The organism is Wolbachia endosymbiont (group A) of Andrena hattorfiana (assembly GCF_947179565.1).
GTDB lineage: Bacteria > Pseudomonadota > Alphaproteobacteria > Rickettsiales > Anaplasmataceae > Wolbachia.
In genome coordinates, this window is sequence record NZ_CAMXBT010000003.1 from 113,626 (window position 1) to 171,296 (window position 57,671).

Annotated in this window: 50 protein-coding genes, 1 tRNA gene and 5 pseudogenes (2 of these 56 only partly in view); 31 read left to right on the plus strand and 25 right to left on the minus strand. The window is 35.4% G+C overall.

The window, feature by feature from the left end:
• Positions 1–503 carry the beginning of a hypothetical protein gene (locus OM966_RS05470; RefSeq protein WP_264329128.1) on the minus strand. 610 nt of this gene lie to the left of the window's left edge, so the window shows 503 of its 1,113 coding nt (coding positions 1–503); the start codon lies at positions 501–503; its stop codon lies off the left edge, out of view.
• Between the two features lie 118 nt (positions 504–621).
• Here OM966_RS05470 and ychF point away from each other — a divergent pair, with 118 nt between their 5' ends.
• The 8 genes from ychF to OM966_RS05510 all read left to right on the plus strand — a co-directional run bounded on the left by ychF (position 622) and on the right by OM966_RS05510 (position 10,897).
• A complete protein-coding gene (gene ychF / locus OM966_RS05475) occupies positions 622–1,716 on the plus strand; it encodes a redox-regulated ATPase YchF (protein ID WP_264329129.1) in 1,095 nt (364 codons plus the stop codon).
• Between the two features lie 198 nt (positions 1,717–1,914).
• The gene (locus OM966_RS05480; RefSeq protein WP_264329130.1) at positions 1,915–3,108 is read left to right on the plus strand and encodes an ankyrin repeat domain-containing protein; all 1,194 of its coding nucleotides are present in this window, start codon (positions 1,915–1,917) and stop codon (positions 3,106–3,108) included.
• A complete protein-coding gene (locus OM966_RS05485) occupies positions 3,101–4,906 on the plus strand; it encodes a pentapeptide repeat-containing protein (protein WP_264329390.1) in 1,806 nt (601 codons plus the stop codon). Before OM966_RS05480 ends, OM966_RS05485 begins: the two co-directional genes overlap by 8 nt.
• Positions 4,890–5,498, plus strand: a complete 609-nt coding sequence (gmk, locus tag OM966_RS05490) for a guanylate kinase (RefSeq protein ID WP_264329131.1) — start codon at positions 4,890–4,892, stop codon at positions 5,496–5,498. Before OM966_RS05485 ends, gmk begins: the two co-directional genes overlap by 17 nt.
• Positions 5,499–5,883: 385 nt before the next feature.
• On the plus strand, positions 5,884–8,424 hold the full coding sequence (locus OM966_RS05495) for an ankyrin repeat domain-containing protein (RefSeq protein WP_264329132.1): 2,541 nt from the start codon (positions 5,884–5,886) through the stop codon (positions 8,422–8,424).
• Positions 8,425–8,745: 321 nt separating this feature from the next.
• Positions 8,746–9,417, plus strand: coding sequence for a hypothetical protein (locus OM966_RS05500; RefSeq protein WP_264329133.1), 672 nt, complete (start codon positions 8,746–8,748; stop codon positions 9,415–9,417).
• Between the two features lie 138 nt (positions 9,418–9,555).
• Complete coding sequence (locus OM966_RS05505) at positions 9,556–10,266, plus strand: ankyrin repeat domain-containing protein (protein WP_264329134.1); 711 nt, start codon at positions 9,556–9,558, stop codon at positions 10,264–10,266.
• A gap of 40 nt (positions 10,267–10,306) precedes the next feature.
• Positions 10,307–10,897 carry a hypothetical protein gene (locus OM966_RS05510; RefSeq protein WP_264329135.1) on the plus strand — a complete coding sequence of 197 codons (591 nt, stop codon included), beginning with the start codon at positions 10,307–10,309 and terminating at the stop codon, positions 10,895–10,897.
• Here the strand turns inward: OM966_RS05510 and sdhA are convergent, their stop codons facing one another.
• On the minus strand, positions 10,898–12,703 hold the full coding sequence (sdhA, locus tag OM966_RS05515) for a succinate dehydrogenase flavoprotein subunit (RefSeq protein ID WP_264329136.1): 1,806 nt from the start codon (positions 12,701–12,703) through the stop codon (positions 10,898–10,900).
• Between the two features lie 180 nt (positions 12,704–12,883).
• On the opposite strand from sdhA, the gene OM966_RS05520 reads away from it, so the two are divergent.
• The 7 genes from OM966_RS05520 to OM966_RS05550 all read left to right on the plus strand — a co-directional run bounded on the left by OM966_RS05520 (position 12,884) and on the right by OM966_RS05550 (position 18,271).
• On the plus strand, positions 12,884–13,081 hold the full coding sequence (locus tag OM966_RS05520; RefSeq protein WP_264329137.1) for a hypothetical protein: 198 nt from the start codon (positions 12,884–12,886) through the stop codon (positions 13,079–13,081).
• 351 nt (positions 13,082–13,432) lie between these two features.
• Positions 13,433–14,359, plus strand: a complete 927-nt coding sequence (locus OM966_RS05525) for a ribose-phosphate diphosphokinase (RefSeq protein ID WP_264329138.1) — start codon at positions 13,433–13,435, stop codon at positions 14,357–14,359.
• Complete coding sequence (gene gatC / locus OM966_RS05530) at positions 14,349–14,702, plus strand: Asp-tRNA(Asn)/Glu-tRNA(Gln) amidotransferase subunit GatC (RefSeq protein ID WP_264329139.1); 354 nt, start codon at positions 14,349–14,351, stop codon at positions 14,700–14,702. The genes OM966_RS05525 and gatC overlap by 11 nt, the downstream gene beginning before the upstream one ends.
• A 253-nt stretch (positions 14,703–14,955) precedes the next feature.
• Positions 14,956–15,117: a hypothetical protein gene (locus tag OM966_RS05535; RefSeq protein WP_156488180.1), complete on the plus strand. Its 162-nt coding sequence runs from the start codon at positions 14,956–14,958 to the stop codon at positions 15,115–15,117.
• On the plus strand, positions 15,104–15,448 hold the full coding sequence (locus OM966_RS05540; RefSeq protein ID WP_264329140.1) for a hypothetical protein: 345 nt from the start codon (positions 15,104–15,106) through the stop codon (positions 15,446–15,448). The genes OM966_RS05535 and OM966_RS05540 overlap by 14 nt, the downstream gene beginning before the upstream one ends.
• Positions 15,449–15,715: 267 nt before the next feature.
• A complete protein-coding gene (guaA, locus tag OM966_RS05545) occupies positions 15,716–17,278 on the plus strand; it encodes a glutamine-hydrolyzing GMP synthase (RefSeq protein ID WP_264329141.1) in 1,563 nt (520 codons plus the stop codon).
• A 192-nt stretch (positions 17,279–17,470) separates the two neighbouring features.
• The gene (locus OM966_RS05550; protein ID WP_264329142.1) at positions 17,471–18,271 is read left to right on the plus strand and encodes an ankyrin repeat domain-containing protein; all 801 of its coding nucleotides are present in this window, start codon (positions 17,471–17,473) and stop codon (positions 18,269–18,271) included.
• 3 nt (positions 18,272–18,274) lie between these two features.
• Here the strand turns inward: OM966_RS05550 and secA are convergent, their stop codons facing one another.
• Positions 18,275–20,935 (minus strand): preprotein translocase subunit SecA, encoded by a 2,661-nt coding sequence (gene secA, locus OM966_RS05555; protein WP_264329143.1) that lies wholly within the window; start codon positions 20,933–20,935, stop codon positions 18,275–18,277.
• Between the two features lie 256 nt (positions 20,936–21,191).
• On the opposite strand from secA, the gene OM966_RS05560 reads away from it, so the two are divergent.
• Genes OM966_RS05560 through OM966_RS05570 form a run of 3 tightly spaced genes read left to right on the plus strand, consistent with a single transcriptional unit; the run spans position 21,192 to position 24,419 of the window.
• Positions 21,192–23,435 (plus strand): ATP-binding protein, encoded by a 2,244-nt coding sequence (locus OM966_RS05560; protein ID WP_264329144.1) that lies wholly within the window; start codon positions 21,192–21,194, stop codon positions 23,433–23,435.
• A 6-nt stretch (positions 23,436–23,441) separates the two neighbouring features.
• Positions 23,442–23,834: a tetratricopeptide repeat protein gene (locus OM966_RS05565; RefSeq protein ID WP_264329145.1), complete on the plus strand. Its 393-nt coding sequence runs from the start codon at positions 23,442–23,444 to the stop codon at positions 23,832–23,834.
• Positions 23,835–23,885: 51 nt separating this feature from the next.
• Positions 23,886–24,419: a tetratricopeptide repeat protein gene (locus OM966_RS05570; protein ID WP_264329146.1), complete on the plus strand. Its 534-nt coding sequence runs from the start codon at positions 23,886–23,888 to the stop codon at positions 24,417–24,419.
• A gap of 38 nt (positions 24,420–24,457) precedes the next feature.
• Here the strand turns inward: OM966_RS05570 and odhB are convergent, their stop codons facing one another.
• Positions 24,458–25,630 carry a 2-oxoglutarate dehydrogenase complex dihydrolipoyllysine-residue succinyltransferase gene (gene odhB / locus OM966_RS05575; RefSeq protein WP_264329147.1) on the minus strand — a complete coding sequence of 391 codons (1,173 nt, stop codon included), beginning with the start codon at positions 25,628–25,630 and terminating at the stop codon, positions 24,458–24,460.
• 257 nt (positions 25,631–25,887) lie between these two features.
• On the opposite strand from odhB, the gene OM966_RS05580 reads away from it, so the two are divergent.
• Positions 25,888–26,595, plus strand: a complete 708-nt coding sequence (locus OM966_RS05580; RefSeq protein ID WP_264329148.1) for a pyridoxine 5'-phosphate synthase — start codon at positions 25,888–25,890, stop codon at positions 26,593–26,595.
• On the opposite strand, the gene OM966_RS05585 is transcribed toward OM966_RS05580, so the two are convergent.
• The 3 genes from OM966_RS05585 to rplM all read right to left on the minus strand — a co-directional run bounded on the left by OM966_RS05585 (position 26,588) and on the right by rplM (position 27,969).
• The gene (locus tag OM966_RS05585; RefSeq protein WP_264329149.1) at positions 26,588–26,899 is read right to left on the minus strand and encodes an HU family DNA-binding protein; all 312 of its coding nucleotides are present in this window, start codon (positions 26,897–26,899) and stop codon (positions 26,588–26,590) included. The genes OM966_RS05580 and OM966_RS05585 overlap by 8 nt on opposite strands.
• Before the next feature lie 145 nt (positions 26,900–27,044).
• Entirely contained in the window at positions 27,045–27,500 is a 456-nt protein-coding gene (rpsI, locus tag OM966_RS05590) for a 30S ribosomal protein S9 (RefSeq protein WP_264329150.1), read from the minus strand.
• Between the two features lie 10 nt (positions 27,501–27,510).
• A complete protein-coding gene (gene rplM / locus OM966_RS05595; RefSeq protein ID WP_264329151.1) occupies positions 27,511–27,969 on the minus strand; it encodes a 50S ribosomal protein L13 in 459 nt (152 codons plus the stop codon).
• Between the two features lie 132 nt (positions 27,970–28,101).
• Here rplM and OM966_RS05600 point away from each other — a divergent pair, with 132 nt between their 5' ends.
• The 3 genes from OM966_RS05600 to OM966_RS05610 all read left to right on the plus strand — a co-directional run bounded on the left by OM966_RS05600 (position 28,102) and on the right by OM966_RS05610 (position 30,584).
• A complete protein-coding gene (locus OM966_RS05600; RefSeq protein WP_264329152.1) occupies positions 28,102–29,334 on the plus strand; it encodes a TolC family protein in 1,233 nt (410 codons plus the stop codon).
• 19 nt (positions 29,335–29,353) lie between these two features.
• A complete protein-coding gene (locus tag OM966_RS05605; RefSeq protein WP_264329153.1) occupies positions 29,354–29,929 on the plus strand; it encodes a PopZ family protein in 576 nt (191 codons plus the stop codon).
• Between the two features lie 76 nt (positions 29,930–30,005).
• Positions 30,006–30,584 carry an RlmE family RNA methyltransferase gene (locus OM966_RS05610; protein WP_264329154.1) on the plus strand — a complete coding sequence of 193 codons (579 nt, stop codon included), beginning with the start codon at positions 30,006–30,008 and terminating at the stop codon, positions 30,582–30,584.
• Between the two features lie 82 nt (positions 30,585–30,666).
• Here the strand turns inward: OM966_RS05610 and OM966_RS05615 are convergent, their stop codons facing one another.
• On the minus strand, positions 30,667–30,939 hold the full coding sequence (locus OM966_RS05615) for a hypothetical protein (RefSeq protein ID WP_264329155.1): 273 nt from the start codon (positions 30,937–30,939) through the stop codon (positions 30,667–30,669).
• A 206-nt stretch (positions 30,940–31,145) separates the two neighbouring features.
• On the opposite strand from OM966_RS05615, the pseudogene OM966_RS07390 reads away from it, so the two are divergent.
• Both OM966_RS07390 and OM966_RS05625 read left to right on the plus strand, forming a co-directional pair.
• Positions 31,146–31,199 (plus strand): annotated as a pseudogene (locus OM966_RS07390) (hypothetical protein); the annotation flags it as partial.
• A complete protein-coding gene (locus tag OM966_RS05625; protein WP_405197155.1) occupies positions 31,176–31,415 on the plus strand; it encodes a hypothetical protein in 240 nt (79 codons plus the stop codon). The pseudogene OM966_RS07390 and the gene OM966_RS05625, both read left to right, overlap by 24 nt.
• Here OM966_RS05625 and OM966_RS05630 read toward each other — a convergent pair.
• On the minus strand, positions 31,384–31,689 hold the full coding sequence (locus OM966_RS05630) for a helix-turn-helix domain-containing protein (protein ID WP_264329156.1): 306 nt from the start codon (positions 31,687–31,689) through the stop codon (positions 31,384–31,386). The two genes, OM966_RS05625 and OM966_RS05630, sit on opposite strands and share 32 nt — an antisense overlap.
• A 425-nt stretch (positions 31,690–32,114) precedes the next feature.
• Here OM966_RS05630 and OM966_RS05635 point away from each other — a divergent pair, with 425 nt between their 5' ends.
• On the plus strand, positions 32,115–32,921 hold the full coding sequence (locus OM966_RS05635) for an Rpn family recombination-promoting nuclease/putative transposase (RefSeq protein WP_264329157.1): 807 nt from the start codon (positions 32,115–32,117) through the stop codon (positions 32,919–32,921).
• On the opposite strand, the pseudogene OM966_RS07585 reads toward OM966_RS05635, so the two are convergent.
• A pseudogene (locus tag OM966_RS07585) lies at positions 32,884–33,811 on the minus strand (IS110 family RNA-guided transposase). The gene OM966_RS05635 and the pseudogene OM966_RS07585 overlap by 38 nt on opposite strands.
• Positions 33,812–34,736: 925 nt before the next feature.
• On the opposite strand from OM966_RS07585, the gene OM966_RS05650 reads away from it, so the two are divergent.
• Entirely contained in the window at positions 34,737–35,024 is a 288-nt protein-coding gene (locus OM966_RS05650) for a hypothetical protein (RefSeq protein ID WP_264329158.1), read from the plus strand.
• A gap of 15 nt (positions 35,025–35,039) precedes the next feature.
• Here OM966_RS05650 and OM966_RS05655 read toward each other — a convergent pair whose 3' ends face one another.
• The 4 genes from OM966_RS05655 to OM966_RS05670 form a co-directional block, all read right to left on the minus strand.
• Positions 35,040–35,489 carry a hypothetical protein gene (locus OM966_RS05655; protein WP_264329159.1) on the minus strand — a complete coding sequence of 150 codons (450 nt, stop codon included), beginning with the start codon at positions 35,487–35,489 and terminating at the stop codon, positions 35,040–35,042.
• A 135-nt stretch (positions 35,490–35,624) separates the two neighbouring features.
• Positions 35,625–35,699 (minus strand) — tRNA-Gln (locus tag OM966_RS05660).
• Complete coding sequence (gene cutA / locus OM966_RS05665) at positions 35,690–36,025, minus strand: divalent-cation tolerance protein CutA (protein ID WP_264329160.1); 336 nt, start codon at positions 36,023–36,025, stop codon at positions 35,690–35,692. Before cutA ends, OM966_RS05660 begins: the two co-directional genes overlap by 10 nt.
• Before the next feature lie 392 nt (positions 36,026–36,417).
• Positions 36,418–37,878: an actin-bundling T4SS effector WalE1 family protein gene (locus OM966_RS05670; RefSeq protein ID WP_264329161.1), complete on the minus strand. Its 1,461-nt coding sequence runs from the start codon at positions 37,876–37,878 to the stop codon at positions 36,418–36,420.
• A gap of 186 nt (positions 37,879–38,064) precedes the next feature.
• Between OM966_RS05670 and OM966_RS05675 the strand changes: the two genes are divergently transcribed.
• The 4 genes from OM966_RS05675 to OM966_RS05690 all read left to right on the plus strand — a co-directional run bounded on the left by OM966_RS05675 (position 38,065) and on the right by OM966_RS05690 (position 41,730).
• The gene (locus OM966_RS05675; protein WP_264329162.1) at positions 38,065–38,250 is read left to right on the plus strand and encodes a hypothetical protein; all 186 of its coding nucleotides are present in this window, start codon (positions 38,065–38,067) and stop codon (positions 38,248–38,250) included.
• An 82-nt stretch (positions 38,251–38,332) separates the two neighbouring features.
• On the plus strand, positions 38,333–39,367 hold the full coding sequence (gene hflK / locus OM966_RS05680; protein WP_264329163.1) for an FtsH protease activity modulator HflK: 1,035 nt from the start codon (positions 38,333–38,335) through the stop codon (positions 39,365–39,367).
• A 2-nt stretch (positions 39,368–39,369) separates the two neighbouring features.
• Positions 39,370–40,242 (plus strand): protease modulator HflC, encoded by an 873-nt coding sequence (hflC, locus tag OM966_RS05685; protein ID WP_010962867.1) that lies wholly within the window; start codon positions 39,370–39,372, stop codon positions 40,240–40,242.
• Between the two features lie 3 nt (positions 40,243–40,245).
• Positions 40,246–41,730, plus strand: coding sequence for a DegQ family serine endoprotease (locus tag OM966_RS05690; RefSeq protein WP_264329164.1), 1,485 nt, complete (start codon positions 40,246–40,248; stop codon positions 41,728–41,730).
• Positions 41,731–41,777: 47 nt separating this feature from the next.
• Here the strand turns inward: OM966_RS05690 and OM966_RS07590 are convergent.
• A pseudogene (locus OM966_RS07590) lies at positions 41,778–42,877 on the minus strand (alpha/beta hydrolase family protein).
• 59 nt (positions 42,878–42,936) lie between these two features.
• Between OM966_RS07590 and terL the strand changes: the two are divergent.
• Positions 42,937–44,368: pseudogene (gene terL, locus OM966_RS05710) on the plus strand (phage terminase large subunit).
• A gap of 1 nt (position 44,369) precedes the next feature.
• On the opposite strand, the gene OM966_RS05715 reads toward terL, so the two are convergent.
• From OM966_RS05715 to OM966_RS05760, 10 genes and pseudogenes are all read right to left on the minus strand, one after another.
• A complete protein-coding gene (locus OM966_RS05715; protein ID WP_264329168.1) occupies positions 44,370–47,636 on the minus strand; it encodes a hypothetical protein in 3,267 nt (1,088 codons plus the stop codon).
• Positions 47,637–47,678: 42 nt separating this feature from the next.
• Positions 47,679–47,864 carry a hypothetical protein gene (locus OM966_RS05720; protein ID WP_264329169.1) on the minus strand — a complete coding sequence of 62 codons (186 nt, stop codon included), beginning with the start codon at positions 47,862–47,864 and terminating at the stop codon, positions 47,679–47,681.
• Between the two features lie 211 nt (positions 47,865–48,075).
• Positions 48,076–49,479, minus strand: coding sequence for a hypothetical protein (locus tag OM966_RS05725; protein WP_264329170.1), 1,404 nt, complete (start codon positions 49,477–49,479; stop codon positions 48,076–48,078).
• Between the two features lie 600 nt (positions 49,480–50,079).
• Positions 50,080–52,023, minus strand: coding sequence for an ankyrin repeat domain-containing protein (locus OM966_RS05730; RefSeq protein WP_264329171.1), 1,944 nt, complete (start codon positions 52,021–52,023; stop codon positions 50,080–50,082).
• 195 nt (positions 52,024–52,218) lie between these two features.
• Positions 52,219–54,132, minus strand: coding sequence for an excinuclease ABC subunit UvrB (gene uvrB, locus OM966_RS05735; protein WP_264329172.1), 1,914 nt, complete (start codon positions 54,130–54,132; stop codon positions 52,219–52,221).
• A gap of 212 nt (positions 54,133–54,344) precedes the next feature.
• Complete coding sequence (locus OM966_RS05740) at positions 54,345–54,641, minus strand: hypothetical protein (RefSeq protein ID WP_264329173.1); 297 nt, start codon at positions 54,639–54,641, stop codon at positions 54,345–54,347.
• 212 nt (positions 54,642–54,853) lie between these two features.
• Positions 54,854–55,429, minus strand: coding sequence for an ankyrin repeat domain-containing protein (locus OM966_RS05745; RefSeq protein ID WP_264329174.1), 576 nt, complete (start codon positions 55,427–55,429; stop codon positions 54,854–54,856).
• Between the two features lie 192 nt (positions 55,430–55,621).
• Positions 55,622–56,774: pseudogene (locus tag OM966_RS05750) on the minus strand (phage tail protein).
• A complete protein-coding gene (locus OM966_RS05755) occupies positions 56,774–57,565 on the minus strand; it encodes a baseplate assembly protein (protein WP_264329175.1) in 792 nt (263 codons plus the stop codon). The pseudogene OM966_RS05750 and the gene OM966_RS05755 overlap by 1 nt, the downstream one beginning before the upstream one ends.
• Before the next feature lie 2 nt (positions 57,566–57,567).
• On the minus strand, positions 57,568–57,671 hold the end of the coding sequence (locus OM966_RS05760; protein WP_264329176.1) for a GPW/gp25 family protein. It continues 232 nt past the right edge of the window; only the last 104 of its 336 coding nucleotides appear in the window; the start codon falls outside the window, past its right edge; the stop codon is at positions 57,568–57,570.

Here is a 57,671-nt window from a genome sequence, read left to right on the forward strand (position 1 = left end):
TAGAGTTCAGGTTTGTCAAGAAATGAGCATGTAATAAATTCACTGTTATATTGGACATCGTACTCATTTTCACCAAGGGCCTCTGCATATTCTCTTAAATCACGCATAGCTTGATCATGCGATATATTAAATTTGCTAACAGCTTTACTTACTAACCTCTTCACATTACCTTCAGCATTTTTAATTTTCCTATTTGTTTGCTCAACCAACTCCTTTATTCTATCAGACTTACCAGTTAAATCCCCTGGCTTGTTTAAAAACATATTAAAAACCTTTTCTAGCTGAGCTCTTAAAGGAGCTGGCATACTTACATCATCTAAAGATGTAAATTGACTTAAAAATTTGTGCCATTCCATTCTCATATCTTGCGCTCTTTCAGCTTTATATGGACCAGAGCTATTATCACCAAACACAGCATGAAAAAAACAATTGCCGTCGCCCGCAGTATTATACTTAACTACTTGACTATTAGTTGGTAATTTCCGTTCCCTAGATTGAAGCATAGTTTTTACCTTAATTTAAGCTATATATTACTATACCAACAAAACTGTCAATAAGTAACTAATTAAGTATAGCAGAAATTTTTAAATTATGCAATAGTTATAATTTTACATAGCAAATATGAGCTTTAACTGTGGTATAGTTGGGTTACCAAACATAGGAAAATCAACCTTATTTAATGCGCTTACAGAGTCAAGTGCAGCCGAAGCTGCAAATTATCCTTTCTGCACAATCGAGCCAAATATAGGCAAGATTTCGATAAAAGATCAGCGTTTGAAACAAATCGCAGCAATTGCCGGTTCAGAGAAGATAATTTATAATCAATTAGAAGTTGTGGATATTGCAGGTCTTGTAAAGGGCGCAAGCAAAGGTGAAGGACTCGGCAATAAATTTTTAAGCCATATCAGAGAAGTTGATGCCATCGTGCATCTGCTTAGGTGCTTTATAAATGATGATATTAACCATGTACACAATGAAATAGATCCAATATCAGATGCTGAAGTGGTGGAAATGGAATTAATCCTAGCTGATATTGATAGCATAGAAAAAAGGCTTCCTCAATTGGAAAAGAAAGCAAAACAAGGTGATAAAGAGCTAAAGAGACAACTTGAATTAATGCAAGAGGTATTAGCTACTTTAAAACTCGGTAAACCTGCAAGAAGTTTGGAAAACATGGACGAAGCCGAAATGAAATCACTTCAATTGCTGACAACAAAGCCCGTTATGTACGTTTGCAATTTTGAAGATACAAATGTTATAACTGGCAATGAATTATCTCAAAAGGTAGAGAGAATGGCGGAGGAAAATAAAAGCAAATTTTATTGCATTTCAGCAAAACTTGAAGCAGATATTGCAAATCTTGATAGTGAAGAGGAAAAACAGAGTTTTTTATCAGAATTTGGCTTACAAGAATCAGGCCTTGATGGAGTAGCGCGTATTATGTATGAAGTGCTGAGTATGATAACTTTCTTTACTGTGGGCCCCAAAGAAGCACGGGCATGGCCAGTAAAAATAGGATCAACAGCTGATAAGGCAGCAGGTGTAATCCACACTGATTTTGAGAAAGGCTTCATAAAAGCAGAAACTATAAGCTTTGCAGACTACATAAAGTATGGAAGTGAATCAGCTTGCAAAGACGCAGGAAAAATTCGCTTTGAAGGCAGAGATTATATCGTACAAGATGGCGATATAATACACTTTAGGTTTAATGTGTAGCTTTCTGGGGAGAAGAAACTCCTCCTTCTACAGTGTATTCGTTTAGGGGAGAGGTTTAAGAAACAATTGACCTTACCCAGAAAAAGTAATGCAAAAAATCTATTGGTTTTTTATAAATAAAATCCTAAGGCATTTTTTACTGTAGATTAATCATTTGATTATAGTATCATCTTAATTAAGCTTATGCTTGGAATATTTATGAAGAGTATTTTATACTTTGTATTATTAGTTGTTGTATTTGGATCACTGAGCCTATTTGCTGTAGAGCAATTTGAAGAAAAGAAAATTGAATCAGTTCATAAAAACGAAAATGTAGGTGTAAGGAAGCAAGATAGCACAAATCAAAAAGATGAGTTGAAAAGCAACGTCGATGCTAAACAAACACAAGAGGCTGAGAGCAAAAGAGTAACCGATAAAGAGAAACTGCAACACAACGAGAATAAAGCTTCTGTGGTTGAAAAAACTATAAGTGAAGGTGAAAGGATTGATAAAGATTTGCCAAATGACCAGCTAGAAGAAAGTACAGGCGAATTTGCTCGAAATTTACCAAATGTGGCCAATAAAGAAGTGAATAAAGATTTGAAACCAGAGCCTTTGCCTTTAAGTGCTGATTTAAATGAGAATACAACTGACCCGCAAAAAAATCTACAAGCTGATCAGAAGATTGATATAAAAGATAATGAACTTTCAAAAAGTGATGCGAGTCAATTATTAGAGGGAAAAAAAGAAAAAGTAGAGAATCAGTTTGAAGAAAAAAAAGTGAAAGAAACAAACAATAATTCTAAGGACCGCAATAGAGTAAAACCTATAACTAAAAAAGATGAAGAAGAGCAAAGTGAAAAGAAAAATTTACAAAAATGGACAAAGCTAAACAGAGAACCAATAAAAGAATGGGGTCATAAAGATATACAAAGCAAGTCAATATATAAACGACAATATGATAGCCTTAATGAGCATCTTCCTACAACTGTATTTATTGATGATTACAGTAAGCAATTTTTTTACTGTATTAAGAAAAATAACTTACCTTGCTTAAGAGGAATAATGAGTAAGCTAGAAAAAATTGGATTAACAACTCAAGAGATACTAAGGTTTAGAAATAAATTGGGTGATACTCCTCTCATTTATTCAGTTAAACAAGGTGAGGTAGACATAGTGCGCTTTCTCTTATTACAAGGCGCTGATCTTAGAGTAGTTAATAATAATTTTCAATCCCCAATTGATATAGCAATCGAAAAAAAGCAGATCAATATAATAAATGCGATTGCCGAAATGATGCCACACCTTTTGGAGGATAGAAAAATAGACAATAAAGAAAGCTCAGCAATGTACGATTGGGCTGTGAAAACGAAAGAAAACAATGAGTCGCAGTGCGATAAGCAAGATGATTAGATTTTTGATATTAATTTTAGTTGGTCATTTATGTTATGGAAACGAAACAAATGATGAAAAAAATCAGATTAGTGATTTTTTAAACGCTCTACATGATGCAAAATACATATCTTACAGTAAAAAAGACTTTGCTGAATTTTTGGTGCAGTGCCACAAAGAGGGCGTGCCAGAAGATTTTAAGAAAGGTTTTGGTTCTAACTTAAATGGAGCTAATCTTAGCCAACTGTACCTAAGTAAATCTGTTTTTGATGGAGTAAGTCTGATTGGTGCCGATTTTTCTAACACCGATTTATCCGACGTGTCTTTTATTGATGTTGATTTACGTGGTGCTAATTTCTCCAATGCTAATTTACGTGGCATTAAAATAAAAGGTACAAATTTGAGTTTTACAAAATTTGTTTCTGCAAACTTAACAGATATCGTATTTGATCAGTCTCATGTTAGTTATGCTGATTTTATCAGTTCCGATCTCAAAAAAGTAAGTATGCACAACGTAATTGGTTTGCATACTAATTTCTCGAATGTGAAAATGAATCTCTCCAACTTATCAAACTCGAATGTTAGCTACGTAAATTTTAATGATAGTGAAATAAACGATACTGTTATGCAGAAAAATAACCTTGATAATGCAAGTTTCTTTGGAGTGGATGCATATAAATTAAAGATACAATTTTCTTCATTAAAAAATGCTAACATATATGGTGCAGAGTTAAAAGAATCAGACTTTACAGGTAGCAATCTTTCCGATGCCTGCCTTAATTCTTCTATCATAATTAACAGTAACTTCGGCGAAGCTAATTTAAGCAACACACAAATTTCCTATGTGAATGACGATAATTCAAGTTTTGTTCAATCTATACTAAATGGTTCCAAGATAAAACATGTATATGTTTCTGGAGCAAGTCTTCAGGATGCTGATTTATCCAATATTGATTTTAGTTTTAGTGAACTGCATCAAGTTAATGTCTCTAATGCTGACATTCGTCACGGAAAGTTTCATAATACTAAAGTTGCGAATTCTGACATGAATGGCTCATTTTTTGACCATTCACTATTCACCTCTGCGAAGATAGAAGATTCAGACCTTTCTACAACTTCAATGTATAAGATAAAAATCCAAGACTCTCAAGTTTATAACAGTACACTTTTTCACCATAATATTGATTCCAGTGAAATAGAAAATTCAACATTCTTTAATTTATTAGCTGATAATTCGAGCTGGTCCAATTTAAAAGTAACTAATTCAAATTTTATTGAAAGCGATTTCAGATCTTCTTTGCTTCACGCTAATGCCTTTAGGAAAACTAGCTTTTTTCTTAGCAACTTGAGCAATTCAACAATTAGTGATATGTCTTTTCACTCTTCAAGCATATATAAAAGTTCAGTTGCTGATGCTCATTTAACAGATTGCAAGTTCGATAATTCAATTTTGATTGACAATCAAGGGCAGAAAAAACTTGCAGGGTTAGAAAATGCTATAACTTCAATTGGAGATTTGCAAGAGAAAATATCACAGGGTGAAAAATTTAATGTAAATTATTCTTACTTTGAATTTAAGAATATGAATTTAGAAAATGCTGATTTTTCTAATTCAACATTGAGTAGAGCAAAGTTTGTAAACGTTAATTTGAATAAGGCAAATCTTGAAAAAACCGATTTGCGCTATACTGTCTTTGATAACTCTTCTCTCATTGGCACCAACTTATCAAATTCTAATTTAGAAGGTTCTAGCTTTTTAAACTCTGATCAAAAAAGCGCCATGTTAAAAAATGCAAAGAAAAATGACCGTAAAAAGTGAGGGCGTATTATTGGTTCTATCCTCCCCTTCTGGAGCTGGAAAAACTACTATATCAGCAAAATTACTTGAGCGATCAACTAATTTAGTTAGGTCTGTTTCTACGACTACGCGCAAGCCTCGCCCCGGCGAAATAAATGGAAAAGACTATTTTTTCGTTACCGAAGAAAAATTTCACGAGTTATGCGAAGCTGGTCAGATGCTTGAATACGCCAAAGTTTTTGAGAATTTTTATGGTATACCAAGAGATTTTATAGAGCAAAACCTGAGCAGTGGAATAAGCGTTTTACTAAGCATAGACTGGCAAGGAGCATTTCACTTATTCAAGCTCATGAGAAAAAAAGTTGTGAGTGTTTTTATACTTCCCCCTTCAATGGAAGAGCTTAGGTTGCGTTTGCAAAAGCGTAATAGTGATGATGCAAGCGAAATAGAGCGCAGATTAGCCGAAGCTCAAAAAGAGATAAGCAAACGTGATAAATATGATTATGTAATAATCAATGATGATATTGATAAAAGTGTAGAAGAGATAAGCTCCATACTAAATAAAGAAAGACTTAAAAAACTAAAAGAAAAACCAAGTCTGGAAGATTTATAAAAGCATCGATCTGCAGCTATAGTTTCTTATCCTATAGCTATACCGCCGCGAACCGTCATACCGCCGTGGCGCTAACGAGTAGCGGAATGACGGTTTTTCAAATTGTCGTAAGTCAGTTTAGCTATATTTTAGCCAGTAGCACGTTTTGCAGTTACTCACTTTAGCTATATTTATTATTTTTTAAGATTAAATGGTTAAAATAGTAGACAACTGTTCAAGTGAGGATTTGACTATGATAACAGATTTTCTAATAGAAACTAGTTTTCTGCCTTTCTACCTATATTTTGATCACATATACAACGTTTAGCTCAATTTAAAAGTCAAACTTCTTGGTTGTTAGTTTAGTGCTGACAACTTAAATAGCTTTTAATATTGGGGTTTTAGTATGGGTATAGATCTAAGCGCACTAGCTACTAATGCAGATAAATTAGACGAATGCATAGATAAAAATAAAAAGCGAGAGCAGGATAGAAAAGACAAGCAATTGTATGGCACTATAGAGAGAAAGGTAAAAAAAGAAAAACACAAGCGTGAAAAACCAAGAGGTCAAGATGGAACCCTCAAGAAGTGCAAAAGGTTATTTGAGGAAGGTGCTAGCTCTGAAGTATTAACTAAATTAGAAGAATCACTTAGAGAACAAGAAAAATATTATAGGTATTATGTCCAATGCTTCCTTCCAGTGCTAGATGAAGTAATAGAACGATCGAAAAAAACACCAAATGAAACAAAAGAGCGAGTAAAGCAAGCAATTTCAGAAATTACTTATGATAGCAAATATTGTTTTACCCACAACCAAAATGATCGTAGAGACAGTGAAACAGAGAGTGGCTACGGTAGCGATGTTGAAGATGATCATGAAGTAGAAATAAGCAACGGAATAACGAATAATAATGTTCAATTACTAAAAGCGATCAAAAATGGAAATAACAGGAAATTTAGAAAATATCTAAAAGATTATACGGATATTAGCAGCATAAAAGATGAAAAAGGAAATAATATTTTACACCTTATTGCATCGCTCGAAAAGAAACAGAAATGCAAGTTTCTGGGTATCCTAATAAAAACGGTCACCAAGGAAGATTTAGCACAACTCATTAATAGTGAAAATCAGGACGCTCTTCAGGTGGCACTAATTAACAAGATAACAAAAGAAAAACATGAGTCTCATACGGTCCAAAATGATGATAACACACTTAAGTTTCTTACAAAATTGTTAGAGCATGGAGCCAGCTCTGATAATTTAGGATTATCTACAAAAGAATTACAAGGCTTAAAAGAAGAGCAAAAGACATACTATCGTAATTTCTTAGAAAAATTAGCAGAGCAAGGAAAGAAATCTAAATTAAAGCCAGAAATAAAAATCAATACAGAAGCAAAAATTAAAGAAATTATACCACATACCATAAATACTCCAGATAGTAATGATAATTATCAATTACATTTAGCAATTAAAAATAATGATAAAGAACTTTTTAAAGAACTATTGCAAAAAGGGGCAGATATTAGCCTTAAAGACACAGATGATAATAATGCTTTACACTTGATTGTTAAACCTGAAACAAAACAAAAACTTAAACTTCTCCATATATTGCTAGAAGCAAGCCAAAAAGAACAATTTATAAAAGCTGTAAATGATAAAAAAGAAGTGCAAACACCGCTCCATCTGGTACTCCAGCGCATACAAGAAAAGAGTAAAGAATCTTCATTGAAAGATAAAATAAAAAATGTAGTAAAAAAAGAATTTAAGGATACTGGCAGGTATCAAGCCTTAGAGTTATTTCTACAAAATGGCGCTGATATTACCATGCAAGATAAAGATGAAAAAAATGCTCTGCACTATATTGCTTCATTCAAAGGAGAACAAAAAGTTGCATGTTTGAAGTTGATTTCAGATAAAGATAGATTTAGTAATGCTGTAAATATTACTAACAAGGAAGAACAAACACCTCTTCATCAGTTGCTTCAGCATATAAAAGAAAAGAATGAGGATCGATCATGTACAGATAGAAAATTTGAAAAAACAAATAGATATAAAGCCTTAGAGTTATTTTTACAAAATGGTGCAGATATTACTGTGCAAGATAAAGATGAAAAAAATGCTCTGCACTATATTGCTTCATTCAAAGGAGAACAAAAAGTTACATGTTTAGAGTTGATTTTAAATTCGGTGGAAAAAGAGAAATTTAGTAAAGCTGCAAACGCCACTAACGAAAAAGAACGCACACCACTGCAAGTAGCGCTAATTACTAAGACGACAAAGGATAAACATAATTTGGTCAATCCTAAGAGCCGTGATAACACGATCAAGTTCTGTGTAAAATTAGTGCAAAATGGTGTTGATCCAAAGCAGTTAATACTACCCGAAAGATTATGGAGCAAAGAGTATTATAAAATTATAAAAGGAATAGAGAAATCAATGGGTAGAGCGCTTATTCCAGATGATATGAGAACTGAACTGAAGTGCAATTTTGGCAAGAAGTTAAAAGCACGCGATATTGTGAAGTATGTCAATAATGTTGTTTGTAAAGTAGTGACAACGCTTGTATTTACTGCTTTAGCCTGTGCGGTAATATTCAGCGCTTCTCAAGGAAGTATTACAATTGCAACTGCCTCATCTATTATAGCAGTTATTGGAGTTTGTTATCTTATTTACTTGAATTTAGAAAATATTTATGAAGGATTTGGAAAAATTAAAGGAAAGTTTACTGAAGAAAAGCAACTTACACTTCAAGATAACGCACCAAAAAATGATACACAATGCAATAACTCTGTTAAGGATATAGAAAATAAGTCCAACGATTTAGAAGAGCAAGAGGTGCAAAAATCATCAAGTCAATCAGAATATACAGAAAACCCAGCTACTAAAATGAGCGATGTATCAATACTACGTCAATTCATGAATAAGCTAGTAGGGAACGTTCTATAGCTAGCCTAAGTTCTACAATTTGATATGCCGTCATTCCGCTACTCGTTAGCGCCGCGGTATAGCAAATTTTGCACCTGTTCACTTTAGCTATATACCAATATTTATCCTTTCTTAAAACTAAACATTTAAAATAGTAGATAATCGTTGAAGTGAGGTTTAACTATGATACTAGCAGAAACGCTCTTCTGCCTGTATTTCAAATACATATACAACATTTTAAAATTTAAAACTAGCTTTTTAGTTGTTAGTTCTCAATCTCAAATTGTTGACACTTACAACTACAAAGATACACAAATAGTTAGTTTTTAGTGAGGCTTTGGTATGACAAAAGAAAATTCTACATCTAGTGAGTTAGTACACAACAATGAATTATTGAGCATTATAACGAAAAAAGTAACAAAAGGAAAGCACAAACACCTACACCCAGAAGTTGGGAAAGACAAGACTCTCAACAAATGCAAGGGATTGTTCAAGGAAGGGGCTAGTCCTAAGATATTAACCGAAGTATTAACCAAATTAGGAGAATCACCTGAAGAACAAGAAAAATATTATAAGTATTATACTCAACACTTCCTTCCAGCATTGAAAAAAGAAATCAAACAGTCAAAAAAACTAGACCCAACAAAAAAAGAGGAGATAGAACAAGTAATTTCAGAAGCTATTAACAAGAACAGCAAAAAAGATCATCCTGATAACGTTGATCAAAATGAAACTGGTTGTAGAGGGAGTATGGAGAGTAAAAACGAAAGCGGCAACAGTGGCGAAGCTGAAGATAATCATGACGCTAGTAAGAAGCATTCAATCAGTAGTGCTAACACAATAAGTGAAGATCAAGAAGTAGAGAACGGGATAACGGGTAAAAGTGAAGACAGTGGAATTGAAAGCGGCAACAGTAGCGAAGCTGAAGATGATCATGCTGACGAGAAAGACCACATTTCGGGTATTACTGATAAGGAACAGCCAATATTCAAAGTAATCAAAAATGGAGATTAAGGGAAATTTAGAGAATATCTGAAAGGTTGCACGGATATTAGCAGTGTAAAAGATAAAAAGTAAAATAATATTTTACACCTAATAGTTACACAATTAGAGAAAAAACAAAAGTTTGATTTTTTAAATACAGTACTAGATGTGAGTAAGAAGGAAGGAAAAGAGCAACTTAAAGCACAACTTGAAAAAGCTGTAAACGATAAAAATGGCAACGGTCAAACACCACTGCAAGCATTGTTACTTAGTAAAGTAACAAAAGAAAAACATAGTTTTGAGACCACACCTAGAAAAACTTTAACACCTTTAAAAAAACTTATACCACACTACGACAATACAATAGTATCTGCTATACAATTGCTCAAATTAGGAGCAAATATTGATGATTTGCAGTTGTCTAAAGAAGAATTACAGGAGTTAAGCGAAAAACAAAAAATATATTATCTTAACTTCTTAGAAAAATTGGCAGAGTCAGTAAAGAAGTCTGAATTAGAACCAGAAATAAAAACCAATACAGAAACAAAAATTAAAGAAATTATAGGGTATACCATAAATACTCCAGATAGTAATCCATTACATTCAGCAATTGAAAATAATGATAAAAAACTTTTTGAGGAGTTACTACAGAAAGGGGCGGATATTATCCTGAAAGACACAAATGGCAACAATGCTTTACATCATATTGCTTTACTTAAAGGAGAGCAAAAAGTTGCATATTTGGAGTTGATTTTGAATTTAGTAGAAAAAGAAGTGATATCTCAAGATAAATTGAGAGAAGCTGTAGATGCTGCCAACCAGAAAGAAGACACGCCTCTACAAGCGGTGCTAAAAACAAAAGCAAGGAACAATTTTTGATTCAACAGTTAGTTGTAGCAATACAACAAAGTTTTGTGCAATGCTGCTAGAAATGGGCGCTGATCCCTGTTTTCTAGAGTTGGAAGGTCAAACATTTGATACTAAAAAGTATTATCTAACTTTACTTAATTTAAAAGAATATCCAAGAATTACACAAGAAGCACAAAAAAAGGTTAGAGAGCTAAAGGAGAAACTCGAGGAAAAATACCACTGTAAAACTGCTTCAAAAAAATGTCAGTCTTGCATTGAAAAAGCAGGTTCTTTTATAGAAAAAACAGCATCTACTACAGGAAAAGCAGTATCTGCTGCTGGAAAGTACATAGATCCAGCAAAGAGAACCCGTCAAACATTAATATCCATAACAACGGTTATTTTCATTTCAGCTGTAGCACATGGTGCCTCTCAGGGTTACATTGGGGCCCTTGCCGCTTTATTCCTCGCAGCTATTGCTATAGCTACATGTCTTGCTCTCACTTTAGGGTTTAGTGGTGTTAAGAAATGTTTTGAAAAACTAACTAATAAAACAAAGAACTCTACTGACAATGACCGACAGACAAAGCGTGCAAGAAATCCAAAAAGTGAAATGAAAGATACATCAACAAAATCTCCCGCAGATGGGTTAACAATATAACTAGTATACCCTCTTTTCCGGAGCGATGAAGTCAATTTCATCGCTCAGAGTTTTTTCAGCAACTTTTTTGTAGTCAATTTTTACGTTAATTTGCCCTTTCTTTTCTTCAAGCCACGCTATAGTGTGCTTCATCCAGTTTTTGTCATCACGCTCAGGAAAATCTTCACGAGCATGGGCACCTCTGCTTTCCTTGCGATTGGCTGCGCATTCCATGGTAATAACCGCTTGTGGGATCATATTGGCAAGCTCTAGTGCTTCAACTAAATCACTGTTCCATATCATACTGCGATCCTCAAGTGAAATATCAGGCATCATTTTTGCTACCTTTTTTATAGCTTTTTTACCTTCTTCTAAAACTTCAGCAACACGGAACACTGATGCGTACTTTTGCATAGTGTTCTGCATTTCACTGCGTATTTTTGCCACCCTAAACTTTCCAGAAGCAAACCGCATTTTACTAAACCTATCTATTATCCAATCTGTACAATCTGAGCTCAATTTTTTATGTGGTGTACCGGATTTTAGTTTCTCTTTTGCTCTGAGCGCTGCAGCTCTACCAAAAACCACAAGATCAAGAAGTGAGTTAGAACCAAGTCGATTTGCACCGTGCACAGAGACACATGCAGCTTCTCCAATTGCAAATAGTCCATCTACCACTTCTTCCTTACCTTGCTTCAGCGTGATCACTTCTCCATGATAACTGGTTGGAATGCCGCCCATGTTGTAGTGAACAGTTGGAATAACAGGTATTGGACCTTTAGTGACATCAACTCCAGCAAAAGTTCTTGCGGTTTCGCTGATGCCCGGCAATCTGAGTTTTATTATTTCCGGATCAAGATGCGCTATAGTTAAATACATGTGATCTTTTTTCGGTCCAACTCCCCTTCCCTCTCTAATTTCAATTGTTATTGCACGACTTACCACATCACGGGAAGCTAAATCTTTTGCTTTTGGTGCGTAACATTCCATAAACTTTTCGCCCTGAGAATTAACGAGGTATCCCCCTTCTCCACGGCACCCTTCTGTCATTAAGCACCCTGAGCCATATATTCCTGTTGGATGAAATTGTACAAATTCCATATCTTCAAGTGGTAACCCAGCTCTCACCACCATGCCATTACCATCACCTGTGCAGGTATGCGCACTTGTTGCAGAGAAATAAACACGTCCATATCCACCTGTTGCTAACACCACTTTATGCGCACGAAATTTATGTAATGTGCCGTCGCATAGCGACCAAGCAAGAACTCCGCAGCATGCTCCGGTCTCATTATCCATAATTAAATCAATCACAAAGTATTCAACAAAAAATTCAGCGTTGAATTTAAGACACTGCTGATATAGAGTGTGAAGGATTGCGTGCCCAGTCTTGTCTGCTGCCGCACAAGTGCGCTGCGCTGATTTTCCTTTACCAAAGTGAGTTGTCATTCCACCAAAGGAACGCTGGTATATTTTGCCATTTTCTGTACGAGAAAAAGGTACGCCAAAATTTTCAAGTTCAATAACAGCTTTAGCAGCGTTTTTACACATATATTCTATTGCATCTTGATCACCAAGCCAGTCTGAACCTTTTATTGTGTCATATGCATGCCAGCGCCAATCGTCTTCACAAATATTACCTAAAGCTGCACTAATTCCGCCTTGTGCTGCAACTGTATGACTTCGTGTAGGGAAAATTTTAGAAATGCAGGCAACTGAAAAATTAGTTGCAGCCATCCCAAGCGTTGCTCTGAGACCTGCTCCACCTGCACCCACTACTACCACATCATACTCATGTTCTATGATCTCATACACTGACTTATCCATATTTGCTTATTTTATCATTACAGGCTTATGATATCACAGAAGTAGAAAAAATCTATACAAGTTTTCTATAGCTAATACCAATTCTCATTATTAGTGAACCACTTTTTCATCCAATAATTTTGATCTTAATGCCATTTAAACCTCGCTATTTTACTTACTTCAGGTGGAACATACAATAAAATGGTTGAGTCTTTATCTGGCTTGCATCCATCGGTAGTTATTACACTAAATGAACAGGAAGTTGGTGGAATGATAAAAGAAACGATTACTCAAAAATTTTCTGAAATGGCCAGGGAAAACCTTGGCAATTTCTCTGAGGAAGAGCAGGAAAAGATTCGTAATGAGTTGCCGGAATTATTGTCTAAAACAGTAAGATAGCTACACGCTTAGCTCTTGAGAAAAAGTGTCAGGGGTTTAGCAGTGGACTAGATAATGATAAAAAGGAGGAAATACTAGGAGAATGTATGAGTAATTTATCCTATGTTGAACTGGAGAATCAAAACGAAGTGGTAAGGTAAATTATATTTCATTAAAGTCATTTATCTTGAAACATAAGCAGGATTTTGTATAGTTGTTTCAATTTGGGTCTGTATATTGAAACAATGCGTGAAAATGACAGGTCATTGTACAAGAGGTACCTAATTTGCCGACAAGAATGCTAGATAAAGAAACTTACATTTCAATTATTTCATAATTTCTGTATAATCTTACAAGCTCAATTGGTATATTATGAAGATAATAATAGGTAATGCTAGTAAAGAATTAGGGGAATCAGTAGTTAACCGGCTAGATGTTCAACCATCCTCTGCTTGGGTATCAAAGTTTACCGATGGCGAGGTAAATGTAGAAGTAGCAAATGATCTATATAATCAAGAAGTATACATAGTACAATCTCTTTCTCCCCCTGTGAATGATAACCTTATGGAGCTTCTGCTTATAATTGATGCAGTAAATAGATTAGGAGCCAAAAGGATAGTAGTAATTATTCCTTATTATGGATATAGCAGACAAGATAGAATTATCAAGAACAATGATATGCAATCTGCTTTAAATGCCAAATTAGTTGCAAATCTTATTCAAACTGCAGGTGCAAGTAGTGTTGCAGTGATTGATTTGCACTCAAGTCAAATTGAAGGATTCTTTGATGTACCGATAACTAATTTGAACTGCTTTGAAGCATTTGTTGACTGTATACACACGGAAAATTTGGCAATTGTTGCACCTGATGTTGGAGCAATTGGCAGAGCACGTGCTTTTGCAAAGACTTTAGAGGAAAAGTACAAGATAGGGTTAAGTGATAAGATTATTGTAGTAGATAAATATAGGGAGAAAGCAGGCACATCTCAAGTAATGAACATAATAGGAGAAGTTGCGAATAAAAATTGTGTCATTGTTGATGATATAGTTGACTCTGGTGGAACATTGTGTAATGCAGCCCTTGCTTTAAAAAATTGCGGAGCAAAGTCCGTAATTTCATGCATCACACATGGCGTGCTTTCAGGAAGTGCAGTTGAAAAAATTTCTTCCTCATCTTTAGATAAATTAGTGATTACGGATACTATACTTCACAAACTTGAAAAAACTGGTAAAATAGAAGTTGTTTCGGTCGTAGATATTTTAACTCACTTCATCCAAGGAGGTAAAGATGCCAGCTAAGTCAACAGAAGACGTTATTACTTCACTAATAGAATTTGCAAATAAGAGAAAAATAACAATTACCAAGGAAGAAATGCTTAAAATTGCACAGCTTGTAAGGATTAAGTTATCAAATGACGAGATTGATCACTACTCCAAAGAACTGACAATGCTGGATTGGATACATGATACTTTATTACAAGTTAATACTGAAGGTGTTTCTCCTATGCGTTATGGCAGTATAGACAAGGACATTCATGTACGCGATGATGTTATAAATTCTCAAAACATTAAAGAAGAGGTATTGTCCAATACAAAACCTGAGCATGGGTATTTCGTAGTGCCAAAGGTTATAAACGATTAGGGTAAAATAAGGCTCATATCAATTCTATAATAGATCTACTTTCAAAGTATCCGTTCAGCAGAGTGGCAAAACAGGTATAGCTAACCCAAGAAGGTTTCCCTACGTCATACCGCCGCGGCGCTAACAAGTAGCGGAATAACGAATTTGTTGTTTTTCAAATTGTAGGTAAACCTAAGCCACTTTAGCTATAGTTTACTTGCCCCATGATTTTCTTTATTATCAGATATTGCTTTAAATAATATGGAGGGGTAAGTTGTCAGCAATTGCCATTATTGATTTTGGTTCACGTACGATATCGGTAGTTAACATTAGCTACCTGAGGGTCAGAGTCGCCTTTCTTAAAGATATTTTAAGTATACTAGATGTGTTATTGATACGTGATAATAAAACTGGGGGTTTTTATGGAAACATCTGAATTAACTTTACTCGACTTACAGGATTTGCTTGAAAGTTTGAAAAGGCATGTGCGTAGTGAAGTAGAAAAATATGTAGATAAAAGGGTAGAAGAAGTCAAAGATGAGGCAGTAACATATATAATAAATAAAGTATTAAACAATATGGTGGGTAATGAGCCACTAAATGAGCTCAAAATAGATAAACCTAAAGAAATTGTGCAAGTTGATGATGATGGCTTAACGCAAAATCAAAAAGTTATTAAAGCTCTTTTTATAGGTAGAACACTTGTTGGAGAATATAAAAAGAAAATGTATAAAGTTACAGTCAGTAATGAGGGAAAGTTTATTTAAAATGGGGAAGAATATAGTGCTCCTTCTACGGCTGGCACAAGAATTACCGGTAAAAGTTGCAACGGTTGGGATTTTTTTTAAGTATGCCTTGACCCCAAAGAAAAACTGAGGACTCTGAGTCACCACCGTGCAAAGTTTCTGTCAACTCAAAATAAATCATAGCTAACGTTTAAGTCATACATCAAAGCTTTTAAGAGGTCTTAGTTTACTTACTTCTTTATTTTCTTTATTATCAGGTATCACTTTTAAATAATATGGAGGAGCAAATTGTCAGCAATTGCCATTATTGATTTTGGTTCACAATTTACACAGCTTATCGCAAGACAAGTCAGGGAAATGGGTGTGTATTGCGAAATATTTCCAAGCAACATCAGTTTTGAAACAATATCAAAATTCAATGGGTTTATTCTCTCTGGAGGACCACAATCTGTAAATGATGATTGTTCTGAAACAAGTAGAGTAGTACATGAAATTATAAAACTTAATAAGGCAACAAACGTTCCTATACTTGGAATATGCTATGGACAGCAACTCATTTGTCATTATTTTGGAGCAAAAGTAAAAGAGAGTTTCAAACAGGAGTTTGGCAGAACTAAAATCAAGATACTAAAAGAATCCCCCATTATAAAGGGTACCTGGGATGTTAATTCTGAAGTGGATGTATTAATGAACCATGCGGACAGTGTTGATACTATACCACAGGGATTTACTGTTATCGCATCAGGTGTGATAAATCAAACAATTGCAATAATTGTCAACGAACAGCGGAAGATTTACTGTACTCAGTTCCATCCTGAAGTGAGGCCCACAACAAATGGCAGTAAATTGCTCTCTAACTTCTTGGATATTGCAAATTGCGAGAGAGACTGGACAATGAAATCGTTTATTGAAAAGCAGAAGGAAAAAATCAAAAATGTAATAGGAGAGAAAAAAGTAATCGCTGCAGTAAGTGGTGGGGTTGATTCAAGTGTTGCAGCGGCTCTCACACATAAAGCTATAGGAAAACAATTGAACTGTATTTTTATCGATACTGGGTTGTTACGCAAGAACCAGACCATTGCTATGTTGAAAGAAATTCCGATAAACTACGTTGATAAATCAAATTTATTTTTGAGTAGGTTAAAGGGAATAACTGATCCAGAAAAAAAGCGAAAAATTATCGGTAACGCTTTCATTGAAGTGTTTGAAGAAGAAGCAAAAAAAATAGGTGATGTGGATTTTTTGATGCAAGGTACCATCTACTCTGATGTAGTTGAGTCAGGGCATGCCTCAGACAACACTAGTACAATTAAGTCTCACCATAATGTTGGTGGGTTGCCAGAAAAGATGAACCTGAAGCTAGTAGAGCCTTTACGCTACCTCTTTAAGGATGAGGTAAGGCTACTTGGAAAAGAAATTGGGCTTTCAGACGAGATAATATTTCAACATCCATTTCCTGGACCCGGACTTGCAGTGAGGATTATAAGTGAAGTCGATGAAGAAAAGGTGCGAATATTGCAAGAAGTAGATGAAATATATATTAATACGATGAAAAATTACGATCTATACGATAAGATATGGCAAGCTTTTGCTGTATTACTACCAATAAAAACTGTAGGCGTCATGGGAGATGGTCGTACATACGGATATGTTTGTGCTTTAAGGGCTGTAACATCGTCTGATGGTATGACGGCTGATGCATTTCCATTTGAAGATAAGGATCAGCATTCGCTAGTGTTTTGGGACTTTTTACAGAATGTTGGCAGTATAATTGTTAATAACGTTTCCGGAGTAAATAGAGTTGTCTATGACTTAACTTCTAAACCACCAGCAACCATTGAGTGGGAGTAAATCAAAAAGTCTAGTCATCCCGCTACTTGTTAGCGGGATCTAGAGATACTGAGGCGGTATGACGAATTTGTTGTTTTTCAAATTGTAGGTAAACCTAAAGCTATAGAAAAAAAGAAGAACCAGTTTCTTAGTTCTTCATTGACATAATCCACTTCATATGCCATAATAAAATTTTATATCTTGGAGAAGGAAATGACATTAAGGTTAATACTACAAGAAGTCAACAGTAGTCCAGATCTGAGTAAGGAAAATTTAATTGATAGAATTAAAGATAAGCTGCAGCAGGAAAATCAACTTATATATGATGAGTGGAAAAAAAGCGAATTTGATATAAATTACACGTTTATAATACTCAAGTGCAATTTATTACTTATAGCAGCTGAAAATGGCTATGAAAAAGTAGTAAGATACTTAATAAAAAACGGAGCTAATGTTAATGTACAAGATGAATGGGAAAAAACCTCCTTACATTATTCTGCTCAGCATGGGCATACACAAGTAGTAGAAGTTTTGCTAGAAGAAGGAGCAGGCGTTAATGCACAAGATGAAGATAAAGGGACTCCTTTGCATTATGCTGCCAAACACGGGCATACAAAGACAGTGAAATTTCTACTAAAAAATGGAGCTAATATCAATCTACAAAATAAAAATAGATATACCCCTTTGAGTTGTGCTTGGCATAGTAAATATCCAGAAATGGCAAAACTTCTGCTAAATTATGGTGCAGACCCATCATGTATACATAGGCCTAAAGCTACAAAAGCAGGAGCCGTTGGGGTTGTTATATCTGCTGTTGTAGTTCCATTAGCACTCGTTTACGCTACTGCATTACCTGCACTAGCAATAATTGGAATTACTGTAGCATCTGCACTGATAGTTGGTAGTATTACCTATGGAGTTACATATAAGTCATCAGAGCATTCATTAAACAGTAAGCTAAGTGAGGTTAGCTGCAGTAATGTTGATGGAAATAAACAAACTGTACAACCATAGTTACTAATTTACCACAGTAACTGCGCCGTGGCAGTGTTTGTACTTCTTCCCAGAATTACAAGGGCACTTGTCGTTTCTTGAGACTTTAGGAAGTCTGCTATTTCTCGCAGAATGTAAACTATTGCCTATCTCTTGGTTGTCTGCCAACTTAAAGTGTGCTAAGCGGTGAATGGTAAGTTCTTTCCACTTTTCAAGCATCGACTCAAACATTAAGAAAGCTTCGCGTTTAAATTCATTCAGTGGATCTTTCTGCCCCATGGCACGTAAGCTTATGCTTTGTCTTAAGCTTTCTAAAGTTGAAAGGTGCTCCCTCCATAAATGATCAAGTGTCATTATCATTACTTGCTTCACGATCGTATTCCACAAATCTGTAGTGTGCTGACTGTTGAAATATTTTTCTTTCTCAGTAAAAAATTCTTGTATCTTATCATTTATATAATTCAAAGCTTCTTGTTTGTTTAAAAACTTTGCTAAATCTTCTTTATCAAGCGTTATTCCATACCTTGTATGGAATTCTTTGACTATATCTTCAATATAATCCTCATAATAGCCACTTTGGATTATACCTTCTACTATGCTCTCATTTACTTCGCTATATACTTCAAGTAAATCATTAATTTCGTTGCCTAAGATATTGTTTCTCTGCTTAAAAATAACTTTACGTTGGTTGTTGATTACGTCATCAAACTTAAGCAAAGACTTCCGCACATCATAGTTTCTAGCTTCAACTTTCTTCTGCGCCTTCTCAAGTGCCTTATTGATCCATGGATGATGAATAGCTTCGTTATTCTTTAACCCTACTTTTTGTAAAAAGCTTCTCATTCTATCAGAACCAAATATTCTCATTAGGTCATCTTCAAGCGATAAAAAGAACTTAGAAAGTCCAGGATCCCCCTGACGACCAGAACGGCCGCGTAATTGATCATCTATTCTCCTGCTTTCATGTCTTTCGGTTCCAACCACGCATAAACCACCAGCTTTTATAGCAATTTCCTTATCTTTTTTTACTCTTTTGACTATTTCTTGGTATTTTTTTTCTCTTTCATCAGCATTTTTTATCTTCTTTAGCTCTACCTTTGCAATCATTTCAGCGTTTCCACCGAGTTGAATATCAGTTCCACGTCCTGCCATGTTAGTTGCTATAGTGATACTACCTGGCACTCCAGCTTGTGCTATTATGTACGCCTCTTGTTCATGATAACGAGCATTCAATACTGAATGCTTAAGAGAATGGCTTTGCAAAAGCGCAGAAAGCTTCTCTGAGTTTTCGATGCTTACCGTGCCAACAAGGACCGGTTGAAGGCGTTTGTGGCATTCTTCTATAAACTTCAACACAGCATTAAATTTTTCTTTTCCTGTGCCATAAATTTCATCATCAATATCAACTCTTTTTACAGGTACATTAGTTGGAATTTTTACTACATTTAGTCTGTATATATCACGAAACTCTTCTGCCTCTGTTGCTGCTGTTCCAGTCATTCCGGAAAGTTTATTGTACATACGAAAGTAATTCTGAAATGTGACCGATGCTAAAGTTTGGTTTTCATGCTGAATTTCAAGATTCTCCTTCGCTTCAAGTGCCTGATGAAGACCATCGGAATATCTCCTGCCCTCCATCATACGCCCAGTAAATTCATCAATAATCACTACCTTGCCATCCTTTACTATATAATCTTTATCAGCAGTAAACAGCTTATGTGCACGTAATGCTTGGTCTATATAATGAGTCATTATCATGCTGTCAGTATCATAGAGCGAGGAATTTTCAGGAATGAGGTTGTATGACCTGAGTAGTTCTTCCACTCGTGAAATACCATCTTCAGTAAGGAACACTGCCCTACCCTTTTCATCCACCTCATAATCAGAGTCAACTAATTTGGTTACTATTTTATTGATATGCTTATATATCTGATTGTTTTCCTCAATCTGGCCAGAAATAATAAGCGGAGTGCGAGCTTCATCAATGAGTATTGAGTCTACTTCATCAACTATTCCGTAGTGAAAGCCTCTCTGAACCATGTCTTCTTGAGAAAATTTCATATTGTCTCGCAGGTAATCAAAGGCAAGCTCGTTATTTGTGGAATACACGATATCTGCATTGTAAGCCTCTTTTCTCTCTTCGTCTGTCAAGTTATTCGTGATAAACGCAACAGAAACCCCAAGAGAATTATATAATTTGCTCATCCACTCTGTGTCTCGTTTTGCAAGATAATCGTTAACAGTTACGACGTGCACGCCTTTCCCTTCTAAAGAATTAAGGTATGCAGCTAAAGTTGCAACGAGTGTCTTTCCCTCTCCTGTTTTCATTTCTGATATCATGCCGTTATGGAGCACCATTCCACCGATCAGTTGAACATCGAAGTGTCTCATGTTAAGAAACCTTCGAGAGGCTTCACGCACAACTGCAAATGCAGGTACGAGAAGATCATTTAACGTTTTCCCATTTTTCAATTCCTGTTTGAATTCTTGAGTTTTACCAGCAAGCTCCTCATCAGATAAGCTCTGCATTTCTGTTTCTAATGCATTTATTTGCTGAACAATTTTCCTAAAGGATTTTATTATCTTCTTGTTTGTTGACCCAAATATCTTTCTTATAAAAAAGGATGACAACGTAAAAATGAAAAATATAAGAATGGCTGTCAAAATTAGCGGAGAATCTAGCATAAACTTAAGTAACGTCTTATTTAATATGAGATTATATTACTAAATGCAGCCTACAGCAATGACATATTAGATTCGGGGAGTCTTTGGAAAGTCTTTTTTAAATCAAGAATTAAGAGTTAAGAGTTTGCCAGGCAATTCCTACCCTCGAAGGCCTTTCTATCAACACATAAAGACTCTATTGCATTATTTTAGATGTTTAGTAATCTTTAATTCTAGATCAAACAAATTTATAGCAGCCTGTATGAGGTAACTAGTTATGCACGGTAATATCTACCAGCTAAAGGTATTGATGCTATTTTTGCATCGCGGAGTGCTCTATCAGCACTCTTTTCGCTTAGGTACAGAAATAGAAGAAGCCAGGAAATTCGATGATTTAGTATTTGAATGTACCCAAGGTAGTAAGAAAGTATACCGCTTTTTGCAGGCCAAACACACACAAGATGAAGATAACAAGAAAATTGGAGTAGGGAACTTACTTACAAAAGATAAAAGTGGTGAATTTGGATTAGCAAAGTATTTCATTTCTTACCTAAAGATCAAAAATAATCAAGATTTTGCAGATGGTAACCTGAAAGATTTTATTATCTGCACTAATATCGATTTTGATCTGGATCAAAGCACAGCACAAAACACAGTGAAGAAGTTGAAGGTAAAAACTTCAGGACCAAACAATGAAGTAGAAATTTTAGTTGAAGTAATCGACACTAGTGATGTCTTTTTTAAAGACGGCGGTACTAGATATAAGTTCTCTTGTATTCATAATAATATGATTTCGGTAGTGCAACCGGCATTTGAGAGTGCTGTGGAAGAGACGATAGCAGAATTAGAAAAGGAGATAGAAAAACTTCAAAGTAAATCAGATCAGGATTCAAAAAGGAAATTGGGAAGAAATCAAAAGTGGCAAAACGAATTTAAACAAATAATAAAGAGCAGGTTAGAAGAGAGTATAAAAGAATTTTTTGATAAATTAGTATTTGCAGTAAATCAGCCGAATGAGATGAAACTAGCGGAAATCATTAAGAATGAGCTGGGCGAGCAATTTAATGATATTGACAGAAAAAATGTTTACGCTCGCTTCCAAGAAAAAATGCTAGATTGGCTAAAAGAAAAAGGGAGACGTTTTCTTACACATGAAGACGGAAGAAAATTCTTTTGCAAGATGAAAGAAGAAATCTTAGGAGGCTTTCGATTTGAGGTGAGAAATCCAGTAGGATCATTTACTGGAAGAAAAACAGAGCTAGAAAAACTGCATGAGTCAATACAAGAGAGTCAAGGTGTAGCCACAGTAATATCGCAACTGGTTTCTATCAGTGGGTTGGGAGGAATAGGTAAGACTGAGTTAGTCAGAAAATATATTGAAGAACACAGTAAAGATTACGATAACAACATTATATTGGTAAATGCTGCAACCTATGAAACCATGGTGCGGTCTTTTCTGAAGTTGGCTAATGAACTTTTAGGCATTCCTACAGAAGATAGGGATATTGAATCTATTGTAAGAGATATATACGCTTTTTTCGCAAAGAGAAAAAGTCTTTTTGTTTTTGATAACGCAGAAGAATATAGAAGTGAAGGTCAAGATGCTGGTATTATTCAATTTTTACCGTCCCACTTTTTATCATCTGATGATAACAAACCTAGTGTTCTGATTACTTCTCGTAATAAGAAATGGGGAGATATAAAACCATTAACATTGGGTACATTTACTGAACCAGAATCAATAGATTTCATTAGAAAAGCATTGGATGTAAAGGATGGATCACAAGAACATGAAATAAAGAATTTAGCAGAAACATTACAGCATTTTCCTTTAGCTCTGCAGCAGGCAGTTGCATACATAAAAGAAAGGGATATAGCATTAAAGAATGTAGGTTCGAAGTTTGAAATTGGTGATTACTTAAAGAGATATAAAGAGGAAACAGAAAAATTACTTGATTTTAATTTTCCTAAAGACAACAACGATAACTACACTGAGACAACTTTTATAACCTGGAGAATTACTATTGATAAAATCCAAGATAACTTAGAGTATGGTCAGCAAGCTAAGGAAATTTTGGATATCATTGCCTATATTGCTCCTGACAACATTCCTGTAGAAATATTTTTAGGATTAGAAAGTAATAAAGAAAAGTTAGGTAATGCTATCCAACTACTTAAGCAATATTCGATGATTAACTCAGGAGAAGAGCAAAGTTCAGTCAATATTCACAGGTTAGTACAGCAAGTAACAAGGATAGAGTTAGAAAAACAAGGTAAGGACAAAGTTGTAAAGAAGACTTTTGAATTACTGAAAGAAAGCTTTCCTTACGACAGTGATAAATTAGAAGATTATGCTAAGAAACGACAATTATTGCCGCATTTAGAAGTGTTCTTATCACATGTAGATAATTGGCTAACAAAAAATCCTGTAGAAAAACAAGCAATAGAAAAGGATTATCTTGTAGATTTGTTAATGTGGATGGATAATGGATATTCTGATTTAGATAATCCTAAAAGATGAAAGGAGTTGTCTGAATGGGCTTTAGCAATTAAAGAGAAACTCTATGGACCTGATCATTGTACAGTTGCTGGAACACTAGAAAACCTCGGTATTGTCCATGGGGATTTAGGTAACCCTCAGAAAGCTAAAGAATCGCTTGAACGAGCCTTAGCAATTAAAGAGAAACTCTATGGATCTGATCATTTTCAAGTTGCTACTACATTGGCAAACCTCGGTAATGCTCATGGGGCTTTAGGTAATTCTCAGAAAGCAAAGGAGTTGCTTGAATGGAAGGCTTTACCTATCTTTAAAAAACATTATGGCTCTAACCACCCTGAAGTTGCTAAACTACTGGAAAATCTCGGTATCGCTTATGGGAAGTTAGGTAATCCTCAGAAAGCAAAAAAGTTGCTCGAATAGGCTTTAGCAACTCAAGAGAGACACTATGGACCTGATCATTTCACAGTTGCTATGACACTGGCAAACCTCGGCAACGCTTATTATGTTTTAGGCAATCCTCAGAAAACAAAAGAGTTGCTTGAACGGGCTTTAGCGATTGACAAGAAACATTATGGCTCTGATCATTTTCAAGTTGCTACAATACTGGAAAACTTAGGTAACGCTTATGGAGATTTAGGTGATCGCAAGAAAAAAAAGGAGTTGCTTGAACGGGCTTTAGCAATTAAAGAGAAGCATTATAAACCTGACCATTCTGAAGTTGCTGAAACACTTACAAACCTTGGTATTGCTTACAGAGATTTAGGAGATTCTCAGAAGGCAAAAGAGTTGTTTGAACGAGCTTTACCTATTTTTGAGAAACATTATGGCTCTGATCATTTTCAAGTTGCCAAACTACTGGCAAATCTTGGTATTGCCTATGGCGCTTTGGGCGATCACAAGAAACAAGAGGAATTGCTTGAACAGGCCTTGCCTATTTTTGAGAAACATTATGGTCCTGATCACCCGGAAGTTGTGAAACTACTGGCAGAACTAGATGACATTTAGGTTTTTAGCAATACTAGATTAACAATGACTCATTTGAGCTACACTTCCAAAACCAATCTATTTGGATCTTCTATATAATTTTTTATTTTAACGAGGAAAGTTACTGCCCCTTTGCCATCAACTATTCTGTGGTCGTAAGAGAGAGCGATATACATCATAGGTCTGATCTCAATTGAGTTGCCCACTGCAACTGGCCTATTTTGTATTGAATGCATTCCAAGTATTCCAGATTGCGGAGGGTTTATTATCGGAGTAGAAAGAAGCGAACCGTATACTCCGCCGTTTGAGATAGTAAATGTCGCACCTTCCATTTCTGATACTTGTAATTTGCCTTCTCGTGCTTTTTTGCCAAGAGCAACTAAAGTCAACTCAATTTCTGCAAATGACATCTGATCAGCATTTCGAATAACTGGTACAACAAGACCTTTATCGGTGCCAACAGCAACACCTATGTCATAGTAATGTTTATATATGATTTCATCGCCTGAGATCTCAGCGTTAATTTCAGGGATCTCTTTCAGTGCTTGCACCGCTGCCTTTATAAAAAACGACATAAAACCAAGTTTTATTCCATATTTTTTTTCAAAAGTGTCCTTATATTTTGCTCTTAGATCCATGACATTTTTCATGTCAATTTCATTGAACGTGGTCAGTATTGCAGCAGTATTTTGCGATGCCTTCAAACGAGCAGCAATTACTTGTCTTATTTTGCTCATTTTTACTCGTTCCTCTCTTTGCTCTCCACTCACTACACTTTTTGGCAATTCGTATTGTTTTATTGCAGGCTGTTCTGCTTTGTTCATGTGGCCTATCACATCTGCCTTTGTTACTCTGCCTCCCATGCCAGTTCCTTTGACACTTTCTGCATTAATTGCATTTTCTTCCATAATTTTGCGAGCTGATGGAGCATCTTTTTTAGCAGAACTTTCGCTTTTATCTTCTTTTCTCGCTTCCTCCTTTACTTCCCCCACGGAAAACTTTGCTAACAATTGATCAGGACTTATTACATCATCTTCCTTTACAAGAAATTCAGTTATTTGCCCTGAAGCTTCTGCAGTTAATTCGAGTGCTGTTTTGTCAGTCTCAATTTCAAAGATCAAGTCATCTACTTTTACTGCTTCTCCAATATTTTTCTTTATTTTTACTATACCTTCCGTAACTGACTCACCACCAAGAGTTTTTGGCGCTCTGATTTCTATAATTTTGCTCATAAAACAACTTCCGTATAAAACTTTCTATAGATTTATACATGAAAAGAGACATGTAATAAACTAATAAATTCATTGAGGCTCTTATAGAAGTGACAAACGGATAACATACTCCCAAATGTCATTCCAGCGCGTGATGCTAGGCCATCTTGACACATTTCGCCAACCCCGTCTCTCGGCTATGGTATTGCTAATCAAACAATGACTATGCAAAAGACCTAATAACATGTATAATCCATAAATAATTTTTGAGGTAGATTGTGAAACTAGGTGTTAATATTGATCACGTTGCAACCCTCCGCAACGCACGCGGAACTTCCTACCCAGATCTATTGAAAGCAGCAGAAATAGCCATTGACGCTGGAGCAGACTTTATTACTGTACACTTACGAGAAGATAGAAGGCATATTAGAGATAAAGATGTATTTAACCTAAAAAAAAGCATTAGCACTGAGCTAAATCTTGAAATTGCAGCCACGGAAGAAATGCTTGAAATAGCAAAAAAGGTAAAACCCTATTTGATTAGTATAGTACCAGAAAAAAGAGAAGAATTAACAACCGAAGGTGGCCTGGATATCGTGAATATGCACAGTAAACTTTCTAATATAATAGAGGAAATGCATAGCTCTAGCATAAAAGTCTCACTGTTTATCGATCCAAATATTAATCAACTAAAATATCTTGAGAAGCTAGAGATAAAACCTGACATAATAGAAATTCACACAGGGGATTACTGTGATAATCCATCAGAGAAAAAGTTACAGTTAATTACTAATGCTGCAGAGTACGTCAATAAATTAGGAATAGAATGCCACGCAGGACATGGAATAACTTATAAACACGCTAAGAAGATGACAAGAATACCTCACATCTCAGCTCTTAACATAGGCCACTATTTAATTAGCGAAGCTGTATTTTATGGCTTACACAGCGTAGTAAAAACAATGAAAATGATAATGTCTAACTAACTGCTGCTTTTTCCTTCTCATTAAAAATACTTAAAAGAGTTTGGCTTGCTTTAAATTTTACCCTTGTCTTTTCAGGAACAGTCATGATCTCACCATTTTGGGGGTTACGACATTGTTTCTCCTGACTTATAGCAGTAGAAAATGTTCCTATTCCATGCAAACGTATTTCACCTTTCCCATGCAGCTCATCCTTTATTATTTTAATAAACGCATCATGAATCTTGCTCAAATCAGATTTTGTTATATCTATATTCTGACCAGAACAATCTTCCTTTAATTGTTTTATTATATCTTCTTTACTCATAAATTACCTTAATATTGAAAAATCACACAAATAGCATATTATGTTGACACCGATAGTCAACTAAATTCATCACAAAAATAGAGGATATCATACACTTTTGCAAATATTTGTATAATACTTACAAAAAAACACCACTATGAAATAACTATCTCTTAGAAAATTGACACTTTTTCCGAGCTTTATGTTGACCATATTTCTTACGTTCAACAACACGCGAATCTCTAGTTAAGAACTCACCATTACGTAATATAGAATGCAAATCTTGGCTTACACTACTTAAAGCTCTGCTTATTCCATGAGCTAGAGCACCTGCTTGACCAGATAGCCCTCCACCTTTTACAGTTGCAAATACATCATATTTGTCTAACGTAGAAGTTGCTACAAATGGCATTTTCACTATTTGGCACACTGACTCTCTTTTAAAATAAGAAATTAGATCGCCTTTTTTGTTAACACTAAATTTTCCACTTCCCGGCTTTATCCATACTCTTGCTGCAGATTCTTTTCTTCGGCCTGTAGCATATAAACGACCAAGCGAATCAACTGCTGATTTAATTGTCTTTTCTGACCAATCATTATTATTTACTGTAGAACTCTTCATTTTTACTCCATTACTTTTTATTTTTACGATTCAAAGAGGCAAAATCTATCTTTTCAGGTTGCTGCCCTTGATGCCTATGCTCTGAACCAGAATAAACATACAAATTTTCAAAGCGTCTACGCGCCATAGGGCCATCATCAAGCATCCTTTTTACTGCCATTTTTATTACACGCTCAGGAAATTTGCCATTTAAAATATTATCTGGAGTAGTTTTCTTCAAACCACCAGAATAACCTGTATGCTTATAGTAAATTTTATCTTTAAGCTTCTTCCCGGTAAAATGCACCTTTTCTGCGTTGATAATAATTACATTATCGCCACAATCCATATGAGGTGTATACTCAGGTTTATGCTTTCCACGCAATAGTGTCGCTACAAATGCTGCGAGCCTTCCTACCACTAATCCTTCTGCATCTATGACAAACCATTTTTTGTTGATTTGTTTCTCTTTTAAGAAAAAAGTTTTCATTGTAATTTAACTAAACAATAGTAAGCTACTATATACTTAATTTCTCAATAGTGTCAACAATATTAGTTATTGATTATTAAAGTAATTTATGTTAGTAATTGAGCTGCGCAACCAATATGCACAGGAAGTAGAATGTTTCGATTGATTATTACACTTGCAATCATTTTTGGTACTATAAGTTGCTATGCAACCGATGTGGGAGAAGTTATAAGCAAAGCGATCAAAAATAGCTCAAAAATAAAGTCTCAATTTTACCAATATAAAAGCGCAGAAAAACAGCTTAAGTCTTCTGGGTTAGCTGGGTTTTTACCTGACATTAATTTGCAATACAATTTCGATAGTAGTTTTAATCTTTATCCTTCTAATTTATCTGAAAAACGCCTGATATTAAGCCAAAGGATAATAGATGGAGGCGGCACCTTTGCCACATTCAGTCGATCAAGTCATCTTCTCAAAGCAGAAAAAATGCGATTTCAGCAATTAAAACAAGAGGTTGCACTTAATGCTGTGAAAGCATATGTTGGTGTTTTACAAAAGACAGAAATATTAAAGCTCAGAGAACATAAAGAACGCGTGTCTTTGGAACATTTGTCAGCTATGAAAAAACGCTTTTCCCTTGGAGAAGTTACTAACGCTAAAGTTTTGCTAGCAAAAGCAAAATTTTCGTCTTCTATATCCGAAAGAGTTGATGCTGAAGGTAAATTAAAATTGGCAAATATTGCTTATTATCATTTGATTGGCGAAGATGCTGATGACCTTTCTGAAGCTAATGATAAACTACCTTCTGTTCCAGAGCTAAATGAATGTTTACAATTAGCAAAAACCAATAATTTATCTCTAAAAGCAGCAGTTTATCAAAAAAGAGCAGCCGGAATAGAAGTGATCGTTGAAAGCTCCAAGTGGCTTCCTTCTTTAAATCTAAGCGCAAGCAAAAATTTTGGGGAGGACGGTATAAAATTAGACAGGCTGTTAGAAAATGTTCACGTAGTTTTTACTCTTGATGTTCCAATCTTTAAAAAAGGAGCGAATGCTTTTGGTGTCAGTAGAGCTAAAATGGATGCAAAAAAATCTACCTACGATTATTATGAAACGGTAAAAAATATAGAACAGGCAGTTGTAAATGCTTGGAATAATGTGCTAACAGCAAAAGCCATTATTAAAGCAAGTCAAGAAGCGGAAAAAGCAGCAGCTTTAGCATTGGAAGGAGTTGAGCAAGAGGTAAACTTAAGTTTAAAGAGTACATCTGACCTTTTGGACACTGAAGATGCATTATTTAAAGCACGTTCAGACTTAGTTGAAGCAAAAAGCAATTATGTAACTAGTGTTTATAATTTGCTTTTTATAATAAATAGTATAAATCTCTAAATTTAATGGTATTAGCACTATGCATGATGAACAAGGCAATCAATCTGTAAAAGATATTCTAGAAGATATAAAAAAAGCTATATCGGGTAAAAACGCAAGTAACGATAAAGCAGAAATAAAGGATGAAAATGATGATGTGCTATGCCTTGAAGAAGAGTATCCAGAAGACATGGAAGAAGATGGCAAAAAAGAAAATGGTAAAGAAGAGAACATTGATAATGATGACCAAAGTGAGGAAATGGCTTGCAACAATAACCAATTTAATGGCCATAGCTACAATTCAGAAGAAAAAAAAGATATTTATTTGTACGATAATATCCAAATGAGTAATAACAAAGCGAGTAATAGCGGCTTACAAGCGCAAAATAATGATCATCTAGTTTTAAAAGAGAATATGGAAGAGATCAAAGCGCTGCTTGGAAAAATGCAAAACGAATTGCAGCATAAACAACAAAAAAGAGCGAATCTTACTGTTGAAGAATTAGTTACATCTCTTTTAAAACCTCAGCTCTCAGAATGGCTGAATAAATATCTACATGCACTGGTAAAAGAAGTAGTTGAAAAAGAGCTCAAAGATATAATCAATAATAAGTAGGGTATTAGCAATAAAAACTAGAGTAAAGACGGCTAGAGGCAGAAAAATATCTTCAACAAGGTGGCTACATCGTCATTTGAATGATCAGTGTGTGCGAAAAACTAGCAAGGATGGTTATAGGTCACGCTCAGCATATAAGCTGGTAGAAATGGATAATAAATTTAAATTATTCCAAGAAGGGCAAAAAATTATTGATCTTGGTGCTTCTCCTGGTGGATGGTCACAAGTCGCGTCTCAGAAAGGTGCAAATGTAGTTGCTCTTGACATGAAACCAATGAACGCAATTAATGGAGTAGAGTTTATACAATGTGATATTATCAATGGGCTTGAAATTTTAAGAGAAAAATTCAAGGATCAAAAATTTGATGTAATTTTATCTGACATGGCGCCCGAATCTTGTGGTTTAAAATCGTTGGATCATATCAGAATTATGCTTTTATGTGAGGCAGCGCTCAATTTTGCAAAGCATTTCTTGAGCCATGGTGGCACGTTTGTAGTAAAAATTTTCCAAGGAGAATCTGATAAAGATTTTTGTAACGAGCTAAAAAAAATGTTTAAAACAGTAAAATATTTTAAACCAAAGTCAAGTAGATCTGAATCTACAGAAATGTATTTGGTAAGTTTAGGCTTTATTGGCAGCAGACCTCCTATATAATATTAACCCAGGTAGCCCGCAGAAACGAAAAAACTTCCTTGACAAACTCCGCCAGCCCCCTTATCATGAAACTGAAGCTATTTCATTTAACTTCGCAATCTGTGCAGATTAAAACGACAAGAAAACTTGTATTTGTCGTACTATGCTTAATTTTTTGCACGATGACACTCTCGCATATAAACTCACTACTTTCATTTGTTTCTTTCTCTCTATTTTCTTTTTTTCTCTTTATCAATCTCTCTATCAGCTGCCCGTATACATCCGATAAACGTTTATCTGCTAACTCATCAGGCTCATATCGACAGGTAACAGTTAATGTTCTTTTTCTCATAGTTTCTCCTGTAAATGTTTTCATAGTTCAGGCACTCCTTTTTTCCATAAATCCATTTATCAGTTACTCTTACGAAAAAGACGCAGCTGTTAACCTTCGTTTTGTTTTACTTTTATGCACAATTTTGGAAACACATAGCGCTATCTTTCATCAATTAAGCTCTCTTCCAAATCATCAAGCTCCTCTTTTCCCTCTAATGATCTTCTTTAGCTGAAGGTAATCTTAAAAATCTTGAAAGGCTTCACTTAAATGGTAATAATATTGGTAATGAAGGTGCAAAAGGGTTAGCTGAAGGTAATTTTACAAATCTTACTTTGCTTCACTTAAATGATAACAAAATTAGTGATGAAGGTGCGAAAGCTTTAGCTAATGGTAAGCTTACAAGTTTTACTTCACTTAACTTGGGAAAAAATAATATTAGTGATGAAGGTGTAAAAGAATTATCTAAGCTTACAAATCTTACTTCACTTAATTTATCGTTTTCATGTATTTTCCCATGAAATCGTACGTCTCTTGCGCCTTATCTTTATCAAAACAACTGTCTTCTCTTGGTGGAGAAAGTAGATTACTAATAGGAACTGACAATGCCTTTGCTATACGTTTTAACTTTTCAGTTGGAATGCCACATTTTCCTTTTACATACCTTAGCAGCGTATAGTATTCTATACCTGTTTTATTTGCTAAATCTTTTTGGGTATATTTCCGCTTTAATATCCAGCTTCTTATATTTTGTGCTATTTTGTACCTTATGGAGATAGTAGTACGTTTTGCCATGCCGCTAGTGGTTCCACAGAAATAAACTACACATTATTACACAGGTTAGCATAAATTTACTATGAAAATGTTGACGTTAAACTTCAAGCTCTTTATTATGAAAGATGTGAGAGCTCGATGGTAGGTTTGAGCTTTTGGCTCGTATTTTATTAGTCTCTCACACCAAAAATAAGTATTTTTAAAGCTCTTTATAGCTACTAAATTCATGAATTCATTTGCCAGGGTTTTTAGGTATTTTATAGCGTGGCTTATAAAAAGATCTACAAAAGGACCTCTAAGGTGCGTAGTAGTATTCTAAAGCCACCTATGGGAGACATTTTTTTCATCAACGCATTCAAAACTTAAAAAAATAAACTAAAAATAAAGAAGTTGAATATTTTTTCAGAATTATGTATAATTATCAATGCTTTTTAGGTTAGTTCGTTATGGCTCTTTCGAAGTTTCTCGATCCCAAAAATGATGTCGCCTTTCGCCGTATCTTTGGTACTGAAAAGAATAAAGATATCCTCATTCACTTCCTCAACGATATTCTGGGCTTTACTGGCAAAAATGCAATACAGGATATAGAGTTTTTAAGTACTATTCAAGACCCTGATATTGCCTCTAAAAAGCAAAGCATTGTTGATGTGTTGTGTAGGGATTCCACAGGAGTGCAATGCATAATTGAGATGCAGGTCGCTAAAACTAAAGGATTTGAAAAACGTGCCCAATACTATGCTGCCAAAGCCTATTCAAGACAGGCTGACAAGGGCGGTCAATACCATGACCTTAAGGAAATTATCTTTATTGCTATAGCAGATTGTATTTTATTTCCTGATAAGTCTGAGTATAAATCAAAACACACTATTCGCGATGAAGATACTAATGAACATGACCTAAAAGATTTCTACTTTATCTTTATTGAGTTGCCTAAATTTCCAAAAACCAAAGAGGATCAGCTTTCAAGTATTGTTGAGAAATGGATCTACTTCTTTAGATATGCAGATGAAACTAGTGAAGAAGAGCTAGAAAGAATAATAGGAAGTGATCTAATAATTAAAAGAGCTTATGAAGAACTAAATAGGTTCAACTGGTCTGAAAAAGAATTTATTGCCTATGAACAAGAGATCAAGCGTATTCGTGATGAACAGGCTGTACTCGCTCAAAAACTCGATGATGCTAAACAAGAAGGTAGACAAGAAGGAATCTACCGTCTTAAACATCAAGATAAAAATTATTGTTTTTTATCATAGCATTTAAACAAATGATGATTTTTCTCATTACAGCAACTAAAGCGACTTTGCCAGAGTCAACTAAACGCTGGTAAAATACTTTCATTTTTTTATTATGACGCATTGCAACCACAGCAGACATGTATAATGCTTTTCGAGCATAAAATCTGCCACCTATGACTTGGGCCTTGCTCACTTTCCTTCCGCTTTCACTAGTTTTTGGTGCAACTCCAACTAGACAAGCTATTTCCTTATTATCTAACCTACCAAGTTCAGGTACCTCTATGAGTAGGATACTTGCGGTTTTCCGTCCAACACCTTTATAGCTAGTTAGCAGTTTGCTTTTTTCCTTCAAATCAGGATCAGAGTTTATTATATCTTCTATGTCTTGCCTAATTTGCTCTAATTGTTTTTTTGCAAATTCTATCTGTTTTTCTATATATTCCCTGGCTTTTCCTGTAACCTTATGCAAACGACACTTATTTGCATGAACTTCATCGTTTAGATTGCGCTCAACTGCTCTTAGCTCTTTTAGTTCTTCTTGCTTTTGTGAAACTATGTATTCTATTACTTCGTCATTTTTTGTGATAAATTCAGCATATTTTTCTAGTAATTTTGCATCTAATTTATCTGTTTTTGCAAAGTGGTTGCAGGCTTTTGCAAATGCATACCCGATTTGGGTGAGCTCTGTGAACAGCTATGTTATGTTCTTGTAACAATTTTATTACAAGTTTCTCATAACCTCCTGTGGATTCTACTACACATAACTTAACAAATACGTTAGCCATTTTCGACTTTATAAACTCAGATATAGCTCTCTCTGCATTTTCTATACGCTGATGTTTATTGTTGATTGAGATATCAAGTGTTTCTTTTGAAACATCAATACCCACAAAAACTGTTCTAGCCATTTTTGTACCTATAAATATAATCAAATAATAATGTAAATGCTGTACAGGATTGTGATTCGATCTTTTAGATCCTCCTACCGTTCGTACTCCATTTTTTAAAGCTAGGAGTGTACTGAGATGCCTACGATTTCTATCAATCAATCCAATTGACAGTATCACTCCTTGCTCATTATAGTCTTGCGACTTTGATTTAATATACAATCCATTTAGCAGAGTGGCAAAATAGGTAGACAAGATAAACCAAAAAATCAAGAAAAAGTGAGTTTACAACAAATGTTGTCATGCAAGTAGCTGACAACATAGAAACGAAAAAACTTACTTGACAAACTCCGCCAGCCCCCTTATTATGATAGCAAGGGTATTTATGATTCAAAACTTGTTTTTGATCTGCAGGCTCAATGACAAAATTCAGTAAAAAACTCAGGGTATTTATTGGCGGATTACATAAAATTATAGCGGCTGCATGTCTTTTAAATTTTTTCTACATTCAGCCAAACCGCGCTTAAACTAAGCGTCAGAACATTATTATAGCGCCACTTACAGTAATATAGAGTCAAAACTCGCACCACGGGGCTTCTTTTACCTTTTTTTTCATTTGGTAAATTTCTTAATGTTTGTAGCTAAAGCAATTTAAGAGACCGAAAATGGTGTCATTCCAGCGCGTGACGCTGGAATCTAGTCTTTATTATTCAGCCACTTATTTAAAGTTAAGTTTTCTGGATCCAAGTAGTCAAGCTACTCGGATGACACCTTGACGATTTGAAGAATCGTCATCCCGCTACGTGTTAGCGCCGCGGCGGTATGACGGTCTGCGGCAGTATGACGGTTCGCGGTGGCATCTCGTCATCCCGCTGCTTGTTAGCGGGATCTGCTGTGGCGACATAAACTCAAATCATTTCAAATTTCAATCCAAAGAGGTATCATTATGTCAAACAATTTCAATTTTAAAGAATTTTTTAACCACTATGAAACAAATAGTACGTCAGATGATACACAAAGGTATTATTTGCTGTGGAAGTCAGTAATAGCGCAGGCAATGATCGATGCAGCAAGTCACTGCAAAAAAACAGAAAGCTTGGTAGAAAAACGTAAGGCGATTTCTTGGTTGTCAGACTTTAGTCAAGATTTTGTGCACACATGTATATTGGCTGATTGTGATCCGGTATACGTAAAAAACAAAATACAGCCAATCTTAAAAAGCCTTACTAGATAAAACCTTTTTATATACTCAATGAGGTTTACTCCTTTTACCGAAAAAAATATCATTCAATCTCCTATCTATAGTTGCCTCTATATCTTTGATTAATAGCTGCTTTATTATGTCTACTTTCCGCTTTGCATCTTGAGCGTGATGCTCACTGTTATTGCTGTAATTATTCTTATCACTATAACTACTGCCACTTGGTTTACTACTGTTACTGAACTCACTACCCTTTTTTCTTCTTGTGCTGAGTATCTGCACTATCTTTTCCTTTAAAAAAGACTTCCAGCCTGTGCTAAGGAACAACTTATAGAGAAAATGCGGAGTAAGGAATGCTACTAACACTCGAATAGAAATTCCATAACCGAGATCTTCCCTATTTTCATAATACAATTTGCAATATTGAAACAAATGGTAAAACGCATTTTTGAAAGAGCCAAATTCTACAGCATACCAAAAACCATTGCTGAGAAACATGAGCACAATGCTGGATGTGTAAAGATACATTGTGAAGAGAAACAGTTTCACAATTATATCTTTTAGACTACCTAATATATAATTCAATAATCTTAATTTATAGAAAAGTGATATCATTTCACACCCACTTCAATATGGCTGGGGTGGAAGGATTCGAACCTTCGCGTGGCGGTATCAAAAACCGCTGCCTTACCACTTGGCTACACCCCAATACTACTTACATCAATAACACTATTAGCCCAATTAGTAAAAGATTTATTTGCTTTTTCTATGGGCATCACAGCAATAGCTGGCTGATCATAAGAATGCATTGCTTCGATTTTTTCTACAATTTTATCAACTTGATCATTCTTGCTCTTCATAATTGCTACTACTTCACAACTATTACTAATTTTACCTTCCCATAAATACAGAGAATTCACTTCGGGAAATATATTTACACATACAATTAATTTCTCGTTTAACAATTCTTCAGAAACAGTTTTAGCCTCCTTCAAACTTGAAAAAGTTGTATAAATCAAAACTAAATTATTCATTAGAATCTACATAAATGCATTGCTATTATACTCCACTCAGGTTTATTCATCAAGAGAAAATAGATGAGATTTTTCTGTTATTCTAGCACTCTCTTCTGTCATTCCAGTGCCTCCTTCCCCTGTCATCCCAGTGCCCAGACACTGGGATCTCATTTCTTAATTTCACAATATAAATCATTCCAAATTGCACCTATTTGCAAGTATATAAATATAATAATTTTGCATAAAAACTTAGATCCCAGTGTCACGCACTGGGATGACAAGAGAGGGTATTGGGATGACAGAGGATAATGTAAAAACTCTAATTGTAAATTTAAGTCGACTATAGTCAAAAACAAAAAAGGATGTTACTCATTGAGTAACATCCTTTTGGAGAAGTTGGATAGCTTTGTTTAGTTCGTTTTCACAGCTGTTTGTGCAGCTTGCTGTTGAACGTCAGTGTCAACAGCTACTTTCGTAGAAGGCTGTCCCACCAGTTTGTTCAGATAACCTGTCTCTTTTAAGTCAGCTTGGGTTTTTGCCTTGCCATCTTCGTTAGTAAACATTGTATGTGTTGGAGAAGAAGTTGGTGAATTGAATCCACTATCAATAGAAGAGCTCTCAGGCACCTTTGGTGTAGCAACTAGAGTAAGCTCGGTAGTTAAGCAACTAGATGAACTGCTTCTTCCAAGACAATTAAGATTTAGTGTTGTAGGTGGCATTGCGCCTGATTCAAGAGCTCGATATTCAACTTCAGAAGTTTTTCCTGACTTTTTGCCACTTTTGAAAGGTGATGAAACCTTATCCCAAAATGAAGAAGGTGCTTTTACTTCTTTATGGTTTGCAGGATTTAACAATTCCGCTTCGCTGCTAATAGTACTGTCAGTCCTTACAGAATCTAGTGAACTGCTTTTTGACAAGCTGTTAGATTGTTCAGAGTTGTTTCTCCCCAGTAAAGAGAATGATGGTAATGAAAAAGACCTGCTAGGTCTAGCACTGCCTTCTTCAAACATGTTATTACGCATTTTAAGTGATCTTTTGAGAATATGATCTTCTTTGCATTTCGCAATAACTTCCTTAATTTCATCGTAATGTTCAGAGAAAACATGGTCGATGAAATTAACATTGCTAGGCAATGCCTTCTGTTTTATCAAGGCACGCAAATCTTTTTCACCAAAATGCTTAATGAAGTTCTTTTGTACTTGCCACTTAGGAGTATGCTCTCTCGATTCTGATTTTGCCTCCTCTGCTATTTTTAAATCAATTTTTAACGATATTCCAGAAAGTATATTTTTTACTAACTTAGAATTATCTCCTTTATCAGCAAAAATCGCTTTTAGTTCGTGCTTTATTTCACCGGCTTTCTTACGATCTTTCTCAGGAAACTTTGTCATTTTTTCTATAGCAGCACCTTCCTTAGCATGATTGTAAAATACAACTCTATCCCTTTCCTTAAAGCGTTTTTTCAGTGAATCTACACCTTCTCCCATCTTATCTTTAGCACGCACAGCACCACCTCTAATTTTTCCTGCAGCGTATGTTGACGCGTCCTTAACTTTCTCGGCAGTATATTTCGCCCCATCAACTGTCTTTTCTGCTGACCATTTGAGCCCTTTGAATGTGTATTCAACTGCTTTATAAGCAAAAAATAGAGTAAGGGCAACTATTGCACCTGTTGCAGCAACCGGTAAAGCAACTGCCACAAATGGAAGTAATGCACCAACCATCACACCTACTGCACCTACTGCAATCATTTGCTCTTTTTCAGACCAATTAGAGAAATTTTTTATATCTTTTAGTTTATCCTGCACAGTTTCCATGAAAGGAGAATTTTTTTTAACAGGACTTGAATTTGTTTGTTCACTGACTAACATTTTAAACCTCACTATTAATTAAATATATTCATATTGTACACCCTCGATTCTTAAGTTAGTGTTAATTTGGCTGTTAATGTTCATTTGTCTTTGAATAATTCTGCTTGACGTGTTTTTTGGAAGCGTAGAAAATTAGGTCAAGAAGCCGGAGTATTTATGAGGTGCATAAAAAGGGCACTCATCTTTTTGGCTGTTATAACTTTAATAATAATAGCTTTACTATTTAGGTATAATTCCCATTTTCACGAAGACGTAGTGCACTTAAAGAGTGACAACAAAGAATTCAAAAAAAAGCCAGAAAATTCTATAGAGTCGACCATACTACATAGAGAAAAGGAAGTGTACGATCATGTTTTCCATCCTGATGATTAATTTGTAAATAAAATAGCAATTTATGTTTGCATTTTCTTATTAAAGAAGTAATATTAGCGTATTAATTATAGAATCAATCATTATGTTTGATGAGAATAATCCTTGGAATTTGGGAAAGAAACCAGTAGGGAACAAAACTCCTAATAATGAAGATATTTTAAGTAAAGCTGTATCTGATGTAAGATTCTTTCTTAATGGATTAACCAGAAACAGGGGCAAAAAACCTTATTTCATCATTTTCATTATTTTACTGTTCTATGCTTGCACTGGCTTTTATATTGTCCATCCTAGTGAGGAAAGTATAGAACTTACTTTTGGTAAATATTTTAATATAGAAACACCTGGTTTGCGTTATCACTTCCCCTACCCTATTGGCAAGGTTTTTAAAGTGAATGTTAAGGAAGTAAATCGTGAAGAAATTGGGGTAAGTAATTCTTATGGGCGAGACACAGATCGCGGTGAAGGTGTGATGCTAACTGGAGATGAAAATATAGTCAACGTTAACTTCGAGGTTCAGTGGCGAGTTAGAGATGCTAAGGACTATTTATTCAAAGTGCGGGATTACAAACCCGGTTTCAGTGTTAAAAATGCTGCTGAAAGTGCCATGAGAGAAATAATAGGTAAAAACACGATCTCTTTTGCACTTGGTCAAGGCAGACCAGAAATTTCTAGAGATACTAGAATTCTATTGCAGCAGATTCTTGATGGATACCAAATGGGCATAGAGATTTTATCTGTTCAAATGAAAAAAATTGATCCACCAGAAAAAGTAATCAGTTCGTTTAGAGATGTACAAAGTGCTCGTGCAGACAAAGAGCGTACTATAAACGAAGCATACGCTTATAATAATGATATTATACCTCGAGCAAAGGGTGAGGCAATAAAGATAAAATTAGATGCAGAGGCATATGAAAATGAAGTAATAAATGAAGCAAAAGGTAATGCAAATCGCTTTTTATCTCTTTATGAGGAATATAGACAGAATCCTTCTCTCGTTAAGAATCGTATTTATCTTGAAACTATGGAAAATATTTTCAGTAAGGTAGACAAAGTTGTTGTAACTGATGATCTGAAAGGTATGTTTTCTTATTTACCTCTTACAAATTTAGGGAAATAACCATGAGTAGTAATATTAAAATTGTTTTTGTTTCTGTATTTGTTGTTTTATTGATTGTTTTATTTAATTCAATATTTGTTGTGCAAGAAACAAAGCAAGCGATAGTTATACAACTCGGTAAAGTTGTAAGAGATGTTAGGGAAAGTGGCTTATATTTTAAGTTACCATTCATAAACAGTGTAGAGTTTCTTGATAAAAGAGTTTTAGATTTAAGTCCTGATAAGATCCCAAGGGAAGTGATAACAGCGGATCAAAAACGTATTATAGTAGATGCGTATGCAAAATATAAAATAACAAATCCTGTTACTTTTTACCAGGCTGTGAGGAATGAATCAGGGCTGGTTAGAAGATTGTATCCGGTTATAGAAGCACACATAAGAGAAAATATAGGCAGATTTTCGTTGATTAGTTTGTTGAACGAAAAAAGATCAGAGGTTATGCAATTGATTCAGCGTGGAGTTTATTCTGAAGCTGAAAAATTTGGCATAGAAATAATAGACGTAAGAATTAAGAGAGCAGATTTACCAGAAGAAAATAGTTCTGCAATATTTCGCCGTATGCAAACTGAAAGGGAAAAAGAAGCAAAAGAAATTAGAGCAGAAGGAGAGCAGGCTGGGCAGGAAGTTAGATCAAAAGCTGATAAATTAAAAAGGGAAATTATCTCCAGTGCAGTAAAAGAATCATATGAAATAAGGGGCCGTGGTTATGCTGAAGCAACTAGAATTTATAATGAGGCATTTAAGGTTGATGAAGAGTTTTTTAACTTTTATCGCTCTATGAGCGCTTACAGTAAATCATTTGCCGAAAATAATACTAAATTTGTACTTTCACCAAACAATAACTTTTTAGATATTTTAAACAAAGGATGGAAATAATTTATGAAAAGTAAGGCATTTATTTTATCTATATTTGCATATTTTCTAATTGCGTTTTCTTCATACGCTAATATGTTTGATTGGAATGCAAAAAAGGTCGTTGATGCTAGCACTACTGCATGTAACTGTAATCAAGGACTTGCCGATTTAGTGGAAGAACTCATTCCTGCGGTTGTAAATATTTCAAGCGAACAAATAATCAAACAAGAAAGTAACAATAGAACTAAAATCCCTTTTATGCCAAGAAATAATTTCTTTGATGATTTTAGAGAATTTTTTGAGCATTTTGATCAGTTTTTTATGGATAGGGGCCCTAGTGTTAACAGAGAGGTGGTGTTGCTTGGTTCTGGGTTTATTATAGAAAAAGGTGGAACTATAGTAACCAATTATCACGTTATTAAAAACGCCCAAGATATCACAGTTACTATGAACGATAATACTTATTTCAAAGCAGAAGTTTTAGGCTATGATGCAAGAACTGATCTTGCTGTGCTTAAGGTTCATTCTAATAAAGATCTTCCTTTTGTTGCATTTGGTAATTCTGATACAGCAAGGGTTGGCGATACAGTTATTGCAATAGGTAACCCATTTGGTTTGGGTAGCTCTGTAAGCACAGGAATTATATCTGCAAGGTCCAGAGACATTAGTATCGGCACTATGAATGAATTTATTCAAACTGATGCTGCAATTAATAGAGGCAACTCCGGAGGGCCATTATTTGATTTAAATGGAAAAGTTATAGGCATGAACACCGCTATCTATTCCCCATCTGAGTCTGGCGGTAACGTGGGTATAGGCTTTGCTATACCATCTAATTTAGCTATGTCAATTATTGACACATTAAAAAGTGGCAAAAAAATAAAACATGGTTGGCTTGGTGTGCAAGTTCAGCCTATAACGAAAGAATTTGCTGAGTCTTTGGGTTTAAAAGATACAAAAGGTGCACTGGTTGCAAGTATAGTAAAAGATAGCCCTGCAGAAAAAGGTGGAATTAAGGTGGGTGACATATTATTAGGATTTGATGATAAAAAAATTGATAGAATGACACAACTGCCTCAAATGGTTTCAAGAACTGAACCTGGAAAAAAAGTACAAATTAAGTTACTTAGAAAGGGCAAAGAGGTCAATATTAAGGTTGTGATTGAAGAATCTGCAAATGATGGTCAAGGTAATAATCAAGAAGAAAATAAATCAACATCCGATTACATAACTGGTTTAACTGTTTCAAGCCTGCCAAAAGAATCAAAAGAAAGTAATCCTACAAAAGGTGTGATAGTTACTAATGTAGATAGTAACAGTAATGCCACGCTGCGTGGTATTAAAAAAGGAGACATTATTATCCAATTAGATGGAACCGATATAGAAAATACTAATGATTTTCAAAAACAAGTTGATTCAGCAGTAAAGAAAAACGGTAAAGATTCAATAATGTTGCTCATTTACCGCAATGGAAATCAGTTTTTTACTTCAATAAAGTTAAAGAAATAGCTGGCTTGCAGATTATTCTGTAAGGCAACATTTTGCGTTACTTCCTGTCACCCCAGTGCTCGACACTGGAATCTATCTTCTTTTTTTCTAGATTCCAGCTTCACGCGCTGGAATGACCCCGAAGGGTGAGCGTGGTTATGCAAGAAGTTCTCTGAATTTGTATAGCCAGAAAAATCTTCATAAAATTTACTTCTTCTAAACTCTTCAACTTTCTTCTCATCATTTAGTGAACCATGTTTAGCAAAATATTCATCTGTCCTTTGAATATATAAACGAATCAACTCAGGAAAAGTGTAACCAACTTCATTGGAAGATTTTAAACATGTAATTGGCAATTTGTGTACATCTTTATCAGCTTTTTTAGGATCAATACATTCATCATTCCTTCTTAATATTGTATGTTGCTTGAAAAATTCTTCATATTCCTCAAAATCTTCAAAGATTTCTTTTTTTTGGTAATCTTTCCCTCTACCGTTTTGCTCTATTCTTTCTATTTTTGTCGCAAGCTGCGCTGGTTATTTAATCGTCTTGTCTCCCTCTCGATTGAAGTACATCATGTAAGGAGTAATTGCATTGATAATTTTGTGTGTTTTCCAATGGCAACCAAAAATCTTTAGTACTAATTTGATTATCGGAGCAAGAAAAATTTTTAATTTCGCTATGAACCAAAAATAATAAAGAGACGCTTGTTTGAGTGAACTAGCAGCATTGCTAACGATACATCTCAAATGTATATCCTTATCTTTAAAATTTTTATGAACCTCTGCAGCTACATGTCCACCCAGGCAGTCTCCGAACAATATGATATCATCTGGTTTTATACCTTTTTCCAATAAGTGAGTTACAACTGCTATACCAGATTTAACTCTATTGCTACGTATCAATGAGCTGTTCCTACTTAAGCCAAGTCCAGGATAATTAAAGAGATGCACAGTAATACCTTGATCTGTAGCTCAATCCCAATTTGGGTATAATCTTTGCTAGATTTTAACGCTCTATTCCCGCCAATAAAATATATTAGATGTTTTTCACTTTGATTATTGTTTTGATCTATATTTTTACCAGGAAGCGTTATTGTCTGGATTTTTATCCCATTTCGAGTTTTTATGAACTCTTCCTTAGCGTTTATTCTTTCCGTTGCTGTCATACCTTAATTCTCACTACATCAATTTCATAATACATAAAACTTTCCAAAAAGTCAAATTTATGAACAAAATCAACTTTCAAAAATTCATTGAGTTATGCTTTCAAACGGTGGTGCCAGGATGTAAGTATAATGATTATCAGTACATAAAAGTCATAGAAGACAGGCTGGAAGCAGCGAGCATTGGTGAAGTGAGACGAATAATATTCAATATGCCTCCGCGTTCAATGAAGTCCATATGTGTAAGTGTTGCGTGGCCCGCATGGATACTGGGAAATCAGCCAACTGCAAGAATAATAGTTGCAAGTTATTCTCGGCTGCTCAGCGAAAAGCACTCGCTTGATACCATGTGCATAATGCAATCTGATTGGTATAAAAAGCTGTTTCCAGAGGTAAAATTATCCAAAGACCAGAACACTAAATATAAATTCCAAACAGTGCAGAGAGGATTTAGAATCGCAACATCAGTTGGAGGGACGTTAACCGGTGAAGGTGGAGATTTTATTATTGTGGACGATCCTCTTAACCCTGCTCAAGCTTTGAGTGAAACGTTTAGAAAGCGTGTTACAAATTGGTTCGATCAGACTTTGGTAACGAGGCTCAACGATAGAAAAAAAGGAGTAATTGTGCTTGTTATGCACAGGCTGCACCTGGAAGACTTAACTGGGCACCTCTTATCCAAGCCAAAAAACATATGGCATCACATTTGTTTGCCAATGATTTCTGAAAAAGTGGAGATAATCGACTCAATTACGACACAAGAAAAAGGTTTATATTCAAGAGAAGAGAATGAGTTATTATACCCTCTGGAGGGAGGAAGAGAAGAAGTTGAGATGATAAAAGTTGAACTCGGGAGTTACGCTTTTGCTGCTCAATATCAACAAAACCCCCTGCCGCTTTCAAGTGGTATAATTAAACAAGAGTGGCTAAAGCGCTATAAAAATTTCCCTGATAATCCCTCACATGTAACGCAAAGCTGGGACACTGCAGTTTCAACAAACGATTCCAGCGACTTTAGCGTCTGCACCACCTGGGCAAAAATAGATAATAAATTCTATTTACTTGATGTATATCGAGCAAAGCTTGAGTATCCAAAGCTTAAAGAGCAAGTTCTGTCACTAGCTGCAAGATGGGCACCACACGCAATTTTGATTGAAGCAAAAACGAGTGGTCAACAATTAACACAAGAGCTAAAGGCAAATAAGCGATCTACCCATTATTGAAATAGTGCCACACAATGACAAACTCACTCGATTTTATCACATTGTTCCGGTGATAGAGTCTGGCAGGGTTTTTCTGCCGCATCAAGCAGTATGGCTCAGCGATTTCGAATATGAGATTTTAATGTTCCCAGAAGCCCGTTATGATGATCAGGTGGACAGTACGGTGCAATATCTGCAATGGATGAGAAAAACTAACACCAGTGCTTTCAGGGTCAGAGACTTTGGCCTCAACCCTAATAAAACACTTAGGTGGCTGAGAGCAGTAGATTAGATCAATTGCTCCTAAGTTTTTTTGTGAGAGAGAGCTGCTGCTCGGTCTTAGTAGCATCCAGTTTTGTGGATATTCTCAAATTTTCCACACTTAATTCTAGAGCACGTTTTGACGATGAATTACTGCTTCCGCTTCTCGAAGATTCCCTTGAATTACTTTCATCGTCAGACCAAGGATTTTGCTGCTGCACATGTGACGATGCTTGATAATCCATAGACTCATCATTGGAGCTTACCTTTTCAGCATCAGTTACGCACCCGGAAGAGTAACCGCTGTCTTTATTATCTTCGGGCTTCGTCTTTCCAGCTTTTGATGTACCTTTAGCAAGCCGTGATTTCTCTTTCCACAATGATCGTACTTCACAAGTGTCACGAATACGGTCAAGCACGTATTCACCTCCTTCAAATGCAATTGGAATTTGTTTCATTGCCCCTTCATGAGGAAAACAACTAATACATATTTCTTGAAGAGAACAGCCCTCAGATACCTGGCGCTCTACCCATTCGTCCTTTTCATGTTTCTCTACCTCTTTGACGACACTAATGTCGATAGCATCTACGTCTTTCTTAAACTTCTGACTAAAAAGGATTTTTAAATTAGATACAGCACCACCACTTATATTAGCAACAACTGTTTTTCCTTGTCTGTCTTCATAATAAGAATCAGAAAGTTTAAATGGAAACTCATTTAGATCACAGGCTTTTCCTGCTTCTTTCTTATCTCCAAAATACTTTTTTATTATATAATCTCTTACTGCCTGAAAATATTTCTCTCTATCAACATTATCATGGAGTAAACTAACAATTTTCCCATCTTTTGCAAAAAAGTTAGTATAAACACCACCGAAAGTATAATTCGTTAAGTTCAATGTATAAAGCAATTTTTCAAACAACTCTTTTTCTTTATCATTAAGTTTATTCGAGGGCGGAAGCTCATTACTAATTTTCCATCCAGATGACAAAGATTCATTAACCATAAATACCTGTGAAGGTTCTTGCCGAAATAAACAACTAGGTACTGATTCAATAAGTTGTGGTGACTGTGGCGATTGCGTGCCTAGCCAAGGAAACAAAGCATTCATCTCTGCTAACATACCTTCATTAGCACCTTTCGATGATGAAGGTTCACTAACAAAAGAACTCACCTGTGGCTGTGGCCTTGATCTTGGAACATCACCACTTGGAGCCAGTGATGAACAACGTTTCTGAGCCCGAGGACTAGTGCTTGCTTGCACACTTCCATGCATAGCAGAACCCCTAAGTTTTGGCGATAGCCCCAAACTACTATCTCTAGAAGGAGTCTTACGGTACTCAGGCTTAACACTAATTTCACTTTTACCAGCATCTACAAATTGCTGTGCAGTACCACTATTTGTAGGAAAATTCGTTCCTGGGATACTACCATCACCATCTGGAGAACTCTCTTTGGACTTTTTACCTGAGAGCCTACTCCATTCCTCCCTCCAAAAATTAGGTTTCTTCGGAGATCCACCACAAGCCCCTTGTACGCTTTTATCAGTAACTTGTTGTTTTTCAGGTTCCACACTAAAAATGCTCTTCACATCTTCAACACCTGGAGAACGTGCAGAAAACTCAGGACTTGAGGATTTTGGATCATTCTTTGTCGTAAGTAGAATTGATTTCATCGGTATTCCGCGACCAATTGAAGGAGTTATAACATTACTGCCTTGTGATAAACAAGGGTTCGTTTGCTGAGCCCAAAGGTTAGCCCCTACTGGATTAGCACCTTCCCATGATGAAGGTCTACTCTGTTGCAATGACCATAATCCTGCAATTGGAGCCGGTAATGACCAACGGTTCGGTTGCTGAGCCCGAGCACTAGTCCCTGCCGGCACATTTTGAGCAGCACCTACAGATTGCAATGATGAAGATGGCCCTGAAACATCATAACTAACTGTAGTATAACTCAGATGTGACCGTGGCGGAAGTTCTCCACTCGTTCCAGCTAAATTTACAGGATTATGTAGCAGCAGCTTTTCTGATCCTTGCCTGGGAGACCCCTCTAATGCTCCATCCTGACTCCGCGTGAGAGACTCCCATTCTATATCTGACAGTTCAGTCAATGGCCCTGGAACACCACGTGAAGAACCAGAATCCTTTTGCCTTTGTCTAGGCGGTGTTTTTAGTCCACTCGGCCCTGCATGTGTAGGAGAATTGAATGGCGACTGTGCAGGCGACAATGCTCGAAAATGAAGCTCAGGGTCAATGGACAGTTCATGGTCTTTGTTGATTACAGAGCTTTCTATGATTTTAGTTATCACACAGTGAGAAATTTCTTTATCAGAAAAGTCTATGCCATATATCCCATTCCTTCTATCTATTGATAATTCTCCCTGAATTCTACCATAAAGATCATTAAATACAGCATAATTAAATGCATAATTTAGTTTAAGAGCTTCTTCGTTTGTCAATACCCGCCTTCTTCCGCTATCTAATACAAGAGATATAAGAACTGAGGCCTCTTCTCTATCTAAAGGGGAAGCACATATAAAGCCATATATTGTCACTCCTGTTAATTGACCAATAGATTCTACTATCATATCTTTAAATAACTTCACTTTATGATTAGCACTACTGTCAACTCCAAGATACATACCTACAAGCCATGCCTTATACCGTGTTACACTATCAATAAAACGAGCGTCATCAAAAACGTCCCTGATATATACACTATTGCCTTCAACCTTCAGAGGGTTCTTAGGAACATTCCCATATCTTTCTCTCATCCTTAATAAAAACTTACTCTCAAATTCCTTGCATAATTCTTTATTATCAAATTTAGAACAACACAAATATTTTCCCTTGTTAAATGGTACAGTTGTGCTGCTAATTTGCATATCTTCTAGAACATCCTTTTCAAGTGAAGAAGCTAAGTGAGACTTTAAATTAAAAATTACACCTTTATCTACAGGTATTACAAGCTTACACCCATTCTGTTCATCCCAAGACCAGTCTCTATCACTGATATTAAACGGGAAAGAATTAACATCAAAAATTAGCTTAGCTGTATCCAATATTTCTGCATCATTACTTTCTTCAATGCCATAGAATTCACGTATTATCTTCCTTTTTATACTGTTCAGATACCTTATACACTGATATGTATCCATACTCTTATCAAATGAGACTACAATATAGCCCTTCTTGCCCCTGCTTTGCAGCTTAAAATTAGTTTTAACTATATTACGAGCATAATTATGTACATTAAAAGCACTAACCAAAGCTCTTACTGTTTTTGTACTAGGCATACCACCCTCCTTACTTTTAAATTACGACAATTACCCTTTAACTTAACGGTTCATAGAACTACCAGACTGCTTAGACTGACGTTTCCTTTCTTCTACTCTTCTGGCTGCGTTACTATGGTCATCATACCTCATTCCTTTTGCTCCCTGCACTATACCACCACCTGGTGCTGTATTCTCACGTTTCCACTTTTCAGCATCAAAACCTTTTTTATCATTACCACTATGCATATTGACTTCTAAGTAAAAATATTATGTAATTAATATACTAAAAATAAAATTAAGTGCAAGCACTTTTTTATATTTTTTTTAAAAAATTTTATTCACTCTTTTTCATAAAATTCAGTTTTCTAGATTCTAGCGTCACGCGCTACTCTTTCTTGTCATCCCAGTACTGGAACCCTAGATCACATGACAAAAAAGAAATCACTGTAATCTAACGTTATAGTACCTTCCCTGCTGACTGACCTTCTACACATTTCTCAACTTTTACATCATTAGTCAATCCTTTTGGTGGTTGAGCATTACTTACAGAACCTTCATGCTCAGCACCATTCCAAGTACCTATGTTAAAATCAAATCCACAATCAGCAACAGAACTTTTAATGGATTGCTTTGTTGCAGATTTCTGAACAGATTCTCCTGGAGCTCTTCCGTTAGGTTGCCCTGAAGCATCTTTGTTATTCTTAGCAAATTGGCTTGAAGCTTGACAGGTATTATTGTTATCTTGCTTTATCATTTTTTCCCAATCACTATCGCATCCATAAACCTTTTTTCTCCCCATTCCCGCCGTATTCGTTGCAGGCTGCTTTGGAAGTTTCGGTGGACACACAGCTACCTTCGGCTTCGCTTTTTTCTCTTCATTCACTTTTTCTGGTTTTTGTGAATTTTCATGATATTTTCTTTCAAGCTCAGTAAAACGCAATAGATGTTTCAAAGGATCTGACACAATTTCAAGTTCTGGTTTGCTCAGAACAACCGGCCTTACAAATCCAGGTGAAACGTCAAAAAGGAAAACTGGCACTTTAGGTTTTTCTCTTTCATCTACCTTTATTTCTACTTCTTCATGAACTTCTTTAATTGCTTCTAATGATGTTTTTTCTGCTTTTTTATCTTCTGCTTTAGCTGTTTCTTCTTTAGATGCCTCTACTATAGCTGCCAGCTCAACTCCAAACATCTCTGTAAACATTGTAATAATCCATCCGGTAACGGCCATCTGTAACTTGAGTTTCAGATCCGTCAAGGCTTGTAGACGTTCGAGCACCCTTGCAAGCTCCTCTTCTGATAACTCACCACTGCCCAATTTCTCCTGCAATTCTTTTATCTCTTTGTCCAACCTCTTGTCCCAACTCAAATCTAAATTACTTTTGAAGATCTTCTTGATTAACTCCTTAAGCTTATCACGCAAAAACTTAATTATCGCAGCAATCAGGTTTTTTTCTTTCTTCTCCTTGAGCATTTGGTAGATTTTCGGATCATCTACATCTACTTCAAAGAGGTTGAAGAGAGGTTCAAAGAAACTCCAGAAATCTCTGAGTACTCTTTCACTATTGAAGTAACCCTCACCATCATCTTCGATATGTAGCTCTGCTTGAGATGATATTTCATCGACACAACTAGAAGCCTGACGCTCACACTCGAGCCTTCTGAGCAAATCTTGTCTGTCGAGCTTCTCTATGGCTGCTTTCAGTTCATTTAACTCCTGCTCCGCAGAGAAATCTTGCTCCCTGATTTTTCCTTGGAAGATTGAGCTACCGTTTTTGTTATTATCTGAAAAATTTTCCATTATTTTTGTCTCCTCAATAAAATTACTGTCTTTATTGTTACCTGGAAAGCTTTTCACCATTTTTACTCCCTTCATAAAACTTAATAATTTAATTCTACAGTACTAAACATTTAAGAAGTGTTAACGTAAAGATGTCAATAAAATTATTTATATTTTTATACTATATATACTATATCATACGCCATTTAATCTTTCAATAATATTTTTTATTCTTGCTGCTTTTTCAAGCTCTAGCATGCGCTTTCCTTCTTATTAATGTTCACTTTTACCTCTGCCACCACTTTTTCTTGTAAAGTATTTGATATAAGTTTTATTATACTCTCTAGCATAACTTGTGCAACATATTGTATTCAGAGTGTATTGAACGAGCCTGAAAGGCTGATAAACGAGTATCAACAAAGACTGTCAGAAAGCAAAGATAAAGCTACGTTAGATATATCTTTGCCACTTAAGTAGGGTTGGGCCTGACCCTGAAAGCACTGGTGTTAATTTTTTTCACCCATTGTAAATACTGTACTATCCACTGTGGCGAGCTTCCGGAAACATTAAAACTCATACTTAAAGCCATACCGCTTGGTGCAGCAAAATAACCCTGCCAAATCGGAACAATTTTGAGTGAGCTTATTATTGTGTGGCACAATTTCAATAATGGGTAGATCGCTATTTGCCTTTAGCTCTTGTGTTAATTTGCTGCGAACAAGCTTGCGTAACATCAGTACGTGGAACATCCTTAATAGTCTTGATTGACTCTGTAGGTACATTACCATTTTTCTTAAAATCTTTCTCTTCTATAGCTTCCAGAACACTTTTTCCTCCCAAAAGACAGTTTTCTCCTAAACTTTTCTTCTCAGCTTTTAACTTGTTAAGCCTTTCTTCACTCTCATCATCAATTTCTACTTCTATTTTATTACTATCTTTCTCACTAGGACTTAGATAAATATTAATCTCTCCTGCCTCAGTGGTAAAAGACATTTTAATGCTACTTTCTAAGACATCTGTGTAATTTCTTTTTCCATCTTTTGTACCTTCAACTCTTACTATACTCTCCCCAATTTGAATTATGCCGACTTTTAAATTTAACTCTTTAACTTTTTCATTGTTTAAGACTTTTGCAGGTTCAATAATACTATCTTGTGAATATTTCATATAAAAACATTGATTATCTATCTTCACTGCCTCTAGCTTCTCCTTTTGAGCTTGTCTATCTCTGCCTACAATACCTTCATATGCTATACTTATTAGCTTGTTTTCAATTTCTCCACATTTCTCACCGGGATTACGTATATAATCAGATCTATAATTTTGTGCTAGCTCAGTATCGCTACCGCTGGAGAAAAATTCTTCTTTTGCTTTCCCACCTTCTAACAATAAATTACTAGTGATGCTTTCTATGATGCCTGAAACTTTATCTTCGTTGCCATCGTCTTGGTCGGCGATACCATCAGACTGCCTTTCACGCGCTCTGGCTTCATCGCGTGGTTTCATACGATTACTAAGAACACCTTCTATTTCTTCAAGTATTAAACTTGTTACAGTTTCTTTATCACCTTTTTCATTACCATTACTACAACTTGAATTTAATCTTAGTCCTTTCTCCAAGTACTTATTTACTATTTTATCAATACTTTCTAGAATACTTTCTTCAGATTCTTGTTTATTTTGTGCTGTTATACCTCTTATCTCCTCACAAAACTTATCAATTAGCTCCTGTTCATCTGTAGTTAATGGTATTTCTAGCTTCGCTAACAGTGAGTCTTCTAGAAAAAGATAATCACTTGAACTACAGCTCGAATCCTCGTCTTTTCGGTCACAATCACTCGGTTCAGTAGAAATTGTTTTATTATCGTCACCGGAGCCATACCCTTGATCATCATGGATAATGTGCTTTTTATCAGGATAGTGCTGTTTAGGGTCATTACTAGAGCCATTTGCCGGATTCCCTTTATTTTCACAAGAACCATCTGAATGATAGTCCGAATCCTCTTCTGTGTTACAATCACTCAATTTAACAGACTCTATCTGACTATCATCACCAGAGCTATTTGAACAATCATTACTTTCACCTACCGAACCATCAGGTGTTGTCGGATTCCCTTCATTTTCATGAGAATCATCTAAATCATAACCCAAATCCTTAATAGCTTGACGGCACTCACGTTCAGTAACATATTCAAATGGAGTCTTTCCACTTTGATCTTGCACATTTGGATCAGCTTTTATTACTCCTAAAAAATACCTTATACCACCAATATCGTTACGTTCAGCAACGTAATGTAACAGAGTTTTTCCATTTCGGGTTTGTGTATTTGGATTAGCTTCTGCTCCTAGAAGAAACATTATATATTGAATATAATTGGAATTATCTAATAGATCGCTATTGCTTGCTAACTCATTTAAAATGTCACGTAATTTTTCACTTGAGTAATCTGACAGAGTTTTTTCACCTTGGGTTCCTGTTGTATTTGGATCAGCTCCTGCTCCTAGAAGAAACATTATATGTTGAATATAACCGGGATTATCTAATAGATTGATATCCTGTTCTAACTTATCTAAAATGTCACGTAATTGTTCATTTAATCCCTTGCTTGGTACCCCACCATTCATATTCTATAACCATTAATCACTAATTCTTTAGTGATTACCGTAATACATAGATAAGTCAATAAAAAAATGCACCTTTCCTTCTTCAGTTCTAAGAAATTGTCAAAAATCTCAAAAAGATGAGTTAAAATAAAAAGAAGAATAGTGGAAGTTTAGTTGTTTACACTTTCATGCTATGCCCATAGCATCATATATTACTTAACCTTGCAATAATTTTTTTATTCTTGCTGCTTCTTCAAACTCTAAATTTTCAGCATGCTCTATCATTTGCTTTCTCAAGTCATCCTTATTAGTATTTACTTTTGGTTCTGCTATTGCCCTCTCCTGTAAGGTGTTTGATATAGGTTTTATTATAGTCTTCGGGACAATATTGTGCAATATATTATGTTCTTCTTGTTTTTTTCTTCTTCTTTCAGTCTCTCTTAATGCACGATCTAAAGAACCAGTGATTTTATCTGCATACAAAATTACTCTACCTTCAGCATTACGCGCAGCACGACCGATCGTTTGAATGAGCGATGTTTCTGATCGCAAAAATCCTTCTTTATCAGCATCTAAAATTGCAACCAAACCACACTCTGGAATATCAAGACCTTCCCTAAGCAAGTTAACACCTACTAAAACGTCAATTTCTTTAGATCTTAATTTACATATAATTTCTATTCTCTCCAGCGCACCAATATCAGAATGCAAATAACTCACTCTCATATTTAATTCACTCATATATTCAGCTAAATTTTCAGCCATTTTTTTTGTCAGTGTAGTGATTAAAACACAAAATCCCTTTCCTATTGTCACTTGTGCCTCATGAATTACATCATCAATTTGACTCTCTATTGGTTTCACAATGCAGATTGGGTCTATAAGCCCTGTTGGACGAATAACTTGTTCTATAAATACGTTATTGGTTTGTGCTAACTCATACTTTCCGGGAGTAGCTGAAATGTAAATAGTCTGCGGCCTAACTTTCTCCCATTCTTCAAATTTTAATGGACGATTATCAAAAGCGGAAGGGAGCCTGAAGCCATAGTCAATCAATTTCTTTTTACGCGCCTCATTACCACTGTACATTGCACCAATCTGAGGAACGGTGACATGACTCTCATCAACAAATAAAATTACATCTTTGGGTAAATATTCAAACAAAGTAGGCGGTGGATCCCCAGCTTCCATTCCATAGAGATAATGCGAATAATTTTCAATACCTTTACATATTCCTGTTGTTCTCATCATTTCAATATCAAAATTAGTGCGTTGCTCGAGGCGCTTTGCTTCAACAATCTTGTTTTGCAAGTAGAAATAATCCAAGCATTCATGCAGCTCTTTTTTGATTAGCTCAACTGTCTGCAACAGAGTCTCACGTGATGTAATGTGATAGCTGTTTGGAAAAATGGTGATTGTATTTAGGCTTTTGGTAATATTACTCGTTATAGCATCAATTTCAGAAATTTCTTCTACTTCATCACCAAGCAGCGATAAACGCCAAGCTTTATTTTCATAATAGGCAGAAAATATATCGATAATATCGCCACGCACTCTGAAATATCCTCTCTCAAACCTGGTATCAGAGCGCTTGTATTGGAGATCAGCTAAGTTACTCAAGAAATCATTAACATGAATTTTATCTCCAACACTTAAAGATATAGTCATGCTGCGGTAGCTTTCAGGCGAACCAAGACCGTATATGCAAGAAACACTGGCAACTACGATCGTGTCCCTGCGCTCCAAGAGGGAGCAGACGGCAGAATAGCGCAGCATGTCAATTCTGTCGTTGATTGCAGAGTCTTTTTCGATATAAGTATCAGTTTGCGGCAAATAAGCTTCGGGCTGATAGTAATCATAATAAGAAATGAAATATCCAACAGCATTATTGGGAAATAATCCTTTCATTTCCTCATAAAGTTGTGCTGCTAAGGTTTTATTGTGTGCCATGATCAGCGCAGGTCTGTTTGTCCTTGCTATAACATTTGCCATAGTGAAAGTTTTCCCAGAACCAGTAACCCCAAGTAAAACTTGGTCTCTTTTATTGCTATTTAGCCCCGCAATTAAACTATCGATTGCCTGCGGTTGATCTCCAGCGGGTTGAAAATGTGTAGTGATTTGAAATTTCATAGACTTTACTTACTATCTTTGATTCATTGCATAGTGAACACTATATTGCTTTTAAGATAAGTTGCATAGCTATAAACTTTCCGTAAAGCCATAAAACATTAACCAACAATAGACTTCTTGCATAACCATATAACAAACTTTTATTGGGAATAGAAACGAAAAACTTCCTTGACAAACTCCGCCAGCCCCCTTATCATGAAACTGAAGCTATTTCATTTAACTTCACAATCTGTGCAGATTAAAACGACAAGAAAACTTGTATTTGGCGTACTATGCTTAATTTTTTGCACGATGACACTCTCGCATATAAACTCACTACTTTCATTTGTTTCTTTCTCTCTATTTTCTTTTTTTCTCTTTATCAATCTCTCTATCAGTTGCCCGTATACATCCGATAAGCGTTTATCTGCTAACTCATCAGGCTCATATCGACAAGTTACAGTTAATACCTTTTTTCTCATTGTTCCTCCTGTAAATATTTTTATAGTTCGGGCACTTCTTTTTTCCATAAATCCATTACTCTTGCGAAAAAGACGCAACTGTTAACCTTCGTTTTGTTTTACTTTTATGCACAATTTTGGAAACACATAGCTGCATCCGCTATCTCTCATCAATTGAGCACTCTCCCAAATCATCAAATAATTGTGCCTTTTCCCTCAGCTCTGCCAACGGTTTTCTCTCTAATGACAACACCTCCTTTTCCACCATTTCCTTCCTTTTCTCAATCAACTTCCATAACCTTCTGCTTCGCTACTAACTCTCTCATTATTTCCTCACTATTTGCCATATATGCTAGATCTATTGGTGTATATCCTTTTTGGTCTTTCGCATTTACTTCTCCTCCTCCCTCTAAAATTGCTCTCACGTTCCCTATTTCCCTCATAAATACTGCTTCATGTCTTCCTATTTCATTTCCTATATTTACATTTGACCCTGCTTTTATTAGCTCCCTTACCGTCTCTTCATACCCCATTAGGCTCGCATAATGTAATGCCGTATTTCTCTTACCGTTTCTAGCATTTACTTCTGCTCCTCTCCTTATCAGCACTTTTACATTTTCTAAACTTCTCGCAAATACTGCGCAGTGCAGTGGTGTATAACCCTTTTTATCTCTTGCATTGATGTCCACTCCTTTTGTTATTAATAACTTCACTGTTTTGTGATCGGAGATTTCTACTGCATGGTGCAATACTGTTTCCCCTTTTTCATCTTTTTCATTAATATTCTTAAACGAGTTCTCTAATAATTCATAAAATGACTTATTAAAAGCTTCTCTCTTTTCCTTGCTAAACCTCATTTTATACCTCAATATAAAAACATACATAAAATGGCCAATTTGGCTCATTCTAGCGCTTGGTAAATTTTTTTTGTTTACCTACACCTACCTAATTTATAGCTGTTTTGGCATGAAAAAGCAACTTCTTTTTTTCAAAAAACACACATTTTTACCGAATGTTAATGTAATATATGAAGATATAAATATAAGTATTTAGCATATTAAACATACGACCTGTTTTTCTTCCCAACTTCTATTCAAATGTCGATGTTCGTGCCATGTTAGTACACCTGGGTAAAACACTAAAATGTAATTTTCCGGTTCATGTATTGCATCCTTTTGTTTTGAATCTAAATCGCTTTCATAATGAATATTGTGTTCTGCTAAACTATATCTTGTAATCTTCTGACCAGTAAAATTCTCTACCTTGTAATGATGAGTAACGCTAAATCTTTCTAAAATTGGCTTGTACTTTAAGTTCCACAGTTCTTCAGACAGTTTACTACTTCCTAGTAAAAATTTACTTCCTTTTTCTTCCACACCACCAACTGGAAAACATGCGTTTATTTCTCCTAAACTCCAACTGTCCGATAATACTATCTGCGCTTTAGCAAACTTAATTGCTGGTAATAAGCTCTGTGGTAGAGGATATAACGTTTTTAAATTATTCCACTGATGACTTCTTTCATAAATACCGTTATAATTCTTTGTGTGAGGCTAGGTTTCTCCAAGGATTGCTACATCTAGCCGGTATATACCATTGCTTAAAGCTCGTTCATAATGATCGCGTAGATAGTTTTCTATAATCCTAATAACTGGACCTCTAGACCTGAAAAAATTTACTCTCCCAAATGATAACACTGGTCCATCTCTTTCTATTTTTACCCCTCGATAACAAACTGCCAAAAAAACTTTCATCTAAAATAAATCTTCCAATATTATAGTGGTCACTGAAAAGCCTCATTAGCCGTGATCTTGCAGGTAATGATAGTTTTGCTAGTTCTACTACTGCATCAACAAAGAAGTCTTTCGGAACATCTTTTATCCCTATCTGTAATTCAAAAAAGTGTTCTCCGGGTGGCTCTTCAATAATTGTAATATCTTCTATATTTGCCCATTTTAATGCTATTTTCAGTGACGCTGGTGTTCCTCTTAAACGCTGAAATTCTACCCCTCCTTTTATCGCTCTTCTTTTCTCTTTTGCCCAACGCAGAATCTCTTCTAGACCATATTCCTCTATTATCCATAGTAATACTTTTTCCCCTGGGCTAAATTTAAACCCTCTGATACAACCAGGATCTACTTTGTAATCGATTGCATCAACCAGCGCTTTTTCTTGCTTTATTGCGTTTGGTGGTAATAGCATTAATTCAACTCAACATTTAAACTTTTTAAGAAAGCACACTCATTCCCCAGTACCACAACATCCTCTCTTGGCTCGATTAATTCCACGTTTTCTACCCCATCCACAAACAGGTTGGCTATAATCCATGATTTCGTTACTTTCCATCCTAATCTTTTCGTTGTTTCAAATTTTTCTATAAATTGCTTCTTCACCGTTTCAATAATATCTGGTCTTTTAATGCTAATTTTACTGTGGATATCTATTTCAATAATATTGCAGCTTACCACTTCAATTGTATCTGTTAAAATCCTCACATCCTCCCTGTTTAGCTGATTTCTGACAATTTCTAGTAATTCTTCTGGGGGTATGCCAGTTGTGGACAATTCTGTTGATAAGATTGAAACTTGTACTTTTCCTGGTACAGGTGATTCTACTAATGCATCTTTTACTCTCGTATCTGCTGATAATGCATAATACCGATAATTTCCTCCTGTGCTTGAGCCAACTATTCTTGCCTTGATTCTTTTTCTAAATCGTTCATCCTTTTCCCCGTTCTCCCTTTCCACTCCGTAAAATTCAGCTAAATCATCAAGTTCTTCTCCCCTTGCAAACTTAAGTAAGTTGCCCCTTGCTGCTTCGTTTATTCTTTCTCTGAGCAAAAGTTCTCGCCATGCTGCTACCTCTAAAATCTTTATTGCTGGGTCACTTTCTACTAATGCCGTAAAACTTTCATCACGACTTACTAATTCTTCTTTCATCCGAGAAAAAATCTCTTCAAAGTTCAGTGGTTCAATAATATTTGGCTGCTCCATCTTTATACCATAACCCCGTCAAAGCAAATATTTTCTCCATTTGGTGTATATATCCCTTCCAGGGCAATAGTGACTTTCCCTTCTTTCACTTCTGTTATTTTTACTT

What these genes read in the sequence shown, in the direction of transcription:
- ychF (WP_264329129.1), top strand. Translation starts at nt 622, where the DNA reads ATGAGCTTTAACTGTGGTATAGTTGGGTTACCAAACATAGGAAAATCA.
- OM966_RS05480 (WP_264329130.1), top strand. Translation starts at nt 1,915, where the DNA reads ATGAAGAGTATTTTATACTTTGTATTATTAGTTGTTGTATTTGGATCA.
- OM966_RS05485 (WP_264329390.1), top strand. Translation starts at nt 3,101, where the DNA reads ATGATTAGATTTTTGATATTAATTTTAGTTGGTCATTTATGTTATGGA.
- gmk (WP_264329131.1), top strand. Translation starts at nt 4,890, where the DNA reads ATGACCGTAAAAAGTGAGGGCGTATTATTGGTTCTATCCTCCCCTTCT.
- OM966_RS05495 (WP_264329132.1), top strand. Translation starts at nt 5,884, where the DNA reads ATGGGTATAGATCTAAGCGCACTAGCTACTAATGCAGATAAATTAGAC.
- OM966_RS05500 (WP_264329133.1), top strand. Translation starts at nt 8,746, where the DNA reads ATGACAAAAGAAAATTCTACATCTAGTGAGTTAGTACACAACAATGAA.
- OM966_RS05510 (WP_264329135.1), top strand. Translation starts at nt 10,307, where the DNA reads ATGCTGCTAGAAATGGGCGCTGATCCCTGTTTTCTAGAGTTGGAAGGT.
- sdhA (WP_264329136.1), bottom strand. Translation starts at nt 12,703, where the DNA reads ATGGATAAGTCAGTGTATGAGATCATAGAACATGAGTATGATGTGGTA.
- OM966_RS05520 (WP_264329137.1), top strand. Translation starts at nt 12,884, where the DNA reads ATGGTTGAGTCTTTATCTGGCTTGCATCCATCGGTAGTTATTACACTA.
- OM966_RS05525 (WP_264329138.1), top strand. Translation starts at nt 13,433, where the DNA reads ATGAAGATAATAATAGGTAATGCTAGTAAAGAATTAGGGGAATCAGTA.
- gatC (WP_264329139.1), top strand. Translation starts at nt 14,349, where the DNA reads ATGCCAGCTAAGTCAACAGAAGACGTTATTACTTCACTAATAGAATTT.
- OM966_RS05540 (WP_264329140.1), top strand. Translation starts at nt 15,104, where the DNA reads ATGGAAACATCTGAATTAACTTTACTCGACTTACAGGATTTGCTTGAA.
- OM966_RS05550 (WP_264329142.1), top strand. Translation starts at nt 17,471, where the DNA reads ATGACATTAAGGTTAATACTACAAGAAGTCAACAGTAGTCCAGATCTG.
- secA (WP_264329143.1), bottom strand. Translation starts at nt 20,935, where the DNA reads ATGCTAGATTCTCCGCTAATTTTGACAGCCATTCTTATATTTTTCATT.
- OM966_RS05560 (WP_264329144.1), top strand. Translation starts at nt 21,192, where the DNA reads ATGCACGGTAATATCTACCAGCTAAAGGTATTGATGCTATTTTTGCAT.
- OM966_RS05570 (WP_264329146.1), top strand. Translation starts at nt 23,886, where the DNA reads ATGACACTGGCAAACCTCGGCAACGCTTATTATGTTTTAGGCAATCCT.
- odhB (WP_264329147.1), bottom strand. Translation starts at nt 25,630, where the DNA reads ATGAGCAAAATTATAGAAATCAGAGCGCCAAAAACTCTTGGTGGTGAG.
- OM966_RS05585 (WP_264329149.1), bottom strand. Translation starts at nt 26,899, where the DNA reads ATGAGTAAAGAAGATATAATAAAACAATTAAAGGAAGATTGTTCTGGT.
- rpsI (WP_264329150.1), bottom strand. Translation starts at nt 27,500, where the DNA reads ATGAAGAGTTCTACAGTAAATAATAATGATTGGTCAGAAAAGACAATT.
- rplM (WP_264329151.1), bottom strand. Translation starts at nt 27,969, where the DNA reads ATGAAAACTTTTTTCTTAAAAGAGAAACAAATCAACAAAAAATGGTTT.
- OM966_RS05600 (WP_264329152.1), top strand. Translation starts at nt 28,102, where the DNA reads ATGTTTCGATTGATTATTACACTTGCAATCATTTTTGGTACTATAAGT.
- OM966_RS05605 (WP_264329153.1), top strand. Translation starts at nt 29,354, where the DNA reads ATGCATGATGAACAAGGCAATCAATCTGTAAAAGATATTCTAGAAGAT.
- OM966_RS05615 (WP_264329155.1), bottom strand. Translation starts at nt 30,939, where the DNA reads ATGAAAACATTTACAGGAGAAACTATGAGAAAAAGAACATTAACTGTT.
- OM966_RS05630 (WP_264329156.1), bottom strand. Translation starts at nt 31,689, where the DNA reads ATGGCAAAACGTACTACTATCTCCATAAGGTACAAAATAGCACAAAAT.
- OM966_RS05635 (WP_264329157.1), top strand. Translation starts at nt 32,115, where the DNA reads ATGGCTCTTTCGAAGTTTCTCGATCCCAAAAATGATGTCGCCTTTCGC.
- OM966_RS05650 (WP_264329158.1), top strand. Translation starts at nt 34,737, where the DNA reads ATGTCAAACAATTTCAATTTTAAAGAATTTTTTAACCACTATGAAACA.
- OM966_RS05655 (WP_264329159.1), bottom strand. Translation starts at nt 35,489, where the DNA reads ATGTTTCTCAGCAATGGTTTTTGGTATGCTGTAGAATTTGGCTCTTTC.
- cutA (WP_264329160.1), bottom strand. Translation starts at nt 36,025, where the DNA reads ATGAATAATTTAGTTTTGATTTATACAACTTTTTCAAGTTTGAAGGAG.
- OM966_RS05670 (WP_264329161.1), bottom strand. Translation starts at nt 37,878, where the DNA reads ATGTTAGTCAGTGAACAAACAAATTCAAGTCCTGTTAAAAAAAATTCT.
- hflK (WP_264329163.1), top strand. Translation starts at nt 38,333, where the DNA reads ATGTTTGATGAGAATAATCCTTGGAATTTGGGAAAGAAACCAGTAGGG.
- hflC (WP_010962867.1), top strand. Translation starts at nt 39,370, where the DNA reads ATGAGTAGTAATATTAAAATTGTTTTTGTTTCTGTATTTGTTGTTTTA.
- OM966_RS05690 (WP_264329164.1), top strand. Translation starts at nt 40,246, where the DNA reads ATGAAAAGTAAGGCATTTATTTTATCTATATTTGCATATTTTCTAATT.
- OM966_RS05715 (WP_264329168.1), bottom strand. Translation starts at nt 47,636, where the DNA reads ATGCCTAGTACAAAAACAGTAAGAGCTTTGGTTAGTGCTTTTAATGTA.
- OM966_RS05720 (WP_264329169.1), bottom strand. Translation starts at nt 47,864, where the DNA reads ATGCATAGTGGTAATGATAAAAAAGGTTTTGATGCTGAAAAGTGGAAA.
- OM966_RS05725 (WP_264329170.1), bottom strand. Translation starts at nt 49,479, where the DNA reads ATGGTGAAAAGCTTTCCAGGTAACAATAAAGACAGTAATTTTATTGAG.
- OM966_RS05730 (WP_264329171.1), bottom strand. Translation starts at nt 52,023, where the DNA reads ATGAATGGTGGGGTACCAAGCAAGGGATTAAATGAACAATTACGTGAC.
- uvrB (WP_264329172.1), bottom strand. Translation starts at nt 54,132, where the DNA reads ATGAAATTTCAAATCACTACACATTTTCAACCCGCTGGAGATCAACCG.
- OM966_RS05740 (WP_264329173.1), bottom strand. Translation starts at nt 54,641, where the DNA reads ATGGAAAAAAGAAGTGCCCGAACTATAAAAATATTTACAGGAGGAACA.
- OM966_RS05745 (WP_264329174.1), bottom strand. Translation starts at nt 55,429, where the DNA reads ATGAGGTTTAGCAAGGAAAAGAGAGAAGCTTTTAATAAGTCATTTTAT.
- OM966_RS05755 (WP_264329175.1), bottom strand. Translation starts at nt 57,565, where the DNA reads ATGGAGCAGCCAAATATTATTGAACCACTGAACTTTGAAGAGATTTTT.